This window comes from Cupriavidus consociatus (assembly GCF_017814975.1).
Lineage (GTDB): Bacteria > Pseudomonadota > Gammaproteobacteria > Burkholderiales > Burkholderiaceae > Cupriavidus > Cupriavidus consociatus.
Genome location: NZ_JAGIQA010000016.1, coordinates 1 through 55,356, shown reverse-complemented (window position 1 = coordinate 55,356; position 55,356 = coordinate 1). Strand labels below are relative to the sequence as shown.

General features: G+C 67.9%; 53 protein-coding genes (1 of these 53 only partly in view). 25 read left to right on the top strand and 28 right to left on the bottom strand.

Going from position 1 to position 55,356, the window contains the following annotated elements; all coding sequences use genetic code 11:
* Window positions 1-2,402, top strand: partial view of an efflux RND transporter permease subunit gene (locus J8I82_RS21750; RefSeq protein ID WP_209760993.1) — the 3' portion only. The gene continues 784 nt to the left of window position 1, outside the view; the window shows 2,402 of its 3,186 coding nt (coding positions 785-3,186); its start codon lies off the left edge, out of view; its stop codon occupies window positions 2,400-2,402.
* Complete coding sequence (locus J8I82_RS21745) at window positions 2,399-3,841, top strand: efflux transporter outer membrane subunit (protein ID WP_209760992.1); 1,443 nt, start codon at window positions 2,399-2,401, stop codon at window positions 3,839-3,841. The genes J8I82_RS21750 and J8I82_RS21745 overlap by 4 nt, the downstream gene beginning before the upstream one ends.
* Before the next feature lie 51 nt (window positions 3,842-3,892).
* Here the strand turns inward: J8I82_RS21745 and J8I82_RS21740 are convergent, their stop codons facing one another.
* The 3 genes from J8I82_RS21740 to J8I82_RS21730 all read right to left on the bottom strand — a co-directional run bounded on the left by J8I82_RS21740 (window position 3,893) and on the right by J8I82_RS21730 (window position 6,836).
* On the bottom strand, window positions 3,893-5,251 hold the full coding sequence (locus tag J8I82_RS21740; RefSeq protein ID WP_209760991.1) for an MATE family efflux transporter: 1,359 nt from the start codon (window positions 5,249-5,251) through the stop codon (window positions 3,893-3,895).
* Complete coding sequence (locus J8I82_RS21735; protein WP_209760990.1) at window positions 5,244-5,765, bottom strand: winged helix-turn-helix transcriptional regulator; 522 nt, start codon at window positions 5,763-5,765, stop codon at window positions 5,244-5,246. The genes J8I82_RS21740 and J8I82_RS21735 overlap by 8 nt, the downstream gene beginning before the upstream one ends.
* Before the next feature lie 165 nt (window positions 5,766-5,930).
* Complete coding sequence (locus J8I82_RS21730; protein WP_209760989.1) at window positions 5,931-6,836, bottom strand: LysR family transcriptional regulator; 906 nt, start codon at window positions 6,834-6,836, stop codon at window positions 5,931-5,933.
* Window positions 6,837-6,965: 129 nt separating this feature from the next.
* Between J8I82_RS21730 and J8I82_RS21725 the strand changes: the two genes are divergently transcribed.
* From J8I82_RS21725 to J8I82_RS21710, 4 genes are all read left to right on the top strand, one after another.
* Window positions 6,966-8,459 (top strand): acyl-CoA synthetase, encoded by a 1,494-nt coding sequence (locus tag J8I82_RS21725; RefSeq protein ID WP_209760988.1) that lies wholly within the window; start codon window positions 6,966-6,968, stop codon window positions 8,457-8,459.
* A 49-nt stretch (window positions 8,460-8,508) separates the two neighbouring features.
* A complete protein-coding gene (locus J8I82_RS21720) occupies window positions 8,509-9,507 on the top strand; it encodes a Bug family tripartite tricarboxylate transporter substrate binding protein (RefSeq protein ID WP_209760987.1) in 999 nt (332 codons plus the stop codon).
* A 213-nt stretch (window positions 9,508-9,720) separates the two neighbouring features.
* Window positions 9,721-11,217, top strand: a complete 1,497-nt coding sequence (locus J8I82_RS21715) for a chloride channel protein (protein WP_209760986.1) — start codon at window positions 9,721-9,723, stop codon at window positions 11,215-11,217.
* 202 nt (window positions 11,218-11,419) lie between these two features.
* Window positions 11,420-12,163: a hypothetical protein gene (locus J8I82_RS21710; RefSeq protein WP_209760985.1), complete on the top strand. Its 744-nt coding sequence runs from the start codon at window positions 11,420-11,422 to the stop codon at window positions 12,161-12,163.
* Window positions 12,164-12,193: 30 nt separating this feature from the next.
* Here J8I82_RS21710 and dapB read toward each other — a convergent pair whose 3' ends face one another.
* Entirely contained in the window at window positions 12,194-13,003 is an 810-nt protein-coding gene (gene dapB / locus J8I82_RS21705) for a 4-hydroxy-tetrahydrodipicolinate reductase (RefSeq protein ID WP_209760984.1), read from the bottom strand.
* 43 nt (window positions 13,004-13,046) lie between these two features.
* Window positions 13,047-13,496: an Lrp/AsnC family transcriptional regulator gene (locus tag J8I82_RS21700; protein ID WP_029048352.1), complete on the bottom strand. Its 450-nt coding sequence runs from the start codon at window positions 13,494-13,496 to the stop codon at window positions 13,047-13,049.
* 127 nt (window positions 13,497-13,623) lie between these two features.
* On the opposite strand from J8I82_RS21700, the gene J8I82_RS21695 reads away from it, so the two are divergent.
* From J8I82_RS21695 to J8I82_RS21685, 3 genes are all read left to right on the top strand, one after another.
* Entirely contained in the window at window positions 13,624-14,805 is a 1,182-nt protein-coding gene (locus J8I82_RS21695; protein ID WP_209760983.1) for a saccharopine dehydrogenase family protein, read from the top strand.
* A complete protein-coding gene (gene amaB, locus J8I82_RS21690) occupies window positions 14,802-16,319 on the top strand; it encodes an L-piperidine-6-carboxylate dehydrogenase (protein ID WP_209760982.1) in 1,518 nt (505 codons plus the stop codon). Before J8I82_RS21695 ends, amaB begins: the two co-directional genes overlap by 4 nt.
* A gap of 138 nt (window positions 16,320-16,457) precedes the next feature.
* Window positions 16,458-16,652: a hypothetical protein gene (locus J8I82_RS21685; RefSeq protein ID WP_029048349.1), complete on the top strand. Its 195-nt coding sequence runs from the start codon at window positions 16,458-16,460 to the stop codon at window positions 16,650-16,652.
* Between the two features lie 82 nt (window positions 16,653-16,734).
* Here J8I82_RS21685 and J8I82_RS21680 read toward each other — a convergent pair whose 3' ends face one another.
* From J8I82_RS21680 to hemA, 6 genes are all read right to left on the bottom strand, one after another.
* Window positions 16,735-17,385: a UbiX family flavin prenyltransferase gene (locus tag J8I82_RS21680; protein ID WP_209760981.1), complete on the bottom strand. Its 651-nt coding sequence runs from the start codon at window positions 17,383-17,385 to the stop codon at window positions 16,735-16,737.
* Window positions 17,386-17,392: 7 nt separating this feature from the next.
* Window positions 17,393-17,704 (bottom strand): Grx4 family monothiol glutaredoxin, encoded by a 312-nt coding sequence (gene grxD / locus J8I82_RS21675; protein ID WP_063241627.1) that lies wholly within the window; start codon window positions 17,702-17,704, stop codon window positions 17,393-17,395.
* Between the two features lie 125 nt (window positions 17,705-17,829).
* On the bottom strand, window positions 17,830-18,702 hold the full coding sequence (prmC, locus tag J8I82_RS21670; protein WP_209760980.1) for a peptide chain release factor N(5)-glutamine methyltransferase: 873 nt from the start codon (window positions 18,700-18,702) through the stop codon (window positions 17,830-17,832).
* Between the two features lie 140 nt (window positions 18,703-18,842).
* Entirely contained in the window at window positions 18,843-19,169 is a 327-nt protein-coding gene (locus J8I82_RS21665; RefSeq protein ID WP_209760979.1) for a hypothetical protein, read from the bottom strand.
* A gap of 216 nt (window positions 19,170-19,385) precedes the next feature.
* Complete coding sequence (gene prfA, locus J8I82_RS21660) at window positions 19,386-20,468, bottom strand: peptide chain release factor 1 (RefSeq protein ID WP_209760978.1); 1,083 nt, start codon at window positions 20,466-20,468, stop codon at window positions 19,386-19,388.
* 99 nt (window positions 20,469-20,567) lie between these two features.
* Window positions 20,568-21,872 carry a glutamyl-tRNA reductase gene (gene hemA, locus J8I82_RS21655; RefSeq protein WP_029048343.1) on the bottom strand — a complete coding sequence of 435 codons (1,305 nt, stop codon included), beginning with the start codon at window positions 21,870-21,872 and terminating at the stop codon, window positions 20,568-20,570.
* A gap of 180 nt (window positions 21,873-22,052) precedes the next feature.
* On the opposite strand from hemA, the gene J8I82_RS21650 reads away from it, so the two are divergent.
* Window positions 22,053-22,298, top strand: a complete 246-nt coding sequence (locus J8I82_RS21650) for a hypothetical protein (protein ID WP_209760977.1) — start codon at window positions 22,053-22,055, stop codon at window positions 22,296-22,298.
* 49 nt (window positions 22,299-22,347) lie between these two features.
* Here J8I82_RS21650 and J8I82_RS21645 read toward each other — a convergent pair whose 3' ends face one another.
* On the bottom strand, window positions 22,348-23,136 hold the full coding sequence (locus J8I82_RS21645) for a 5'-methylthioadenosine/adenosylhomocysteine nucleosidase (protein WP_209760976.1): 789 nt from the start codon (window positions 23,134-23,136) through the stop codon (window positions 22,348-22,350).
* Between the two features lie 139 nt (window positions 23,137-23,275).
* Between J8I82_RS21645 and J8I82_RS21640 the strand changes: the two genes are divergently transcribed.
* The 3 genes from J8I82_RS21640 to J8I82_RS21630 are packed head-to-tail and all read left to right on the top strand — an operon-like array spanning window position 23,276 to window position 25,925.
* A complete protein-coding gene (locus tag J8I82_RS21640; RefSeq protein ID WP_209760975.1) occupies window positions 23,276-24,313 on the top strand; it encodes a DUF2157 domain-containing protein in 1,038 nt (345 codons plus the stop codon).
* Entirely contained in the window at window positions 24,310-25,428 is a 1,119-nt protein-coding gene (locus tag J8I82_RS21635; protein ID WP_209760974.1) for a DUF4401 domain-containing protein, read from the top strand. The genes J8I82_RS21640 and J8I82_RS21635 overlap by 4 nt, the downstream gene beginning before the upstream one ends.
* Window positions 25,425-25,925, top strand: a complete 501-nt coding sequence (locus J8I82_RS21630; RefSeq protein ID WP_209760973.1) for a GDYXXLXY domain-containing protein — start codon at window positions 25,425-25,427, stop codon at window positions 25,923-25,925. Before J8I82_RS21635 ends, J8I82_RS21630 begins: the two co-directional genes overlap by 4 nt.
* A 77-nt stretch (window positions 25,926-26,002) precedes the next feature.
* Here J8I82_RS21630 and ychF read toward each other — a convergent pair whose 3' ends face one another.
* Both ychF and J8I82_RS21620 read right to left on the bottom strand, forming a co-directional pair.
* Window positions 26,003-27,094 (bottom strand): redox-regulated ATPase YchF, encoded by a 1,092-nt coding sequence (ychF, locus tag J8I82_RS21625; protein WP_209760972.1) that lies wholly within the window; start codon window positions 27,092-27,094, stop codon window positions 26,003-26,005.
* A gap of 305 nt (window positions 27,095-27,399) precedes the next feature.
* A complete protein-coding gene (locus J8I82_RS21620) occupies window positions 27,400-27,690 on the bottom strand; it encodes a hypothetical protein (RefSeq protein WP_245179996.1) in 291 nt (96 codons plus the stop codon).
* Between the two features lie 158 nt (window positions 27,691-27,848).
* Between J8I82_RS21620 and J8I82_RS21615 the strand changes: the two genes are divergently transcribed.
* From J8I82_RS21615 to J8I82_RS21595, 5 genes are all read left to right on the top strand, one after another.
* Window positions 27,849-29,144: a UbiH/UbiF family hydroxylase gene (locus tag J8I82_RS21615; RefSeq protein WP_209760971.1), complete on the top strand. Its 1,296-nt coding sequence runs from the start codon at window positions 27,849-27,851 to the stop codon at window positions 29,142-29,144.
* Between the two features lie 44 nt (window positions 29,145-29,188).
* The gene (locus J8I82_RS21610) at window positions 29,189-29,947 is read left to right on the top strand and encodes a DsbC family protein (protein ID WP_209760970.1); all 759 of its coding nucleotides are present in this window, start codon (window positions 29,189-29,191) and stop codon (window positions 29,945-29,947) included.
* Between the two features lie 104 nt (window positions 29,948-30,051).
* Window positions 30,052-31,056: an acrylyl-CoA reductase (NADPH) gene (gene acuI, locus J8I82_RS21605; RefSeq protein ID WP_209760969.1), complete on the top strand. Its 1,005-nt coding sequence runs from the start codon at window positions 30,052-30,054 to the stop codon at window positions 31,054-31,056.
* 66 nt (window positions 31,057-31,122) lie between these two features.
* Entirely contained in the window at window positions 31,123-32,937 is a 1,815-nt protein-coding gene (locus tag J8I82_RS21600) for a M61 family metallopeptidase (protein WP_209760968.1), read from the top strand.
* A 44-nt stretch (window positions 32,938-32,981) separates the two neighbouring features.
* Window positions 32,982-35,339: an FUSC family protein gene (locus tag J8I82_RS21595; RefSeq protein ID WP_209760967.1), complete on the top strand. Its 2,358-nt coding sequence runs from the start codon at window positions 32,982-32,984 to the stop codon at window positions 35,337-35,339.
* Between the two features lie 80 nt (window positions 35,340-35,419).
* Here the strand turns inward: J8I82_RS21595 and J8I82_RS21590 are convergent, their stop codons facing one another.
* Together J8I82_RS21590 and J8I82_RS21585 are read right to left on the bottom strand one after the other, a co-directional pair.
* Window positions 35,420-36,760: an ABC transporter ATP-binding protein gene (locus J8I82_RS21590; RefSeq protein ID WP_209760966.1), complete on the bottom strand. Its 1,341-nt coding sequence runs from the start codon at window positions 36,758-36,760 to the stop codon at window positions 35,420-35,422.
* Window positions 36,761-36,765: 5 nt separating this feature from the next.
* Window positions 36,766-38,520 (bottom strand): ABC transporter permease, encoded by a 1,755-nt coding sequence (locus J8I82_RS21585; RefSeq protein ID WP_209760965.1) that lies wholly within the window; start codon window positions 38,518-38,520, stop codon window positions 36,766-36,768.
* A 219-nt stretch (window positions 38,521-38,739) separates the two neighbouring features.
* Between J8I82_RS21585 and J8I82_RS21580 the strand changes: the two genes are divergently transcribed.
* Window positions 38,740-39,018, top strand: a complete 279-nt coding sequence (locus J8I82_RS21580) for an acylphosphatase (protein WP_029048328.1) — start codon at window positions 38,740-38,742, stop codon at window positions 39,016-39,018.
* Window positions 39,019-39,022: 4 nt separating this feature from the next.
* Here J8I82_RS21580 and J8I82_RS21575 read toward each other — a convergent pair whose 3' ends face one another.
* From J8I82_RS21575 to rpe, 8 genes are all read right to left on the bottom strand, one after another.
* The gene (locus J8I82_RS21575) at window positions 39,023-39,796 is read right to left on the bottom strand and encodes a uracil-DNA glycosylase (protein ID WP_209760964.1); all 774 of its coding nucleotides are present in this window, start codon (window positions 39,794-39,796) and stop codon (window positions 39,023-39,025) included.
* A gap of 32 nt (window positions 39,797-39,828) precedes the next feature.
* Window positions 39,829-40,458 carry a CYTH domain-containing protein gene (locus tag J8I82_RS21570; protein ID WP_209760963.1) on the bottom strand — a complete coding sequence of 210 codons (630 nt, stop codon included), beginning with the start codon at window positions 40,456-40,458 and terminating at the stop codon, window positions 39,829-39,831.
* A gap of 120 nt (window positions 40,459-40,578) precedes the next feature.
* On the bottom strand, window positions 40,579-41,382 hold the full coding sequence (gene trpC, locus J8I82_RS21565) for an indole-3-glycerol phosphate synthase TrpC (RefSeq protein ID WP_209760962.1): 804 nt from the start codon (window positions 41,380-41,382) through the stop codon (window positions 40,579-40,581).
* 11 nt (window positions 41,383-41,393) lie between these two features.
* Window positions 41,394-42,419, bottom strand: a complete 1,026-nt coding sequence (gene trpD / locus J8I82_RS21560; RefSeq protein ID WP_209761070.1) for an anthranilate phosphoribosyltransferase — start codon at window positions 42,417-42,419, stop codon at window positions 41,394-41,396.
* A 62-nt stretch (window positions 42,420-42,481) separates the two neighbouring features.
* Complete coding sequence (locus J8I82_RS21555) at window positions 42,482-43,051, bottom strand: aminodeoxychorismate/anthranilate synthase component II (RefSeq protein ID WP_209760961.1); 570 nt, start codon at window positions 43,049-43,051, stop codon at window positions 42,482-42,484.
* Window positions 43,052-43,071: 20 nt separating this feature from the next.
* Window positions 43,072-44,589, bottom strand: a complete 1,518-nt coding sequence (gene trpE / locus J8I82_RS21550; protein ID WP_209760960.1) for an anthranilate synthase component I — start codon at window positions 44,587-44,589, stop codon at window positions 43,072-43,074.
* A gap of 464 nt (window positions 44,590-45,053) precedes the next feature.
* The gene (gene gph / locus J8I82_RS21545) at window positions 45,054-45,797 is read right to left on the bottom strand and encodes a phosphoglycolate phosphatase (protein WP_209760959.1); all 744 of its coding nucleotides are present in this window, start codon (window positions 45,795-45,797) and stop codon (window positions 45,054-45,056) included.
* Window positions 45,794-46,495 carry a ribulose-phosphate 3-epimerase gene (gene rpe / locus J8I82_RS21540; RefSeq protein ID WP_209760958.1) on the bottom strand — a complete coding sequence of 234 codons (702 nt, stop codon included), beginning with the start codon at window positions 46,493-46,495 and terminating at the stop codon, window positions 45,794-45,796. Before rpe ends, gph begins: the two co-directional genes overlap by 4 nt.
* A 255-nt stretch (window positions 46,496-46,750) precedes the next feature.
* Here rpe and apaG point away from each other — a divergent pair, with 255 nt between their 5' ends.
* A complete protein-coding gene (gene apaG, locus J8I82_RS21535; protein ID WP_012353991.1) occupies window positions 46,751-47,125 on the top strand; it encodes a Co2+/Mg2+ efflux protein ApaG in 375 nt (124 codons plus the stop codon).
* 39 nt (window positions 47,126-47,164) lie between these two features.
* Here apaG and J8I82_RS21530 read toward each other — a convergent pair whose 3' ends face one another.
* Window positions 47,165-47,386: a hypothetical protein gene (locus tag J8I82_RS21530; protein WP_209760957.1), complete on the bottom strand. Its 222-nt coding sequence runs from the start codon at window positions 47,384-47,386 to the stop codon at window positions 47,165-47,167.
* Between the two features lie 109 nt (window positions 47,387-47,495).
* Here J8I82_RS21530 and mltA point away from each other — a divergent pair, with 109 nt between their 5' ends.
* Complete coding sequence (gene mltA, locus J8I82_RS21525; protein ID WP_209760956.1) at window positions 47,496-48,638, top strand: murein transglycosylase A; 1,143 nt, start codon at window positions 47,496-47,498, stop codon at window positions 48,636-48,638.
* A 173-nt stretch (window positions 48,639-48,811) separates the two neighbouring features.
* Here mltA and paaK read toward each other — a convergent pair whose 3' ends face one another.
* From paaK to paaG, 3 genes are read right to left on the bottom strand one after another with little or no spacing between them, the layout of a single operon-like run.
* Window positions 48,812-50,116 carry a phenylacetate--CoA ligase PaaK gene (gene paaK / locus J8I82_RS21520; protein ID WP_209760955.1) on the bottom strand — a complete coding sequence of 435 codons (1,305 nt, stop codon included), beginning with the start codon at window positions 50,114-50,116 and terminating at the stop codon, window positions 48,812-48,814.
* A 44-nt stretch (window positions 50,117-50,160) separates the two neighbouring features.
* Window positions 50,161-50,604, bottom strand: coding sequence for a hydroxyphenylacetyl-CoA thioesterase PaaI (paaI, locus tag J8I82_RS21515; RefSeq protein ID WP_209760954.1), 444 nt, complete (start codon window positions 50,602-50,604; stop codon window positions 50,161-50,163).
* Between the two features lie 54 nt (window positions 50,605-50,658).
* A complete protein-coding gene (gene paaG / locus J8I82_RS21510) occupies window positions 50,659-51,483 on the bottom strand; it encodes a 2-(1,2-epoxy-1,2-dihydrophenyl)acetyl-CoA isomerase PaaG (protein WP_245179995.1) in 825 nt (274 codons plus the stop codon).
* 321 nt (window positions 51,484-51,804) lie between these two features.
* Here paaG and J8I82_RS21505 point away from each other — a divergent pair, with 321 nt between their 5' ends.
* The 4 genes from J8I82_RS21505 to J8I82_RS21490 all read left to right on the top strand — a co-directional run bounded on the left by J8I82_RS21505 (window position 51,805) and on the right by J8I82_RS21490 (window position 55,035).
* The gene (locus J8I82_RS21505) at window positions 51,805-52,599 is read left to right on the top strand and encodes an amino acid ABC transporter substrate-binding protein (protein ID WP_209760953.1); all 795 of its coding nucleotides are present in this window, start codon (window positions 51,805-51,807) and stop codon (window positions 52,597-52,599) included.
* A gap of 120 nt (window positions 52,600-52,719) precedes the next feature.
* Complete coding sequence (locus J8I82_RS21500; RefSeq protein WP_029048313.1) at window positions 52,720-53,373, top strand: amino acid ABC transporter permease; 654 nt, start codon at window positions 52,720-52,722, stop codon at window positions 53,371-53,373.
* A gap of 37 nt (window positions 53,374-53,410) precedes the next feature.
* Window positions 53,411-54,163 (top strand): amino acid ABC transporter ATP-binding protein, encoded by a 753-nt coding sequence (locus J8I82_RS21495; RefSeq protein WP_209761068.1) that lies wholly within the window; start codon window positions 53,411-53,413, stop codon window positions 54,161-54,163.
* 95 nt (window positions 54,164-54,258) lie between these two features.
* A complete protein-coding gene (locus J8I82_RS21490; RefSeq protein ID WP_209760952.1) occupies window positions 54,259-55,035 on the top strand; it encodes an enoyl-CoA hydratase in 777 nt (258 codons plus the stop codon).
* The last annotated feature ends 321 nt before the right edge of the window (window positions 55,036-55,356 follow it).

Genomic DNA, 55,356 nt, shown 5'->3' with positions numbered 1-55,356 from the left:
CGCTGGTGCGCCTGAAGGACATCGGCCGTGCCGAGCTCGGCTCCAAGGATTACTCGCTGCGCAGCCGCTACAACGGCAAGACCGCCACGCTGCTGGCCGTGTACCAGCAGCCCGGCGCCAATGCGCTGGACGTGGCCAAGCAGGTGCGGTCCACGCTGGCGGAGCTGAAAAAGAGCTTCCCGCCCGGGCTGGAGTACGAGGTCGCGCTCGACACCACCGAGTTCGTGCAGGAGTCGATCGACGAGGTGGTGCACACGCTGCGCGACGCGGTGATCCTGGTGATCCTGGTGGTGTTCCTGTTCCTGCAGAGCCTGCGCGCGACGCTGGTGCCGATCCTGGCCGTGCCCGTGTCGATCATCGGCGCCTTCGTCGGCATGAGCGCGTTCGGCTTCTCGGTGAACATGCTGACCTTGTTCGGCATGGTGCTGGCGATCGGCATCGTGGTCGACGACGCGATCGTGGTGATCGAGAACGTCGAGCGCAACATGACGGAGTTCAACCTGCCGCCCAAGGAGGCGGCCAAGAAGGCCATGGACGAGGTCAGCGGCCCGGTGGTCGCGATCGTGCTGGTGCTGCTGGCGGTGTTCATCCCGGTGGCCTTCCTGTCGGGCATCACCGGGCAGCTCTACAAGCAGTTCGCCATCACCATCGCGGTGTCGGTGGTGCTGTCCGGCGTGGTGGCGCTGACGCTGTCGCCGGCGATGGCGGCGATCCTGCTCAAGCCCGGCCAGCACAAGAAGAACCGCTTCTTCACCTGGTTCAACAACTCGTTCGACCGCCTCGTGGCGGGCTATGACAAGTCGCTGCAGCTCGTGATCCGGCGCACGGTAATGTCGATCGCCATCATCCTGGCCATGGTAGCGGTCAGCGTGGTCATGTTCATGCGCATCCCGACCTCGTTCCTGCCGGTGGAGGACCAGGGCTACCTGTTCGGCGCGGTGGTGATGCCGGACGCAGCGAGCCTGGACCGCACCCAGTCCTTGTCGAGCCGCGCGGAAACATGGTTCGCCAAGCAGCCCGGCGTGTCGTCGGTGGCCTCGGTGGATGGCTTCAGCCTGATCGACTCGCAGAACAAGGCCAACGCCGGCACGTTGTTTGTCACGCTGAAGGGCTTCCATGACCGCGGGCCCGGCCAGACCGCGGCCGAACTGATGCAGAAGGCCCATCAAGAGTTCTCGCGCTACCAGGACGGCGTGGTGATCCCGCTGAATCCGCCTTCGATCCCTGGCCTGGGCACCACCGGCGGCTTCGAGTTCTGGCTGCAGAGCACGGCGGACGGGACTTACCAGCAGCTGGAGCAGAAGGTTCACGAGTTCATCGCCAAGGCCCGGCAACGGCCGGAGCTGAGCGGCGTGAACTCCACCATCAACTCGCGCTCGCGCCAGTTCCTGGTCGAGGTCGACCGGGAGCGCTCCGAGACCCAGGGCGTGCCGGTCGAGAACGTCTATTCGGCGCTGCAGACCATGTTCGGCTCGCTTTACGTGAGCCAGTTCCCCAAGAACAGCCGGCTGTTCCAGGTCATCCTGCAGGCCGAGCCCGAGTTCCGCTCGCGCCCGGAAGACCTCGACAAGGTCTACGTGCGCAACCACAACGGCGACATGGTGCCGATCAAGGCGGTGACCACCACCAAATATGTGCCGGGGGCGGACATCGTCACGCGCTTCAACAACTTCCCGGCCGCCAAGGTCATGGGCGATGCCGCGCCGGGCTACAGCTCGGGGCAGGCCATCAGCGCCATGGAGGAGGTGGCGCAGGAAGTGCTGGGCCAGGGCTACGCCTACGCCTGGAGCGGCCAGGCCTACGAGGAAAAGACCGCCGGTTCCACCGCTGTCTATGTCTTCGCCTTTGCCTTGCTGATGGTGTTCCTGATCCTGGCGGCGCAGTACGAGAAGTGGTCGCTGCCGCTTGGCGTGCTGCTGGCCGTGCCGTTCGCGCTGTTCGGCGCGCTGCTCGGCATCCTGATGCGCGGCATGGAGAACGACGTCTACTTCCAGATCGGCCTGACCGTGCTGATCGCGCTGGCGGCGAAGAACGCGATCCTGATCTTCGAGTTCGCGGTCGAAATGCGCGAGAAGGAAGGGCTGAGCGCCTACGATGCCGCCATCCACGCGTCCAAGCTGCGGCTGCGCCCGATCATCATGACATCGCTGGCCTTTATCCTGGGCTGCGTGCCGCTGGCCATCGCCAGCGGCGCCTCGGCAGCCAGCCGGCAGTCGCTCGGCACGGGCGTGATCGGCGGCATGCTTGGGGCGACGGTGATCGCGCTGTTCTTCATCCCGATGTTCTTCTGGGGCCTGGAGCGCATGTCCGAAGGCAAGTCCAAGAAGGCGCCCAAGGCCGGCGATGCGCCGCGGCCGCCTGCCACGCCACCCACCACGCCGCCTGCCGGAGAAACGCTATGAGCCCGCGCGTGTGGATGCTGGCGGCCTGCGCCGCGGCAACGCTGGGCGGCTGCGCGATCGGCCCCAACTACCAGCGCCCGGAGACGCCGGAGGTGGCGCAGTACCGCCTCGACACCGGCGCGCTGGCGATCGCGGCCGACAGCGACTGGTGGAACCAGTTCAGCGACCCGGTGCTGAACGCGCTGGTGGATGCGGCGCTGGCCGGCAACTACGATGTCCGCATCGCCGCCGCGCGCATCGACGAATTCCGGGGCCAGCTGATGGTGGCGCGCGCGGGCTTTTTCCCGCAGCTCAATCTGTCCGCATCGGCCGCGCGTCAAAGCATCGGCAGCCTGAACAGCACACAATTTGGCAGCGGCACCGGCAATACCTACCAGCTGCTGGCCAACGCCAACTGGGAGATTGACCTGTGGGGCCGCATCCGCCGGCAGGCCGAGGCGGCCGAGGCCAGCCTGTGGAATGCCGAATACGCGCGCCGCGGCGTGGTGCTGGCGCTGGCGGCCTCAGTGGTTCAGGGGTATGCCACGCTGCGCGGGCTCGACGCGCAGCTCGACGTCGCGCAGCAGACGCTCGCATCGCGTGCGAGCGGGCTGGATATCTTCCGCCAGCGCTACGAAGGCGGCGTGATATCGCAGCTTGAACTGGCGCAGGCCGAGAATGACTACTACGTGGCCGAGGGCTCGATCCCGCCGCTGCGTGCTGCCATCGCGCAGACCGAGAACGCGCTGTCGGTGCTGCTGGGCCGGCCTGCGGGCCCGATCGAGCGCGGCAAGCCGATCAACGAACTGCAGGCGCCGCCGGTCGGCGCGGACCTGCCGGCCGCCTTGCTCTCGCGCCGGCCCGATGTGCTGCAGGCCGAGCAGACTGCCATCGCCGCCAATGCGCAGCTGGGCGCGGCGCAGGCACTTTACCTGCCGGCGGTCAACCTGAGCGGCCTGTTCGGCGCGGTGGCGGCGTCGCCGGGCGCGTTGTGGGACAGCGCGTCGCGGGTCTGGGCGTTCGGCGCGGGGCTGACCCAGCCGATCTTCCAGGGCGGCGCCATCCGCGGGCAGGTGCAGACCGCGTCCGCGCAGCGCAGCCAGGCCATGTTCGCTTACCAGGGCACGGTGCTCGCGGCGCTGGCCGATGTGAACAGCGCGCTGGCCAATGGCGTCGAGACCCGCACGCGGCTGGGCAGCCTGCGCCGGCAGGAACAGAGCCTGTTCATCTATGCCGACCAGGCTTTTGCCCGGTATGAGGGCGGGTATTCGAGCTACCTGGAGGTCACCAATGCGCGCGAGAAGCTGTTCGATGCGCAGCTGGCGGCGATCCAGGGGCAGGTCGACGTGCTTACCAGCACCGCGGCGCTGTACAAGTCGCTGGGCGGTGGCTGGCCGTCGGTGCCGCAGGAGGTGCGGGACGCCGGGATGCAGGGCGATGCGAAGGTGCTGGCAAGGTAAGGCCGCGACAGGGGGAAGAGGGGAGCAAACCGGCGGTATGCGAAAGGCACCTCAACGCGCCGACCACTCCCCCTGCCTGACCCCCAGCGCGGTCACCACCCCATACGCCGTAATCCCCAGCGCCACCCCCAGGAAATGCCCGTCCAGCCCCATCCCGAACACGTTCGCCAGCACCCAGCCGCCGCCCGCCGCCAGCGCGATCCGGCACAGTCCCGCCGCTGCCGGCCAACGCATGCGCCCGGCGCCCATCGAGGCAAAGTACAGCGCCATCCCCAGCCCGAAGGCGCCGAACGCGGGCCCCACCCATGACAGCGCGCGCGCCGCGATGGCGATGACTTCTGCATCGTTGGTGAACAGGCTGGCAAAGCGCACCGGCGCCAGTCCCACCGCCGCGCCGGCCGTACCCGCGATCGCCAGCGCGAGGAAGGCGCCGACCCATGCGGTGCGACGCGCCGTATGCCAGTCGCCGGCACCGACCGCGCGTCCGACCAGCGCCGTCAGCGCCGAACCCACGCCGAACGCCAGCGGGATCATCAGGAACTCCAGCCGCGCCGAGATCCCGTAGGCCGCCACCGCCGCGGTGCCATGGTGGCGCAGCTGCGCGGTGACCAGGATGGTGGTCAGGTTGGCCACCGACGCCAGCGCGCACGCCACCAGCCCCACCGACAGGATGCGCGAGAACAATGCCCACGACGGCCGCACCCGCAACACCGGCACGAAGCCGGCGCCGCCGCGCGCGACCACGATCGCCATCGCCAGCGCCGCGGCCCACGAGACCGCGGCCAGCGCAGCGCCGATGCCGGCCAGCCCCATGCCCGCGGGTTCCGCCAGCAGCCAGGCCAGCACCGGGAAGGCCACCCACATCAGCGCCAGCACGCGCGCCGCCAGCGCATGGCGCCCGCCGCCGCGCAGCACCGAGGCCAGCGTATTGGCCAGCCACGCCGGGATCGCGCCTGCGCCGAACAGCCAGATCGCATAGGTGGCGGCAGCTTCGGCAGCGGTGGCGCCGGCCACGGCACCGAGCACCGCGCGCGGGAAGCCGGCCAGCACCACGGCAAAGGCTAGGCCGGCCGTGACCGCGATCAGCAGCGCATGCATCACCAGCGCCGAGGCATCGTCGCGCTTGTTGGCACCCAGCGCCCGCGCGATCGCCGCGACCACGCCGCCGCCCATGGCGCCGGCCGACATCTGCTGCAGCAGCAGCGCAAACGGCAGCACCACCGCCCAACCCGCCAGCGCGGCGGTGCCCTGGCGCGCTGCCAGCCAGGTTTCGATCAGCTGGCCCACGGCCTGCAGCACCGCAATCAGCGCGGTGGGGCCGGCGAGGCGGCCGATGCGGCGGGCGAGTTCCGTGGCGGGGACGGTCTCGGCCGGGGCGGTGCCGGCAGGCAAGGCGCCGGTTTCACTCATGTCCGTGCTCCGCGCCTTCGCCGATGGTGTCGGGTTCGCCGAAGCGGCGCTGCAGAAAGCGGCCGGCGCCCGGGCCGGGCAGCACGCGCACGTCGTCCAGCGTGATCGGCGTGCCGTCGGCACGTGCCAGCGCGGGCTCGGCGATTTCCTGGCCGGTGCGGCGGTCCTGCAGCAGCGTCAGCGGACCCTTCTCATCGGTCATCCAGCGGTCGGCCCAGGCCTTGAGCGCGACATACGCCGGGAAGAAGTCACGGCCCTTGTCGGTCAGCTGGTAGACATGGCGGCTGCCGCCCTCTGGCATGACGCGGGCGAGCAGGCCGTGCGCCACCAGCGTCTTTAGCCGGGCGCTGAGGATATTGGGGGCGATGCCCAGGTTGCGTTCGAACTCATCGAAGCGCGTGCTGCCGTAAAAGGCCTCGCGCAGCACCAGGATGGCCCAGCGCTCTCCCAGCACCGCCATGGATCGGGCGACCGGGCAGGGCATGGAAGTGAAATCGGTCGGGGTTGGTGGCATGGTCTCAGCGCCTCGGTCGGTGTCTTGCTTTCAATTTGCAAGGATTTTGAAGCATAGCTTGCAGAATGAAAGTTCGTTCACCGTCGGGGCGGAGCGCAGGCGATTCCGTTCGATGATCGGCCACTGTCGCAATACTGCGGCGCCGGCTGCACCTCATATCGATCGTCAGGCAGCAAAGACCGCGATCTTGCCCAGCTCTTCCCGCAGGAACCCGATCAGCGCCCGGGTGGCCATCGACGGATGCAGGTTCGGCGTAGTGATGATGTAGAGGCGGTCGCCCAGCCCTTCCGGCCGCCAGTCCGGCAGCACAGGCACCAGCGTGCCGGCCTGCACGGCTTCCCAGCCGATATAGACCGGCAGCAGGCCAATGCCATGCCCCTCGCTGACCGCGCGCGCCAGGAACAGGAAGTGCTCGGATTGCAGCGTCGGCGTCAGCGCCACGTCGACTCGCTGGCCCTCGCGGTATAGCGACAGCGCGAACTGGCGCGGCGTATAGGGCGGGCACAGGAAATTGCACCCGGCCAGGTCTGGCGGCACCCGCACCGGCGGGGTGGTCGCGAGGTAATCCGGCGATGCATAGAGTTGCCAGCGGATATCGCAGATTTCCCGCGCCACGTGGTCCAGTGGCGGTGCCGAGGTGACCTTCAGCGCCACGTCGATCTCGGCCGCGATCAGGTCGTTCACGCGGTTGGCGAAGAACACCCGCAGTGTGATCCCGGGATGGATTTTGGCAAAGCGCAGCAGCAATGGCGCGATATAGGCATCGCCCAGCCCGGTCGGCACGCTGACGCGCACATGGCCGCGCAGGGTCTTGCCCAGGCTGTCGATTTCCGCCTGTGCCGAAGTCACCTCCTGCAGGATGCGTACGCCGTGCTGGTACAGCGCGTGGCCCGGCTCGGTCAGTTCAAGCCGGCGCGTGGTCCGGCGCAGCAGCTGGGCCCCGGCCTGTTGCTCCAGCTCGCGCAGCTGGCGGCTGACCTGCGAGCGCGTGACGCCGCGCCGCCGGCCCGCTTCGGCAAGATTGCCGGCATCGACGATGTCGACGAAGGCCTGGATCAGGTTGAGGTCCATCCGGGATTGCCTGTGGGATTGTCGAGTCTGGCGCAACATTGTGATTCCGCCGCGCGTGATTGTCGATGAATGACCGTACCGATACAGTGGCAAGCTGTCAGTCAGCTCAACGAGAAAGGGAGACAACGGATGGCCACGGACCTCTGGTTTGAAGACATGCACCGCACCGCCGACGAACTGGTGGCACGCGGCGCACAGCTCGCCGGCGGCCTGCGCCGGCTGGGCGTTGAGCAAGGCGACGTGGTTGCGGTGCTGCTGCGCAACGATCCCGCCTACGCCGACGTGGTCAACGCGTGCCGCACCGCCGGCTGCTACTACTGCCCGATCAACTGGCACTTCACCGCCGAGGAAGTGCGCTTCCTGCTGGCCGACAGCGGCGCCAAGGCGCTGCTGGTCCAGTCCGACCTGCTGCGCGCGGTGCGTGAAGCCGTGCCCGCCGGCATGACGGTGCTTTCGGTCGGCGGCAGCGCCGAGGGCGCGACCGAATACGAAGGCTGGCTGGCGCAGCAGCCAGCCTATGACGGTCCGCGCGTGGCGCCGCGAGGTCATATGGCCTACACCTCCGGCACCACCGGCCGGCCCAAGGGCGTGATCCGCGCTCCGGTGCCACTGGACCAGCTCGAAGCGCAGCAGGCGCGCGCGCGCTCGCTGGTGCGGCAGACCTACGGCCTGGAGCCGGGCTGCCGCGCGCTGATGTCGGCGCCGCTGTATCACAGCGCGCCCAGCTCGTTTATCCAGAACGCGCTGCAGATGGCCGAGCGCCTGGTGATCACGCCGCGCTTCGACGCCGAGCAGGTGCTGGCGCTGATCGAAAAGCACCGCATCGACGTGGTCTACCTGGTGCCGATCATGTACGTGCGCCTGCTCAAGCTACCGCCCGAGGTGCGCGCGAAGTACGACCTGTCGTCGTTGCGCTTCGTCGCCTCGACCGGCTCGCCGTGCGCACCGGAGGTCAAGCTCGCCATGCTCGACTGGTTCGGTCCGATCATCCACGAGACCTATGCCTCCAGCGAGGCCGGCATGATTACCGTGGCCACGCCGGCAGATGCCGCAGCGCGCCCCGGCACGGCCGGCCGCCCGGTCGACGACGCGCAGCTGCGCATCCTGGACGAAGACGGCCGCGAGTGCGCGCCGGGCGAGGTCGGCCTGGTCTACGTGCGCCAGCCCGCCTATCCCGACTTCAGCTACCGCAACAACGACGCGGCGCGCCGCGCGATCGACCGCGGCGGGCTGGTGACGCTGGGCGACATGGGCTACGTCGACGCCGACGGCTACCTGTTCATCTGCGACCGTGCTTCCGACATGGTGATCTCCGGCGGCGTCAACATCTATCCGGCCGAGATCGAGCACGAACTGGTGCGCTATCCCGGCGTGGCCGACTGCGTGGTGTTCGGCGTCCCCGACGACGAGTACGGCGAGCGCCTGCTTGGCATGGTGCAGCCGATGCCGGGCGTGGAAATCCGCGAGGCCGAGGTGATCGAATGGCTGCGTCAGCGGCTGTCGGGCTTCAAGGTGCCGCGCAGCATCGTGATCGAGCCGCAGCTGCCGCGCGACGAGACCGGCAAGCTCGCCAAGCGCCGGCTGCGTGACCGATACTGGGAAGGCCGCCAGCGGCGCGTCTGAGTCTACCGGGCAGCGCGGCGATACAGAGATAACCACAGGAGGAGACGCGATGCACAAGGACAAGAGAGGACGGCGGGCCTGGCTCGCCGCGATGGCAGCCGGCGCCGGATGCGCGCTGGCTCTGTGGGGCGGCGCCGCGCAGGCCGCCTATCCGGACCGGCCCCTCAAGCTGGTGGTGCCGTACACCCCGGGCGGCTCGACCGACCAGTTCGGACGCGCGCTGGCCGAGGGCATGTCGCGCCAGCTTGGCCAGACCGTGGTGGTGGAAAACCGTCCCGGCGCCGCCACCATGATCGGCACCAACAGCGTGGCCCGTGCGCCCGCCGACGGCTACACCATGGTGCTGGCGACCAACGGCAGCATGGTGCTGAATCCGATGCTGTACAAGAAGATCACCTACGATCCGCCCAAGGACTTCAAGATCTTCACGATCGGCGCCGAGGCGCCGCTGGTGGTGGTGACCAACACCCAGGTGCCGGCCGGCAACATCAAGGACTTCGCGGCCTACGCCAGGTCGTCCGGCGGCAAGCTCAACTATGCGTCGGTGGGGCTGGGCAATGCGCTGCAGCTGGCCACCGAGATGCTCAAGACCGAGCTCGGCATCAACGTCACGCATGTGCCCTACAACGGCAGCGCGCCGGCGCTGGCCGCGCTGCTGGCCAACGACGTGCAGCTGATGGTCGATGTGGTCAGCACCTCGCTGCCGCATATCAAGGCCGGCAAGCTCAAGGCGCTGGCGGTCACCGGCCGCACCCGGCTGGAGGTACTGCCCAACGTGCCGACCGTGGCCGAGAGCGGCTATCCAAATTTCCAGGCTGCGACGTGGTTCGGGCTGGCGGTGCCGGCGCAGACGCCACCTGAAGCTGTCGCCAGGCTGCAGGCAGCCGCTTCGCACGTGCTGAAGGACCCGCAGTTCCGCGCGACCTTCAGCGCGCTCGGGCTGATCGTGCAGCCGCCGCGCACCCAGGCGGAGATCGACCGGTATATCGAGGCCGACCGTGAGCACTGGGGGAAGGTGATCAAGGCGAATAGTATTTCGCTGGATTGAGTACGCTGGGTTTCGCTGACTGAAGGTTTGCTTCCCTCTCCCGCCTGCGGGAGAGGGAAGCGTTCACCACGGGCCGCGGCCTGATCAATGGCTCGCGCGAGCCGACCAACGGTAACGCAGGCCCACGTCGCAACGATGGGCGTATAGTTCTCGCTGATCCCGGCCGAGCAGTACCGTCACCGCGCCGGATGCCCCAGCAACGCCCCCTGTGTCATGCCCGAGCGCGAGCCCACCGATCCCAAAGATCTCGATACCACCGATCCGTCGTCCACGGAGCCGGGGCCGCGTCCGGACGCCCGCGCCCAGCCTGACCACCCCGCACCGCATCCCGATCCCCGCCTGCTGAACAGGCTCACCCGCCGCGCCCGCGTTACCGCCTCGCGCAAGTCGCGCCAGGCGAGCCGCATATCGCGCACCACGCTGCGCTACACGGTGTTCATGTTCGGCGCCGGCTGCGTCGGCCTGTTTTCGCTGGTGTTCGCATGGATCGCCGAGGTGGCGCTGCGCTGGAACCACCACCTGACGCAGGCCACGCCGTGGCTGGCGTTCGTGATGCTGCCGTTCGGGCTGGCCGCGCTGCGCTGGCTGACGATCCGTTTCGCGCCGCAGGCGCGCGGCAGCGGCATCCCGCAGGTCATCGCCGCGTTCACGCTGCCGCCGAATGGCCCGGCGCAGGCCGCGCTGGTGTCATTGCGGCAATCGATGTGGAAGGTGCTGCTGACCACGCTGGCATTGCTGGCCGGCGCGTCGGTGGGCCGAGAAGGGCCATCAGTGCAGGTCGGCGCCGCGGGTATGCTGGCGTGGGGCCGCTGGTGCCAGGAGAAACTGCGCTTCCGCATCGGCTTCCATCCCAATGCGCTGATCGCCGCGGGCGCGGCCGGCGGGCTGGCAGCCGCGTTTAACACGCCGCTGGCCGGCGTCGTGTTCGCCATCGAGGAACTGGGGCGCGGCACCTCGGTGCGCTGGGACCGGCTGGTGCTGTCGGGCGTGCTGACCGCCGGTTTCCTGTCGCTGGCGGTGCTGGGCAACAACCCGTATTTCGTGGTCAAGGTGCCGATGCTCGTGCTGAGCAATGCGTGGGGGCCGGTACTGGTGTGCGCGCTGCTCAATGGCGTGCTGGGCGGCTTCTTTGCCAAGGCGCTGGCCGGCGGCGTTTCCGGGCTGCTGCCCGCGCGCTGGGGCGGCCTGGCTACGCAGCATCCGGTGTGGGTGGCGTTCGGCTGCGGGCTGGTGGTGGCCGTGCTCGGCGTGGCGACCTCGGGCGCGACCTTTGGCACCGGCTACGAGCAGGCCGCGGCGCTGATCAATGGCGAGTCCCACGCCACGCTGTGGTTCGGCATCGCCAAGCTGGTGGCGACGGTGGTGTCCTACTTTGCCGGCATCCCGGGCGGGATCTTCACCCCCGCGCTGGCGATCGGCGCGGGCATCGGCCAGAACGTGGCGCAGTTCGTCACCGGCATGGCCGAGCCGCGCGTGCTGGCGCTGGTGTCGATGGCGGCGTTCCTGGCCGCGGCCACGCAGGCGCCGATCACCGCCAGCGTGATCGTGATGGAGATGACGCGTACGCAGGACCTGACCGTGTTCCTGCTGGCGGCGTCGCTGCTGTCGTCGTTTATCGCGCGGCAGTTCTCGCCGCGCCCGTTCTACCACCAGGTGAGCCACGGCTTCCGGCGCGAGGCGCAGGCGCTGGCAGGCAAGGCGCCAGCCTGAAGTCTTCAGCGGCGCTATGTGCAGGAGCCGCCGGGGCGATCGGTTAAGCTAGCGCTCGCCCCGATCCGCAGGCTGCCAGGTGACTTGCGCGGCACTTATGCCGCAGACCCGCTGCCATGCGTGCGCGGCGCCGCTCCCCGGCCCGTGGAACATGCCGGCCGGGGCGCGCTCCAACCCGGAGCCGTTTTCCAGGAGTCAGACTTTGAAATTCCCCGTTGCCGGGCTGGCGCTTGCCGGCCTGCTGGGCGCCGCCGGCGCCATTGCCGCCCCCGCTGCCAAGCCCGCCGCCGCGACTGCAGAATCCAAGGCCGCCAAGGCAGCCAACAGCGGCGAGGACAGCGCGCTGTCGCCGCTGCTGGGCATGCTCGAGATCGGCAACCCGCTGCCGGCGCTGCCCGATTGCGCCGACAAGCGCTCGCCTGACGGCCGCGACGTGACCGCGTTCTGCGTGGAACTGAAGGGCGACGGCCTGGTGCGCCAGGTTGGCGTGCCGCGCGACAAGCGCCCGCGCTTCATGGATGGCCCGCACGTAGTGGCCTTTGTCGACCGCAATGCGCTGGTCGGCCTGGTGATCCCGACCGCCGGCGCCAATTCGCAGCAGGCCGCCGTCGACAGCATCAACGCGCTGTATGGCAAGCCGTTCCGCCAGGAACAGGAAGAAATGCGCGACAAGGCCGGCAAGACCGTCAAGACGATCCATGCCGGATGGATGAAAAGGCCGCTGACCGTTGAGCTGTACGCGATGCCGGAAGACCCGGCCACCGGCACCATCGAGATGCTGCTGCCGCAGGCGCGCGAACTGATGGCGGAAAAGGATGCCGAGGTGGCCGGCAAGCTGAACCCGGCGTCGGCGCCGGCGGCGAAGGGCAAGGCTGAAAAATCTGAAAAGGCAGAAAAGGCGGCCGCCAAGCCGCCTGCCAAGCCGGTCAACCCTGGCAGCTGGTAAGCAGGGCGGGGCTGTGATGGCCCGCGGCCGTCACAGCCCTTCCATCACCTTGTCCAGCCCCCGCACCACGCCGCGCACGGTGTGGACCTTGCGGATCGCCAGCAGCGCGCCGGAGACATAGGGCTTGGAGCCGTCGCCGGCCTCGTGCTTGAGGTGCAGGCGCTGGCCGTCGGCGCCGAAGATCACCTCCACGCCGAGCTGGTAGCCCGGCAGCCGCACCGCATGCACCTGCGTGCCCGACATGGTGGCGCCGCGGGTTTCCTTCGGGCCGTTGACCTGGTCCACCGGCACCGCCTGCGCAGCGGTCTTGACCTGGCCGAGCCGGAACGCCAGCTCGCGCACCGTGCCGGACGGCACGTCGACCTTGCCGGCCTTGGCGTAGTCGATGATCTCCCAGTGTTCCAGGTGGCGCGCCGCCATCTCGGCAAACTTCTGCAGCAGCACCACGGTGATGGCGAAATTGCCGCAGGCCAGCACGCCGCGCTCGGCCTTGCGCGCGGCCGCGTCGATCTCGGTGTAGTCCTCGTCGGTCAGCCCCGAAGTGCCCACCACCACGTGCGCGCCGTGCGCCAGCGCCTGCAGGATGTTGTGCTTGGCGATGGCCGGCTTGGTGTACTCGACATAGACGTCATAGGGCGTCTGCCCCAGCGCTTCGATGCTGGCCGCAGCCACGCCCGGCGTGTCGGCATGGCCGGTCACCTGCGCCAGCGGCTGCCCGGCGGCGCCGCGCGACAGGCCTGCCACCAGCGCCATATCGGGGGCATGCGCCACGCCGCGCGCCAGTTCACCGCCGGCCCAGCCGGTCACGCCGCCCACGGCGACACGGATCGGATTGCTCATTGGATTCTCCGCTTTGGCTTGTTCGGTCTGCGAGCATACCGCTTCAGCCGGCAGCGCGCCGGCGGTCGAGCTTGCGCGCCAGCACGATCGAGGTGGTGGTGTGGTTCACGCCGTCGAGCATGCCGATCTCGTCCAGCAGCCGGTCCAGCCGGTCGTGCGTGTCGCAGCGGATCGCCACCAGGTAATCGACCGGCCCGCTGACCGAGTTGACCTCTTCGATTTCAGGCAGCCGCTGCAGCGCGCGCAGGATAGCCGGCGCGGCCTTGGGCTGCACCGACAGCCCGCAGTAGGCCAGGATCACGTTGTCTTCCATCTTCTGCCCCAGGCGCACGCCATAGCCGGCGATCACGCCGCTGCGCTCCAGCCGCGCGATGCGGGCAACCACGGTCGTGCGAGCGATCCCCAGCTGCCGTGCGAGGTTCGCGGCGCTTTCGCGGGCATTGGCCTGCAGCAACGACAGCAGGTGGCGATCGGTCACGTCGAGTTCGGTCATAACGTCGGACAGGTTCGTCTTTTCGTTCGATTATGGCGGTTTTTCGTCGTTCTTGTGCCTTCATTCCGTTGCAGCCGCTATCCATACTCCAAGTCACGGGACAACCTTTCTTGTGGACGGAGACACCATGCAACCCTCGAACCTGGGCCGGCAGGCCCCACGAGACCTGCCCACGGCGAACCGCCCGCTGCACGTGACGGTGCTGGGCGCGGGCAAGATCGGACGCACCATTGCCGCCATGCTGCATGACAGCGGCGACTACCGCGTGAGCGTGGTCGACCACGACGCGCGCCGCCTCGACGGCCTGCCGCGCGGCGTGCTGGCGCGCGCCGGAGATCCCACCGAACCGGGCACCTGCGCCGCACTGCTGGCCGGCGCCGACGCGGTGCTCAACGCGCTGCCGTTCCACGCCGCCGTGGCCGTGGCCTCGGTCGCGGCGCGCCTGGGCGTGCATTACTTCGACCTGACCGAGGATGTGGCCGCCACCCATGCGATCCGCCAGCTGGCGCAGAACGCGCGCTCGGTGCTGATGCCGCAGTGCGGGCTGGCGCCGGGCTTTATCGGCGTGGTCGGGAACGACCTGGCGCGGCGCTTCCTGCGCGGCGGCGGCGAGCTGCTGGACCTGCAGATGCGGGTCGGCGCGCTGCCGCGCTATCCCAGCAACGCGCTCAAGTACAACCTGACCTGGAGCACCGAGGGACTGATCAACGAGTACTGCAACCCGTGCGAAGCCATCGTCGACGGCCGCCGCGTCGAGCTGCCGGCGCTGGAAGGCCTGGAAAGCTTTGCGCTGGACGGTATCGAGTACGAAGCCTTTAATACATCTGGCGGCCTTGGCACGCTGCCCGAGACGCTGGCCGGGCGCGCGCGCCACGTCGATTACAAGTCCATCCGCTACCCCGGCCACTGCGCGCTGATGAAGCTGCTGCTCAACGACCTGCGCCTGCGCGAGCGCCGCGACTGGCTGCGCGAGATCTTCGACCGCGCCATCCCGGTGACCGAGCAGGACGTGGTGATCGTGTTCGCCACCGCCACCGGCTACCCGGCCGGCGGCGAACGCGGGCGCGGGCCGCTGACGCAGGCTTCGTTCTCGGCGCGCATCGGCGGCGTCGACAACAAGGACGGGCACGTCAATGCAATCCAGCTGACCACCGCGGCGGGTATCTGCACCGCGCTGGACATGGTGGCCAGCGGCGCGCTGCCGCAGGCGGGCTTCGTGCGCCAGGAGGCGATGCCGCTCGACGCCTTCCTCAAGAACCGCTTCGGCCGCCACTACACGCAGCATCCGCTGCAGGAGACCCTCGTATGAAAGCGCAAGAATTCGCAGCCTGCTGGGATTCGCTCGGGCTGCCGCGGCCATGGCACGACGGCACGCCTGCCGGCGCGGTGACGGTGCGCTCGCCGGTCGACGGCGAGGCCATCGGCCATGTACCGGCCTGCACGCCAGCGCAGGCCGATGCGCTGATCGCTCGCGCGCACGCGGCGCAGACCACCTGGGCGCTGCTGCCGGCACCGGTGCGGGGCGAGATCGTGCGCCGCTACGGCGAGGTGCTGCGCGAGCACAAGCCCGCGCTCGGCAGGCTGGTGTCGCTGGAAACCGGCAAGATCCTGCAGGAAGGGCTGGGCGAGGTGCAGGAGATGATCGACATCTGCGATTTCGCCGTGGGACTGTCACGCCAGCTGCACGGGCTGACCATCGCCTCGGAGCGCCCGCAGCATGCCATGCGCGAGACCTGGCATCCGTACGGCCTGTGCGGTGTGATCTCGGCCTTCAATTTCCCGGTGGCGGTGTGGGCCTGGAACGCGGCGCTGGCGCTGGTGTGCGGCAACGGCGTGCTGTGGAAGCCGTCGGAGAAGGCGTCGCTGTGCGCGCTCGCCGCGCACGGGCTGCTCGAGCGCGTGCTGGCCGCGGCGGCGCCGCAGCATGCCGGCATCACCGCGGTGCTGCCGGGCGGGCGCATGCTCGGCAACCACCTGGTGCAACACGCGGCGGTGCGGCTGGTCAGCGCGACCGGCTCGACCCGCATGGGCCGCGAGGTCGGCATCGCTTGCGCCGGGCAATTCAAGCGCAGCATCCTTGAACTGGGCGGCAACAACGCCGCCATCGTCGCACCTTCGGCCGATATCGAGCTGGCGGTGCGGGCTATCACCTTCGCCGCGGCGGGCACGGCGGGCCAGCGTTGCACCACGCTGCGCCGCTGCTTCGTCCATGCCGACCTGATGGATACCATGGCGAGCCGACTGGTCACGGTGTTCGACCGCCTGCCGGTCGGCGATCCGCTCGACGACGGCACGCTGATCGGACCGCTGATCGACAACGCCGCGGGCGACGCCATGGCCAACGCGCTTGCCGCGTGCCGCGCGCAGGGCAGTATCGTCACCGGCGGCGAACGGCTGCTGGCCGCGCGCTTCCCGCACGCCTGCTACGTGCGGCCAGCGCTGGTGATGACCGACGTGCAGCACGACACCATGCTGACCGAGACCTTCGCACCGATCCTGTATCTGATGCCGTACACCAGCTTCGACGAGGCGATCGCACTGAACAATGCCGCCGCGCACGGGCTGTCGTCGTGCATCTTCACCGAGTCGATGCGCGAGGCCGAGCGCTTCCTGTCGTCGGCGGGCAGCGACTGCGGCATCGCCAACGTGAACATCGGCACCAGCGGGGCGGAGATCGGCGGCGCCTTCGGCGGCGAGAAGGCGACCGGCGGCGGGCGCGAGTCGGGATCGGATGCGTGGAAGGGGTATATGCGCCGGGCGACCAACACCATCAACTACGGCGATTCATTGCCGCTGGCACAGGGGATACGGTTCGAGATCTGAAGGGGGCCGGCGCGTAGGGAACGGTAACAAGCCTTACATGCCTTTGACGCCGTATTACGTCATTTGCCCGTATAACGTCAGCAGGGGCAGGCACATGCCCGATTCCGGCCCTGAGGTCCCTAGGAAAACACCATGAAACTGCTGACGATTGGACTGGCTGCCGCGGCGGCCTCGGTCACCCTGCTGGGCGGCTGCGCCGTCTATCCCACCCCCGCCGGCCCTGCCGTGGGGCCCGCGCCGGTCTATGTTGCCCCCGCCCCGGTCGTGGTCGCGCCGCGGCCGTATTACTACGGCGGCTACGGCTACTATGGGCGTGGCTATCGTCGCTGGTAATTCAACGGAAAGGCCGCGATTGCCGGGGGTTGCGGCAAGGTAGTCAGGCTTGAAGCAACGGCGGGGAGCCCGGCAGCAGCGTTCAGTTGCCGCCCGCCGCGTCACCGGGCCGGGCATTGAGCCCGCCCCAGCTGGGCGTGAGCGTCTGGCCGATCTCGGGCAGGTCGACCAGGTCCAGCACCCGGCCGACCGTATGGTCGACCAGCTCCGCAATGCTTTGCGGCTTCTGGTAGAAGCCCGGCACCGGCGGGAACACGATCCCGCCCATTTCAGTCACGGCCGTCATGTTGCGCAGGTGCGCAAGGTTCAGCGGCGTTTCCCGCACCATCAGGACCAGCTTGCGCCGCTCTTTCAGCGTGACGTCGGCGGCGCGCGTGATCAGGTTATCCGACAGGCCGTGCGCGATCGCGGCCAGCGTGCGCATGGAGCAGGGCGCCACCACCATCGCGTGGGCGCGGAACGAGCCGCTGGCAATGGTGGCGCCGATATCCCGCACGTTGTGCACGACGCTGGCCAGCGCTTCCACCTCGGCACGGCCGATGTCGAGTTCGTGCTGCAGGTTCATCACGCCGGCCGGCGAAATCAGCAGGTGGGTTTCCACCGCGGGCGCCGCGCGCAGCACCTGCAGCAGGCGTACGCCGTAGATGGCGCCGGTGGCGCCCGTGATCGCGACGATCAGCCGCCGCGGCGGTACAGTCCCCGCCGTGGCCGGCGGGGCAGCGCTCACGGGCATGGCGGGCTCAACCCTTCAGCAGGGTTTGCAGTTCGCCGTTCTGGTACATCTCCATCATGATGTCCGAGCCGCCGATGAACTCGCCGTTCACGTAGAGCTGCGGGATGGTCGGCCAGCTGGCGTATTCCTTGATGCCCTGGCGGATGCCGTCGTCGTCCAGCACGTTGACCGTGGTCGGCGCGTCGACGCCGCAGGCCTTCAGGATCTGGATGGCGCGGCCCGAGAAGCCGCACATCGGGAACTGCGCGGTGCCCTTCATGAACAGGACTACCGGGTTGCCCTTGACGATCTGGTCGATCTTTTGCTGCACGTCGCTCATGGTCTGCTTTTCAGTTGGATGGCGCCGCCGTCGGGCGCCGCCTGGGGGAAAGGGACAAGGGATGCCGCGCGGCAAGCCACGCAGCGGGAATCTGCTGGCGATTTTACCGGAATCGCCGGCGGGCTTCAGGGTTGCGTCCCGGACCAGCGTCCGCCGGTGCAGCGCTCCTGGCCCGCCAGGTCGCGCGCGGTGAAGACGTCGGTGAAGCCGGCCTCGTCCAGCAGCGCGCGCGTCGCCTGCGCCTGGTCGAAACCGTGTTCCATCAGCAGCCAGCCGCCCGGTAGCAGCCGCTGCGGCGCGCCATCGACGATCGTGCGCAGGTCGGACAGGCCATCCTGGTGGTCGGTCAGCGCATCGATGGGCTCGAAGCGCAGGTCGCCTTCGGCCAGGTGCGGGTCGCCCGCGGCGATATAAGGCGGGTTGCTGACGACCAGGTGGAAGCGCAGTCCGGGCGGCAGCGCGGCGTACCAGTCCGATACCAGGAAGTGGATGCGGTCGGCGCCAAGCGCGCTGGCGTTGTCCTGCGCCACCATCAGCGCGCCGGGCGAGATATCGGTGGCCCAGACCTGCGCATCAGTGCGTTCGCGGGCCAGCGTCACGGCCAGGATGCCCGAGCCGGTACCCAGGTCCAGCACCAGCGGGCGGGGCACGTCGGCCAGCCGGGCCAGCGAGGCTTCGGCGGCGATCTCGGTGTCCGGGCGCGGAATCAGCACATCGGGCGTGACGCGGAACTTGCGACCGAAGAATTCACGCTCGCCCAGCAGGTAGGCCATCGGCTCGCCAGCGAGGCGTCGCGCAAGCAGCGTGGCAAAGGCATCGCGCTGGGCCAGCGTGAGGGTGTCGGTGTCGCGCGTGATCAGTTGCGTGCGGGTGAGCCCGGTCACGTGCGTCAGCAGCATGCGCGCTTCCAGCGCGGGCAGGCCCACCATGGCAGCGAGGGTCTGGGCTTCGCGCAGCGTTGGCGCGGCCGGCAGCGCGGCAGTGTTGGGGGAAGACATCAGGTAGGGACGGTTCTGTTGCCGGCCACAAAAAACCCCACCGGCACAGGGCCTGGCGGGGCTTTGAGGCGGGACTTCCGGCGTGTCGCCAAGTGTACCGCCCATCGGAGGCGGGCGGCATAAAGCCCCCGCCGGGAGGATTACTTATTGACGGTGTCCTTGGCCTTGTCGGCGCCGGCATTGACGGCATCCTTGGCTGCCTGCTTGGCATTGGCCATGGCGTTGCCGGCTTCTTCCTTGGCCTTCTCGGCGGCGACCTGCGCGCTCGAAGCGGCATCGCTGGCGGCAGCCTTGGCGGCGTCGGCAGCGCTGCTGGCTGCTGCTGCGGCGTCGCTGGCGGCGGCCTTGGCGGACTCAGCGGCGCTTTGCATGGCGCTGTCGGCGCTGGAAGCCGCGGGTGCTTCTTCCTTCTTGCTGCAAGCGGCCATGGCCGCGGTGATCATCAACAGCGCGAGCAGTTTTTTCATGATTTCGTCCTAGGAAGTGTGTTTTGGGAGAGACTCACCCGGCACCATTCTCCGTTTGCCGGTCGAAATCGATTATAGACAGCGCGTTTACCCCTACCAGTGCTGTTTCAAGCATTTACAAGAAATACAAAGTCTTGTGGGACGTTACGCGCGGTTCGCGCACGAAGCGGGTTTGGGCGGCGCTTAAGCCGCTAAAACTACCGCTTAAGCCACCGCCTACGCGTCTTCGCCGAGTGCGGCCAGCTGGTCCGCCTGGTGCTCCGCGGCCAGTGACGCCAGCAACTCGTCCATGTCGCCGTCCATGATCATGTCGATCTTGTAGAGCGTGAGGTTGATGCGGTGATCGGTCACGCGGCCCTGCGGGAAGTTGTAGGTGCGGATACGGTCGCTGCGGTCGCCAGAGCCGATCAGGTTGCGCCGCGTGCTGGCTTCCTTGGCCTGTGCGGCGCGGGTCTGCATGTCCTTGATGCGCGCGGCCAGCACCTTCATCGCCTTGTCCTTGTTGCGGTGCTGCGACCGGTCGTCCTGGCACTCGACCACGATGCCGGTCGGCAGGTGGGTCAGGCGTACGGCCGAATCGGTCTTGTTCACGTGCTGGCCGCCTGCTCCCGAGGCGCGGAAGGTGTCGATGCGCAGGTCGGCCGGATTGATCTCGACCTCGCCGACCTCGTCGGCTTCCGGCATCACTGCCACCGTGCAGGCGGACGTGTGGATGCGTCCCTGTGCCTCGGTGGCGGGCACGCGTTGCACGCGATGGCCGCCGGATTCGAACTTCAGCCTGGAAAACGCGGCATCGCCGGCGATCCGCACGATGACTTCCCGGAAACCGCCCAGGTCGGACCCCGACTCGCTCATGATCTCGACCTGCCAGCGCTGGCGCTCGGCGTAGCGTGTGTACATCCGCAGCAGATCGGCGGCGAACAGCGCGCTTTCCTCGCCGCCGGTGCCGGCGCGGATTTCGAGCAAAAGGTTGCGGTCGTCGTTGGGATCCTTGGGCAGCAGCAGGCGCTGCAGGCTCTGTTCCAGCGCTTCCAGCCGCTCGCGCGCGCTGGCGATCTCGTCGGCGGCGAAGTCCTTCATCTCGGCATCGTCCAGCAGCGCCTGCGCGGTGCCCAGGTCTTCCTGCGCCTGGCGGTATTGCCCGTACTGTTCGGTCACCGGGGACAGTTCGGCATGCTCGCGGCTGAGCTTGCGGTACTGGTCGATGTTGGCAGTCGCGTCTTCGCGCGCGAGCAGGGCGTTGACTTCATCGAGTCGCTCGGCCAGTTGGTCGAGCTTGGCAAGCATGCTGGCTTTCATCGGGAATCGGGGGAATGAGGAAGGCCGGTGGGCCGGGGCTGCCGGGATTGCGGCAGTGGCGTGCCGGCGCGGTCGGCGCGCGGCAAGACGGGAACGCGGCTAGCGCTCGGAGTGGCTGCTGTGGCGGAACAGGCCAGGCACCAGGCGCAGCAGCGCCTCGCGGTCTTCGCCCTGGGTATGGTTCAGCGCGTGGGTCGGACCGTGCAGGAATTTGCGGGTCAGTGCGCCGGACAGTGCTTCAAGCACCGCCTCGGGGTCGTCGCCACGTGCCAGCATGCGGCGCGCGCGCTCCAGCTCGGCCTGGCGGATGGCTTCGCCGCTGGTCTGCAGCTCGCGGATGACCGGCACCACGCTGCGCGTTTCCAGCCAGTGCATGAAGTTCTGCACGCGGCTTTCAATGATGGCTTCGGCCTGCGCGACCGCCGCCTGGCGCAGCGCGTTGCCTTCGCGCACGATCGCGCCAAGGTCGTCGACGGTGTACAGGAAGACGTCGTCCAGGCGCGCGACTTCAGGTTCCACGTCGCGCGGCACGGCCAGGTCGACCATCATGATCGGGCGGTGCTTGCGGCGCTTGACCGCGCGCTCCACCGCGCCCAGGCCGATGATCGGCAGCGAGCTGGCGGTGCAGGACACCACGATGTCGAATTCATGCAGCCGCTCGCCCAGGTCGGTCAGGCGGATTGCCTGCGCGGTCAGGCCCTGTCCGGACAGCTGCTCGGCCAGTTTCTCGCCGCGCTCGACGGTACGGTTGGCCACGACGATCTGGCGCGGCTGCTGCGCGGCGAAGTGCGTCGCGCACAGTTCGATCATCTCGCCCGCGCCAATAAACAGCACGCGCTGGGTCGAGACGCTTTCAAAAATCCGCTGCGCCAGCCGCACCGCGGCCGCGGCCATCGATACGGAATGCGCGCCGATCTCGGTCTGGCCGCGCACTTCCTTGGCCACCGCGAAAGTGCGCTGGAACAGCTGGTTCAGGTAAGTCCCCAGCGAGCCGGCCTCGCCGGCGGTGCGCACGGCATCCTTGAGCTGGCCCAGGATCTGGGTTTCGCCCAGCACCATCGAATCCAGCCCGCTGGCCACGCGGAAGGCATGGCGAACGGCCTCGGACTGCGGCAGCGCGTACAGGTGCGGGGCCAGTTCGCCGGCCGGCACGTTGTGGTGCTGCGACAGCCACCGCAAGGTATGCTCGAAACCTTCCTGCCCCGGCTTCAGGACGTCGGTGGCGCAGTAGATCTCGGTGCGGTTGCAGGTGGAAAGGATGGCGGCTTCGGTGCCGCTGCGGCCGGACAGGTGCTCGCGCAGCGCGCCGAGTGCCGGTTTGATCTGCTCGAGCGGAAACGCCACCCGCTCGCGCAGCGAGACTGGTGCCGTCGTGTGATTGATGCCGATCGCGAGCAGTTGCATTGGTTGGGGACAGGTACGATCCGGAGCGTGGCCGGACCGGTTGTCATTATACCGCCGGCACCACAGATTGCAGGCGTATACCCAGTATGCGTCGCAGCCGCGCGGGTTTGCAGTATCGTTACGGCGCGTCGCGCGGATGTGATTCAGGCGGCTGTGATTCGGGCTATACAGGAGGAGCGGATGCCGGGCACATTGATCGTGGGTTTGCTGGTAGGACTGGCGGCGCGCCGGCTGCACCCGGCAGGACGCGTCGTGACCCTGCCGGCCGCGCTGGTGCTGGGCGCGGCGGGCGCGGCGGCCGCTTTCTACGGCGGCCGTGCGCTGCACCTGTTCGTCGACGGGCAGCTCAGCAGCTGGCTGGCGGTGATCGCCGGTGCCGCCCTCCTGGTTGGCGCCTGGGGCGCAGTCCGGCCGCGCGGGCGGTAAAGACAGAACCGGCGCGGCGGTGGGGAATCTGCGCGCCGCTTGATCCTGGTCAGGTTCGCACGGGGTCCGCTTCGGCGCGTGCGGCCAGCAGCCGGCGCAGCACGCCGTTGGAATAGTGGCTGGCCACTTCTTTCAGGAATGCCGCAAAGTCCACATGGGCGGTATCGTCAGCCCGGTCCGACACCGTGCGCATGACCGCGTAGGGGACGCCGTATTCATGGCACACCTGCGCTACCGCGGCGCCTTCCATCTCCACTGCCAGCAGCCCGGGCAGCCGGTCGCGCAGTTCCGCCACCGCGGCCGGGGCGCCGATAAACTGGTCGCCGCTGGCGATCATGCCCTTGTGCAGCGCCGGCGTCGCCACGCCGAAGCGGGCCAGCATCTCGGGCGGCACGTCGGCGGCCAGGTCGAGCCGCAGGAAATCCGCGGCCGCGCCTTCCAGTTCCGCGGTCAGTGCCGGGTCGGCCGGGAATTCGGCGCGGTCCAGCAGCGGCACTTCATGGCGGCCGAAGAACGGGCGCGCGTCGAGGTCGTGCTGGATCGTCCGATCCGCGATGACGATGTCGCCGACGCTGGTATCGGCGCCGACACCGCCTGCCAGGCCGGTAAAGACCACCTGGGTGGCGCCGAACTCCCGGATCAGCGTGACGGTGGTCGCCGAGGCTGCCACTTTGCCCATGCGCGCCAGCACCAGCACGCACGGCTGGCCGTACAGGTTGCCGACGTAGTAGTCGCGCATGCCGATGGTGTGTACCGTGGCGCGGCTGTCGTCGTGGCGCATCGCGGCCACCAGGCCGTCGACTTCATCGTGGATGGCGGCAAGGATTCCCAGGGTCATGGGGCAGGCAGAGTTTGAAGGCGAAAACCAGAGCATACCGGCGCCCATGCGGCAGGCATAGGCCGGCGCGCCGCAAGGCGGGTGCGGTCCGGGCGCCGCTTTGCTAAAGTCCATCGCATCCGGGCACGCAAGGGCGAGCATGCAAGTCACCTCCACCGTGGCAAACGGCGAACGGCGCGCCATCCGCCGGGCACTGGCCGACTGGCGTGCCTGCGGACGGCTGGCTGCCGCGGCGATCGCCGCCCCCTGGGCACGCACCGAGCCGGCCGCTGCCGACTGGCGCCGCTGGCTCGACCAGGCGCTGATGGCGCTGGGCACCGCGTTGCTGTGCGCAGGCGTGATCGTCTTCTTTGCCTTCAACTGGCAAGACCTGCACAAGTTCTCCAAGTTCGGCTTGCTCGCCGCCGCCATCACGGTGCTGGCGGCGTTCGCCTGGCTGCGGCCGGCCGCCGACGCCGCCGGCCGCGCCGCGCTCGGAGGCGCGCAGGTGCTGGCCGGCGTGCTGCTCGCCGTGATCGGCCAGACCTACCAGACCGGCGCAGATGCCTGGCAGCTGTTCGCGCTGTGGGCGCTGCTGGCGGTGCCATGGGCGCTGGCGGCGCGCGCGGCACCGCACTGGTGGCTGGTGCTGGTGGTCGGCAACGTGGCGCTGCTGCGCTACTTCAGCATCCGTTTTGGCATGGCAGGCCTGTTCGCGTTGCTGTTCGACAGCCGCTACCTGCGCACCGCCACCCTGGCCCTGCTGGGGGCGGTGATGCTGCAACTGGCGCTGTGGCACTTGCTGGCCGCCCGCGCGCCCGGTCTGGGCTTTCGGGGACAGACCGGCAGCCGCTTGCTGGCGGCGCTCGCGTGCGTGCAGGCCGGCTCGCTGGGGCTGACCAGCCTGTTCGACAGCCGCTTCGATGCGGCGTCGTTCGCGCTTGCGGTGGCCGTGCTGGCAGGACTGGCGTGGTGGTACCGGCAACGCGCCTTCGACATCGTCGTGCTGAGCCTGACCTGCCTGACGGGCATCGTGCTGGTGGTGGCCGGACTCGGCAAGCTTCTGTTCGAGGGCAAGGGCGACTTCGGCGCATTCCTGCTGCTCGGGCTGGTCACCATCGGCCTGGCCGCTGGCGCGGCGGCGTGGCTGATGCGCGCTTATCGGGCTCAACTGCGTGTCCAACTGGAGCAGCCATGAGCACCACCTTGCAGACCGAACAACGGCTCTGGCGTGAGCTGGCCGCACGCGGCGCGGTGCAGGGCGAGTGTCCGGAACACAGCCACGCGCCGTGGGCGGTGCGATGCCTGATGGGCGCGGCCGGCTGGCTTGGCGCCTTGTTTTTCCAGATGTTCCTGGTCGGGACCGTGTTCGTGGCCGCGCGCGAGAACGGCATCGCCATGGCAGCGACCGGGCTGGCGATGATCGCGCTGGCCGCGTTGCTGTACTGGCGTGGCGGCGGCATCGCGGTGAGCCAGTTCGCGCTGGCGGTCAGCCTGTGCGGCCAGGGGATGGCGGTGTATGGGCTGGTCGAGGCGCTCGGCTTTAAGCGCGTGACTGAGACCGCCGGATTCTGGGCCGGCATCGCGCTGTTCGAAGGCATGCTGGTGTTGCTGGTGCCCAACCGGCTGCACCGCCTGCTGTCGGGACTTGGCGTGTGGATCGGGCTGGCGGGCGCGATGCACTTTGTCCTGCCGCACGGGTCCGCCGATGACTGGCTGGCGCTGACGTGGACGCTCGGCTGGCTGGCGCCACTTGGCTGCGCGCTGGTGACCGGCTTCACGCTGGCCGAGGCGCGCGCGTGCGCTGCGGGGCGGCATGCGCTGCTGGAGCCGCTCGCCGATGCCACGCTGCTGGCGGCGCTTGCCATGGCACTCGTAGTGACCGGGATGAGCCATCCGATGGCGTGGCTGTTCGATCCCGAGGCGGGGCGCCCTTCGGTCGCGCACTGGCTCGGGGGCGGGCTGCTGACGCTGGTGCTGGCCGGCTTTGCCCTGGCCGAATGCCGCCGCCTGGCCACAGGTTCCGCCATGCAGGCAGCGGTGCTCGCCGGCACGCTCGCCTTTGGCACGCTGATGGCCGCGGCGCCTGCTGTCGTGGCTGGCGCGCTGGCGCTGGCACTGGCACTGCGCCGGGCTTCCATGGCCTGGATGGGCCTGGGCGTTGCCGCCATTGCCATCGGCTTTGTCTGGTACTACAGCGCGCTGCACTGGACCCTGCTGGCCAAGTCCGTCACGCTGGCCGCGGCGGGCGTGCTGTTGCTGGCCGGCCGCTACTGGCTGCTGCGTGGCCGCACCGGCAAGGAGTTCGCATGAAGCGCTGGATCGTGATCGCCTGGGCGCTGACCCTGGCGCTGGCCGCCGCCGGCATCGCCGGCAAGGAAACGCTGCTGGCACGCGGCGACACCGTCTTGCTGCGGCTCGCGCCGGTCGATCCGCGCTCGCTGATGCAGGGCGACTATATGGCGCTGAACTTCGACATCGGCAACCAGATCCGCGCGGCGCAGGGGCCGGCGGAGCGCCCGCCGCGCGACGGCGTGGCTGTGATCCGGCGCGACGCGCAGGGGGTGGCCAGCCTGGTGCGGCTGCATGACGGCGGGCCGCTGGGCGTGGGCGAACAGCTGCTGCTGCGTTTCCAGGCGGCGAGGTCGCGCTGGGGCGGGGCGCAGGTGCAGGTGTCGACCGATGCGTACTTCTTCCAGGAGGGGCAGGGTGAACGCTTTGCCGGGGCCATGTACGGGGAGTTCCGCGTGGGCGCGGATGGCCAGGCGCTGTTGGTGGGGCTGCGGGGGAAGGAACTGGAAAAGCTGTGAAGCGGCAGGGGGTTCCCTGCGCGCGGCAGAAAGCAAAAAACCCGCGAGATCGCGGGTTTTTTATCGGTGGGGCAGGCTCAGACGTTGAACAGGAAGTTCATCACGTCCCCGTCCTTCACCACGTATTCCTTGCCTTCAGCGCGCATCTTGCCGGCTTCCTTGGCACCGTTCTCGCCCTTGAACGTGATGTAGTCGTCGTAGGCAATGGTCTGCGCACGGATAAAGCCGCGTTCGAAGTCGGTATGGATCACGCCGGCCGCCTTGGGCGCGGTGTCGCCGACATGGATGGTCCAGGCGCGCACTTCCTTCACGCCGGCGGTGAAGTAGGTCTGCAGGCCCAGCAGCTTGAAGCCGGCGCGGATCACCCGGTCTAGGCCCGGTTCTTCCATGCCCAGGTCGGCCAGGAATTCGGCCTTGTCGGCGTCGTCCAGGTCTGCGATCTCGGCTTCGATGGCGGCGCAGACCGCGACCACCGGGGAATCGGTCTGCTTGGCGTACTCGCGCACCGCGTCGAGGTGCGGGTTGTTCTCGAAGCCGTCTTCACGCACGTTGGCGACATACATGGTCGGCTTGGCGGTGATCAGGCAGAACGGACGGATGGCGTCCCATTCTTCCGGGGCCAGGTCAAGGGTGCGCACGGCCTTGGCCTGGTCGAGCACGGCTTGCGCCTTTTCCAGCACGGCGACCAGGCGCTGGGCTTCCTTGTCGCCGGCGCGGGCCGGCTTGACATAGCGGGCCAGGGCCTTTTCCACGGTGGCCAGGTCGGCCAGCGCCAGTTCGGTGTTGATGACCTCGATGTCCGACAGCGGGTCGACCTTGCCGGCCACGTGAATCACGTTTTCATCCTCGAAGCAGCGCACCACGTGGGTGATGGCGTCGGTTTCGCGGATATTGGCCAGGAACTGGTTGCCCAGGCCTTCGCCCTTGGAGGCGCCCGCGACCAGGCCGGCGATGTCGACGAACTCGACCGTGGCCGGCAGGATGCGCTCAGGCTTGACGATCTCGGCCAGGTTGCCGAGCCTCGGATCCGGCACTTCGACCACGCCCACGTTAGGCTCGATCGTGCAGAACGGATAGTTTTCGGCGGCGATGCCGGCCTTGGTCAGGGCATTGAACAGCGTGGACTTGCCGACGTTGGGCAGGCCGACGATGCCGCATTTGAGGCTCATGGTCTTGTCTTAGAAAATCAAGGGTTTGCAGGACGCGGTCCGGTGCCTGGCGGGCTGGCGACCGGCACGGGGCGCGCTAGTCGCGGGACTGCATCGGACGAGACAAACACGTCACATCGAGCGCCGGCTCGAGAGCTGTACGGGGTTGCCACGAAAAACGGCAATTGTAACCCTATCGCGCCTCCGGGTTGGTGCGTGGACGCCGTCCCCCGCCATATAAAGCCGCCATATAAAACAAGACGGCCAGGAAAGCATTCCTGGCCGTTGCGTGAGCGCCGCTTCCGCTCAATCGAGATCCACGACGTTCATGCGCCGTCCGTGAACTGGTCCCGCTTGTCCGTGGTCTTGGCGCCGTCCGTAAACATGTCGCGCCTGTCGATTGCCCTTGCACCATCCAGGAACACGTCCCGCCGGTCGATTGACCGTGCTCCATCCGAATACACATCGAACTTGGAGACCTTGGCGCCGTCGGTATAAACGTCCCGCGCGCCAGTCGTGCCTCCGAATGCCGATCCCCCTACAACCGCGATGCTAGCCGCGGCAAGCCAAAGCGCCCTCTTCAACATTGTTCCACCTCCCTTCAGGTGGTTCGTCATCCCCGGTCAGAAACATTTCGTTTCAATATAGGCTGTTCGTTTCCGAACTCGGGCCCGTGCACCGACAGTTTTGTCATAAGCCTAATGACCTGAGGAAATAATGAACGGCGCCCGCTCCCGCCCGAAGGGCCAAGGAGTGACGTGGCTATAATCCAGCCATGACCCGATCCCACGCGTCCGCGCGCACCGCTGCGCGCAATTCCTCCGCTTTCCAGGCTACCGTCGTCGGCGGCGGCATCGTCGGCAAGTCCTGTGCCTTGTTGCTGGCCCAGCAGGGCATGGACGTGGCGCTGGTGGCGCCGAAGCCGCCCCGCGGCGTCGGCCGCGCGCCGGCCGGGCCGGATGACTGGGACAGCCGTATTTATGCGTTCTCCGCCAGCTCGCAGGCGTTGCTGGAGCGGATGCGCGTGTGGGAGGCACTGGATCCGGCGCGCATCCAGCCGGTGCGCGACATGCGTGTCTTTGGCGACGTCAGCGCCGCCGAAACCTCGCCCAGCCTGGACGGCGACCTGCATTTCTCTGCCTACGCCGCCGCGGTGCCGCAGCTGGCGTGGATCATTGAATCCAGCCATGTCGAGCGCGCGCTCGACACCGCGCTCGGCTTCCAGCATCAGGTGAGCTGGCATGACGGCACCGCCAGCGTGTGCGAGCGCGATCCGGAGGGCATCACCCTGACGCTGGACAACGGCACGAGGCTGCGCACGGCCCTGGCGATCGGCGCCGACGGCGCGCGCTCGTGGCTGCGCCAGCAGTGCCATATCGGCGTCAGCACGCGCAAGTACCGCCAGCTCGGCGTGGTCGCCAACTTTGCCTGCGAGCGTCCGCACCACGAGACCGCCTGGCAGTGGTTCCTGGGCGCGCCGGAAAAGCTGATGGCCGACGAAGAGCCCGCCAACGGCGAGGTGCTGGCGATGCTGCCGCTGCCCGGCAACCATGTCTCGATGGTCTGGTCGGCAGACGAAGCGCGCGCGCGCGACCTGCTCGCGCTGTCGCCCGAGGCGCTCGCCGCCACCGTGATGCAGGCGGCCGCCGGCGCGGTCGGCAACCAGTTCGGCATGCTGCGCTGCGTGACGCCGGCGCAGGGCTTCCCGCTGGTGCTGCAGCGCGCCGACCAGTTCGTGCAGCCGCACGTGGCGCTGGTCGGCGACGCCGCCCACGTGGTGCACCCGCTGGCGGGGCAGGGCATGAACCTGGGCCTGCGCGATGTCGCGGAACTTGGCCGCGTGATGGCCGACAAAGAACCTTTCCGCAGCGAGGGCGACCTGCGCCTGCTGCGCCGCTACGAGCGCGCGCGCGCCACCGACCTGCTGTCGCTGACCGCGGCCACCGACGGGCTGCACCGCTTGTTCTCGCTGCCCGGCGGCGTGGCTCGCGTAGTGCGCAACACCGGCATGCGCGCGGTCGGCGGCCAGCCGCTGCTCAAGCGCTTCCTGATCGGGCGCGCGCTCGGCTGACGCCATCGCGCCCCGAACGATCACCGAATACCCCTGGAGCCCACATGTTTCAATTCCTGCGCCGCAACCCTGTCCGCAGCGCCGCCGTCACCGCCATCATTGGCGGCCTGGCCGCGGCCGGCTTTGCCATGCATGCCATGGCGGCGGGCGAACCCGGCACCGACCGCATCAAGGAGTCGCTGCAGAAGGTGCTGGGCGGCCGCGCCGAGGTGAAGAGCGTCAGCAAGACCCCGGTGCCGGGGCTGTTCGAGGCCAATATCGGCGGGCAGGTGGTCTATACCGACAGCACCGGCCGGTACATCCTCAACGGCGAGATGATCGACACCCGCACCGGCACCAACCTGACCGAGGAGCGGATGGCCGAGCTCAACCGCATCAAGTGGTCGGACCTGCCGCTGGCGCGCGCGATCAAGTGGTCCAAGGGCGATGGCAGCCGGCAGATCGCGGTGTTCTCCGACCCCAACTGCGGCTACTGCAAGCGCATTGAGCAGACCTTCCAGCAGATGGACAACATCACCGTGTACACCTTCCTGTACCCGGTGCTGTCGCCGGACTCGGAAACCAAGGCCAAGCAGGTCTGGTGCGCGGCCGACCGCACCAAGGCGTGGCGCGACTGGATGCTCAAGCATGTGGCGCTGACCGGCAACGGCAGTTGCCAGACGCCGCTGCAGGAAAACCTGGCACTCGGCCAGAGCATGAACATCACCGGCACGCCGGCGGTGTTCTTCATGGACGGCACCCGCATCCCGGGCGCGGCCGACGTGGCCACGCTGGAGAAGAAGCTCGCCGGCATCAAGAAATAAGCGCGCGCCGGCCCTGTCCCGGCTCGATCGACGGCCGGACTTGTCCGGCCGTTCTGCTTTCCGCTTTCCGCTTTTCCCTCATTCCCAGGCGACAAGGAGACACCATGACGTTCCAGGCATTGCTGCTGACCCAGGCCGACGGCGCCACGCAGGCCAATCTGGCCACGCTTGACGAAGCGCAGTTGCCCGCCGAGGGCGACGTGCTGGTTGCCGTGGACTACTCCACCATCAACTTCAAGGACGGCCTGGCGATCACGGGCCGCTCGCCGGTGGTGCGCAAGTGGCCGATGGTGGCGGGCATCGACGGCGCCGGCACGGTGCTGGAATCGTCCAGCCCGCGCTGGCAGGCCGGCGACAAGGTGGTGCTGAATGGCTACGGCGTGGGCGAGACCCACTGGGGCTGCCTGGCGCAGCGCGCGCGGCTGAAGGGCGACTGGCTGGTGCGCCTGCCCGGTGCCTTCACCTCGCGCCAGGCCATGGCGATCGGCACCGCCGGCTATACCGCGATGCTGTCGGTGCTGGCGCTGGAGCGCGGCGGCGTCAACGGACCGGTGCAGCCCGGCGATGGCGAAGTGCTGGTGACCGGCGCTTCCGGTGGCGTGGGCTCGGTCGCGATCGCGGTGCTGAGCAAGCTGGGCTACAAGGTGGTGGCGTCCACCGGCAAGACCAATGAAGCGGACTTCCTCAAGGCACTGGGCGCCGCCGATGTCATTGACCGCGCCGACCTGGGCGCGCCCGGCAAGCCGCTGCAGAAGGAACGCTGGGCCGCGGTGGTGGATTCGGTCGGCTCGCATACCCTGGTCAACGCGTGTGCGCAGGTGCGCTACGGCGGCGTGGTGACAGCGTGCGGGCTGGCGCAGGGCATGGACTTCCCGGCATCGGTGGCGCCGTTCATCCTGCGCGGCGTGACGCTGCACGGCATCGACAGCGTGATGGCTGCCATGCCGCTGCGCGAGCGCGCGTGGCAGCGGCTGGCGAGCGACCTGGAGCCGGATCGCCTGAACGCGATCACGCGCGAGATCGGGCTGGCCGAGGCGATCGACGCCGGCCGCAGGATCGTGGAAGGCGGCATGCGCGGCCGCGTGGTGGTTGACGTCAATCGCGCCTGAGCAGGCGACCGGCTGCTTAACAAGCGTCGGCGGGACCAGCAGTGCGCCGACGTTACAATCCTGCCCATGACGCCGATCCGCTACGCCATCGCCCCGCTTGCGCCGGAGGCGCACCTCTTTGCCGTCACCGTCACGGTGAGCGAGCCCGACCCAGCCGGCCAGCGCTTCACGCTGCCCGCGTGGATTCCGGGCAGCTACATGATCCGCGACTTCGCCCGCCATATCGTGCGCATCCGCGCCGACGCCGGCGGCCGCGAAGTCCCGCTGACCAAGCTCGACAAGCAGAGCTGGCAGGCCGCGCCGGTGAGCCTGTCGGACGGCCCGCTGACGCTGAGCTTTGAAGTCTATGCCTGGGACCTGTCGGTGCGCGCCGCGCACCTGGACGCCACCCATGGCTTCTTTAACGGCAGCTCGGTGTTCCTGTGCGTCGAAGGCCAGGCCGAGCGGCCATGCACGGTCGATATCCACGCGCCCGAAGGCGAGGCTTATCGCGGCTGGCGTGTCGCCACCGCGATGCCGGAAGCGCCGGGCCGCGACGGCGCGAAGCGCTACGGCTTCGGCCGCTACCAGGTCGCCGACTACGACGAACTGGTCGACCACCCCGTCGAGATGGGCAATTTCCAGCTCGCCAGCTTCCGCGCCTGCGGCGCGCAGCACGACGTGGTCTTCACCGGCCGCGTGCCCAACCTCGACCTCGAGCGCGTGTGCCGCGACCTCAAGCGCATCTGCGAAACCCAGATCCGCCTGTTCGAACCCCGCAGCGCCGAGGCACCGTTCCTGGACAGCAACCGCCGCTACGTCTTCATGACGATGGTCACCACCGATGGCTACGGCGGCCTCGAGCACCGCGCCAGCACCGCGCTGATGTGCGCGCGCAATGACCTGCCGGTGCGTGGCGACAGCGAGACCAGCGAGGGCTATCGCACCTTCCTGGGCCTGTGCAGCCACGAGTATTTCCACACGTGGAACGTCAAGCGCATCAAGCCCGCGGCGTTCGTGCCGTACCGGCTGGCCGAGGAAACCTTCACGCCGCTGCTGTGGCTGTTCGAGGGCTTCACCAGCTACTACGACGACCTGGTGCTGGTGCGCTCGGGCTGCGTGACCGAGGCCCAGTACGTCGAGATGCTGGGCAAGACCTGGAACGGGGTGCTGCGCGGCAACGGCCGCACCAAGCAGAGCGTGGCCGAAAGCTCGTTCGATGCCTGGACCAAGTACTACCGCCAGGACGAGAACGCGCCCAACGCCATCGTCAGCTACTACACCAAGGGATCGCTGGTGGCGCTGGCGCTGGACCTGACCATCCGCGGCAAGTCGCGCGGGCGGCGCTCGCTCGACGATGTCATGCGCGCGCTGTGGCGCCGCTACGGGCGCGGCTTCTATGCGCCCGGCGCGATGCAGCGCGGCGTGACCGAGGCCGAGGTCTATGCGCTGTTCGACGAAGTGACCGGCCTGAAGCTGGGCGGCCTGCTGCGCTCGCTGACCGAAGGCACGGGCGAGCTGCCGCTGGCGGCGCTGTTCAGGGACTTCGGCGTCAAGGCCGAGGCGCAGAAGCCGTCGCGTACCGCGGCGCTGGGCATCAAGGTCAAGACCGACGACGGCTGGGTACGCGTCACGCAGGTGCTGGACGGCGGCGCGGCGCAGGCCGCGGGCCTGTCGGCCGGCGACCTGCTGGTGGCCATCGATGGCCTGCGCGTGGCGCCAGGCCAGATCGACAAGCTGCTGGGACGCTACCGCACCGGCGACCGCGTCGACCTGCACGCTTTCCGCCGCGACGACTTGCAGGTGCTGCCGGTCACGCTGGCACGCGAGCCCGCGGCGCAGTTCAAGGTCAAGCTGGCGGACGGCCGGCATGCGGCGCGCTCGCGCTGGCTGGGCCAGTGACGTAGCGCTGCAATCCCCACAACCTGCCCCCGCCGCTTCGCCGCATGCAATACGCGCACGACCCTCGCACCTTCCTGTATTCGCACTACGTGTACCGGGGGCTGCGCTCGGCCACCGGGGTGATCGGCGCCACGCTGATCGCGCTGCAGTTCTCCGACCTGCCCACCGCGATGGTGGTGTCGATGGGTGCGCTGTGCACCAGCCTGATGGACCTGCCCAGCCCGCTGAGCCACAAGTTCAACGAGATGCTGGCGAGCGTGCTGCTGTGCAGCGCCGTGACACTGGTGGTGGCGCTGACCACGCCGTTCCCGCGCGTGATGCCGTTCGTGCTGGTGCTGGTGACGTTCCTCGCCGCCATGATGACGGTGTACGGCAACAAGACCTTGCCGCTGCAATTCGCGGCGCTGTTCGTGATGACGCTTACGATCAACGAGGACTTCGTGGTCGAGCGCGCGCTGGTGCATGCGGCGCAGTTCAGCGCCGGCGCGGTGGCCTACCTCGGCTACGCGATGCTGGTCAGCTGGCTGACCGAGCGCCGCACCAGGCAGCAGGTGCTGGCCGAGTCGCTGTACGAGCTGGCCGGCTACCTCGAGATCAAGGCCGGCTTCTACGATGCCGGCAACGACTACGAAGCCCAGTTCAACCAGCTGGTGCGCCAGCAGATCGTGGTGGCCGAGCGCCAGCAGGCCGCGCGCGACCTGGTGCTGCGCGGCAACCGCACGCCGCACGACGGGCTGCTGGTGCAGGTGCACCTGCGCATGCTCGACCTGTACGAGTACGTGCTGTCCACCAACACCGACTACCCGCTGCTGCGCCAGACCTTTGGCGGCACGCCGGTGCTGGACCACCTGCGCGGGCTGGTGGTGCTGATGTGCAAGGACGTGGAAGAGATCGCCTACGAGGTCACGCGCGGCCGCGGCTCGTACGGCATCGTGGAATACCGCGAGGGCCTGCGCGCGGTCGAGGCAGAGATCGCGCAGCTGCGCCACCACCACATCAACCCGGCGGCGATGACGGCGCTGGCCGAGACGCTGGACATGATCCGCGGCGCGATCACGCTGATCGGCCAGCTGCACGAGGCCTCGCGCACGCCGGTGGAGCCGGCCAAGGTGCTGCCGGGCAATGACATGACGCCATTCCTGACGCGCCAGAAGTACGAGCTGGGCGTGCTGCGCGAAAACCTGCACTGGCGCTCGCCTGCGTTCCGCTTTGCCGTGCGCATGTCGATGGCGGTGGCGCTGGGGCTGTGGATCACCAACCACCTGCCGTACGTCTCGCACAGCTACTGGATCCTGCTGACCATCATCGTCATCCTGAAGCCCAACTTCAGCATGACCAAGCAGCGCTACAACGACCGCGTGATCGGCACGCTGATCGGCTGCGTGGTGGCGGTGGGGATCCTGAAGGTGGTGGACGAGCCGCTGATCCTGCTGGGCGTGCTGTTCCTGGCGCTGGTGGCCAGCGCCGCGTTCGTGACCATCAAGTATCGCTACACCGCGATCGCGGCCTGCATCCAGGTCCTTATCCAGATCAACCTGCTGATGCCGGGCAGCCCGACGGTGGCGGGCGAGCGGCTGGTCGATACGGTGATCGGTGGCGTCATCGCCTCGCTGTTCAGCTTTGTCCTGCCGAGCTGGGAATACCGCGCCATTCCCAAGCTGGTGGAGAACGTGCTGCAGGCCAACCGCCGCTATATCGCCGCCACGCGCGACCTGCTGCTGCGCCGGGCCAAGGACGACTTTGCCTATCGCGTGCAGCGCAAGCAGTTCATGGACAACCTGTCGGCGCTGATCTCTTCGTTCCAGCGCATGCTGGACGAGCCCAAGAGCCGGCATCGCGCGGTCGACAACCTGAACCGCTTTATCGTGCAGAACTACCTGGTGGCGGCGCATGTGGCGGCGGCGCGGATCCAGGTGCGGCAGCACTACGATGAGCTGGATATTCCCGCTGCCGAGGCGGCGATCGAGCAGGCTACCGAAGCGGCGCGCAGCAGCCTGCAGCTGGCCAGCGAGCGGTTGCATGCCGACGAGCGTGGCGGCGGGCGCGGTGCGGGCTTTATCCGCCGCGAACGCGCGCCGGTCGGGGCCGAAGTACAGGCACCGCTGGCTGTAGTGGCGGGGCCGGCGATGGGCGCTGCCGCCGATGTTGCCGAAGCCGCGGAGGATGCGGCGGCCGAGCGCCGCGCGCGGCTGGCGGACTCGGCAGACAAGCGCCGCACCGACACGCTGGTGCAAGCCGCCGCGGCGGGCGAGTCGAGCGAACAGGCAGGGCCGACTTCCAGTTCTACCGGCCGCCCAGCCAATGCAGTGCTTGAGCGCCGATTGCGCGCACTGCGCGAGGATGCGGCGAAGATCGCGCTGCGTACGGGGGCGATCGGGCGGGCGATGCGGGCGCGGTCGTAGAGCACTTAGCGCAGGTAGCTTCCGCGGGTTTGCTCCGCTCTCCCACTGGCGTGGGAGAGGGGAGCAAACCGGCGGCGTGCTCAGGCCCCGTGCCCCGCCGGCATCTCATCCTCCGGCAACGTCAGCATCCCGCTGTTATAGCTGTACTCAAAGATCTCCCCATACCGCCCCCACCCGATCGCCACGCTCAGCACGCGCTCGGCCTCGGCCGGCTTCAGGAACTGCTCCAGCTCGTTCAGCACCTGTTCCTCGCCGATCTCGCCCGCTTCGCTCGCCACCAGCTCACGCCGGATATGCGCGGCCAGCGCGACGTTGGCGAGCAGCTGCCGGCCGAAGATCGCCTTGCGCTGCTGCGGCCCGGCGGCATAGTACGCGCGGCCCGCTTCGGTGGCGGAGATGTCGCCGGCCTCGATCGACACCAGCCGGACCAGCTGCAACGCCTCGCAGGCGGGCAGCAGGTCGTCGTCGGTCAGACCGGCTTCGTCGGCAAGGTGAGGCAGGTCGGCGCGGCAGTGGAAGGGCGCCTCGCACAGCAGGTCCAGGATGGCTTCCATCTGGCTGATATCGGCGTCCGGCAAGCGGTAGCCGATCTGGCGCGCGGGGGCCTGCGCGGGCAGCCGCGCCTCGGCAGCCGGCGCGGTCATCAGCGCGTAGATCTCGTCGACCAGCGCGCGCACTTGCGCGCTGTCGCGGTTGCGCGGGCGCGGCAGCGTGACCGGCACCTCGGCGCGGATGCGGCCGGGATCGCTCGACAGGATCACGATGCGGTCGGCCATCATCACCGCCTCTTCGATGTTGTGCGACACGATCAGGATGCTGCGGATATTGGCGCGTCCGCTTTCCCACAGCGCCAGCATCTCGTCGCGCAGCGTCTCGCCGGTCAGCACGTCCAGCGCGGAAAAGGCTTCGTCCATCAGCAGCAGGTCGGGCTCGGTCACCAGCGCGCGCGCAATGCCCACGCGCTGGCGCATGCCGCCGGACAGCTCGCGTGGCAGCGCGCTGTTGAAGCCGGCCAGCCCGATCATGTCGATCGCGGCCTCGGCGCGGCGCTCGCGCTCGGCCCTGGGCACGCCTTGCGCTTCGAGGCCCAGCTCGACGTTCTGCTGCACCGTCAGCCACGGGAACAGCGCGAACGACTGGAACACCATGGCGATGCCTTCGGCGGTGCCCGCGAGTCGCTTGCCGCGGAAATGCACTTCGCCCCGGTCGGCGCCGACCAGCCCGGCCATGATGCGCAGCAGCGTCGATTTGCCCGAGCCGGACTTGCCCAGCATCGCGACGATCTCGCCCTCGCGCAGCGTCAGGTCGACGCCTTCGAGCACGGCGCGGTCGCTCTGGCTGGCGGTGCGGAAGATCTTGCCGACGCCGCGCAGCTCGATCACGGCGGGTGCGGTGGTGGTCTGGTTGAAGTGTTCGGCCATGGTGCTTACAGGCGGGTGCGCTCTTGCGCGAGTTGGTATAGGCGGTTCCACAGCAGCCGGTTGAAGCCGACCACGAACAAGGCCATCACGCCGATGCCCAGCGCGATGCGCGGAAAGTCGCCGCGCGCGGTGGTCTCGGCGATATAACTGCCGAGCCCGGTGGCGACGATGGTGCGGTCGCCCCAGGTCACATACTCGGACACGATGCTGGCGTTCCACGAACCGCCGGCGGCGGTGACCAGGCCCGTCAGCAGGCTCGGGAATACCGCCGGGATCAGGAAGCGCTTCCACAGCAGCCAGCCGCGCAGCCCGAAATTGCGCGCCGCCAGCTTCAGCTCGGTGGGGATGCCCGAAGCGCCCGCCACCACGTTGAACAGGATGTACCACTGCGTGCCGAAGATCAGCAGCGGGCTCAGCCAGATTTCGGGGTTGAGGCCGAAGCGCGCGATCAGCATCACCGCCAGCGGGAACATCAGGTTGGCCGGGAACGCGGCCAGGAACTGCGCCACCGGCTGCGCGACACGCGCCAACTCGGGGTTCAGGCCGATGCGGATGCCGATCGGCACCCACACCAGCGCCGCCAGCGCGATCAGCACTACCACGCGCACCATGGTGATGGTGCCGAGCCACAGTACGTGGCCGACTTCGGCCCAGCCGACTTCGCTGTGGACGAAATAGCCCACACGCACCAGCGCCGCCAGTGCCACGAGTATGATCACGGCGTCACGCAAGCGGCCGAGCCACTGCGCGCGGCGCGGATCCGCGGGCGGTGCGACGGCATGCGAACGCCCGCGCGCGCCCCACGCCAGCGAGCGCGAGGCCAGCGCCGCCGCGTGCGCCAGCAGCGCGCCGACCCACGCCGAGCGCCGCAGCAGGTCCAGCAGCCACGACTGCGGCAGCTTGTCCTGCGCCAGCGTCTCGAAGCGGAAGCGGTCGGCCCATGCCACCAGCGGGCGGAACAGCAGCTGGTCGTACAGCAGGATGCCGAGCAGCATGGCCAGGATCGCCCAGCCGATCGCGGCCAGGTCCTGCTGCTGGATCGCCAGCGCGATGTAGGAGCCGATGCCCGGCAGGCGGATATCGTGGCCCGACACCGAGATCGCCTCGGACGCGACCACGAAGAACCAGCCGCCCGACATCGACATCATCATGTTCCACAGCAGTCCCGGCATCGCGAACGGCACTTCCAGCCGCCAGAAGCGCTGCCATGGCGAGAGCCGGAACATGGCCGCGGCTTCCAGCAGGTCGCCCGGGATGGTGCGGAACGACTGATACAGGCTGAACGCCATGTTCCACGCCTGCGAGGTGAAGATGGCGAAGATCGCCGCGCATTCCACGCCGGCGATATTGCCGGGGAACAGCGCGATAAAACCTGTCACCGTGATCGACAGGAAGCCCAGCACCGGGATCGACTGCAGGATATCCAGCGCCGGCACCAGCACCTTCTCGGCGGTGCGGCTCTTGGACGCCAGCGCCGCGAACGCCAGCGAGAACAGCAGCGACGCCGCCAGCGCCGCCAGCATGCGGATGCTGGTGCGCATCAGGTAATAGGGCAGGTAGGCCACGTCCAGGTGCACCGCCAGCTGCTGGTCGGGGTGGAACGGGGCATTCATCTGCTGCGCGGCGAACGCGATCATCACGATCACGGCCAGGATGATCGGCAGCAGGGCGAGGTCGAAGCGGTTGGGCGGCGCGCGTAGCAGCTGGCTGTCAAAGCCAGGCGCGGGTTGTTCCGCGCGGCGGTTGGCGGGTGGCATCATGGCGCTTCTCGGGCTGTGTCGAGCTGGAAGGGCGAAGGCTTGTGGCCTGCCCCAGGTGCGCTGCCCCGGCGGACCATGGCAAAGCCCGCATGCCGCCGGCACCACGCTGATCACGCCGGGCGGCGCGCATCCCTTGGTAACGCCCGGCATGGCGGTCTAGTTTACTTGGTGTCGATGACAGAACGCGCACGCCTCGCGTGCGCTCACGGGGAAACGGCCATGAAGAAGGCAACCTGGCGCCTGGTCGCGCATGGGCGCGTGCAGGGCGTGGGCTATCGCGCCGCCTGCGCGGACGCGGCGGACGAACTCGGGCTGGGCGGCTGGGTGCGCAACCGGGTCGACGGCACCGTCGAGGTGATGGCGCACGGCACGGTCAAGCAGCTCGAAGCGCTGCAGGCGTGGATGGAAACGGGCCCGCCCGCGGCGCAAGTGACGTTTGTCGAGGTCGGGCGCGGGGAAGGGGAGTTCGCCGGTTTCGAGTTCCGGCCAACGATCTAGTGGATCAGGCGGCGGTCCAGTCGACCGGCGTGCGGCCGTGCGCTTCAAGCCAGCGGTTGGCTTCGCGGAAATGGCCGCAGCCGAGAAAGCCGCGATGCGCCGACAGCGGCGAAGGATGCGGCGCTTCGAGCACGCGGTGACCGTCGCCCAGCAGCGGCTTCTTCGCCTGTGCATGGCTGCCCCACAGCATGAAAACCAGGTTCGGGCGGCTCGCGGCCAGCGCGTGGATCAGGCAGTCGGTGACCGCCTCCCAGCCGCGCCGCGCGTGGCTGGCGGCCTGGCCCTGCTCGACCGTCAGCACGGTGTTCAGCAGCAGCACGCCCTGGCGTGCCCAGCCTTCCAGGTTGCCCGAGGTGCGCGGCAAGGTGCCATCCGTGCCGAACTCGGCAGCGATTTCCTTGAAGATATTGCGCAGGCTGGGCGGCACCTTGACGCCTTCCGGTACCGAAAAGGCCAGGCCGTGCGCCTGCGGCAGCTCCACGCCGCCGACCGTGCCGGTGCCGTGGTACGGATCCTGACCCAGGATCACCACCTTGACCGCATCCGGCGGCGTCAGGTGCAGCGCTTGGAAGACATGGTGCGGAAACACCGGCTTGCCGGCGGCGCGTTCGCCATCGACAAAGGCGGCCAGTTCCTGCCATGCCGGCACGGTGATGCAGGGCGCCAGCAGCGCGCTCCAGGCGGCGGGGAGGGCATCGGCCTGGGCCTGCAGGCTGGCGGCGGGGGAGGGCTCGCCGGGCGCGCGTGGCGCTTCGGCGGCGAATAGATCGGCTTGCATGCGTGAGAAATGCCTGGCAGGAAAAACCGCGATTATGACGCCTTGCCTTCGGCGATTCCCGCCAGGCGGTAGCCGCGCGCGGCCTTGCTGAGGTCGGACGGCGCCAGCGCGGCCACGGCGGCAAGCCGTGCGGCAAAGGCGCGCAGGGCATCGGCCGCGTGCGCGGCGTCGCCGTCGAGCCATTCCAGTTCGAGTTCCTGGATGCGTTCCTGCGCGGCGCTGGCCGGTGCGGTAATGGTGCCGGTGTCGAGGGCGGCTTCAATACGCGCGCTGTCCTGCGTGACGATCCAGGTGCGGCGGATAAAGTCGGTACGGAACACCGGTGCCAGCTTGCCGACCAGTGGCGCGAGCACGGCTTGCGCCTCAGCGGGGAAGGTCTGCAGCTCGATGGCCTCGCCGGCGATCCCGGTTTCCCATTCATGGCGCGTGGCCAGCCCGCCCTCGCTGCTGCCGGCGGTTTTCAGCGTTTGCAGCCATTGCGCCCCCTTGCGGCGCAGGCGCAGCGCGGCGCGGGCCTGGGCCAGGTCGCGTGCCGGCGTGTCGAGGTAGACGTTGAGCAGCGTCGCTTCGCCTTGCGGCTGGCCATTGGCATCGAGCCAGGCGGCGAGCGGGGCGAGGGCGGCGTCGGGGACGGCGAGCTTGAGTTCGATTTCCTGGGGCATTTCGATATGGGCTTAAGCAGTGAGCAATGGCGACACGGTTCCATCACCACCAGCCGGTCCCCTCTCCCGCTTGCGGGAGAGGGGAGCAAACAAGCGGCAGGCCTTAATCCGCTTTTACCCTCAGGCAAACAACCGCGCCAGCTCCACGCCCGGATCCTTCGCCCGCATGAACGCCTCGCCCACCAGGAACGCATGCACATCGGCATCGCGCATGCGCTTCACGTCCGCCGGCCCGAGGATGCCGGATTCGGTCACCACCAGCTTGTCGGCCGAAATATGCGGCAGCAGGTCCAGCGTGTTGTCCAGCGACACCTCGAACGTGCGCAGGTTGCGGTTGTTCACGCCCAGCAGCGGCGTTTTCAGCCGCAGCGCGGCGTCGAGCTCGTCGTCGCCGTGCACTTCCACCAGCACGTCCATGCCGAGTTCCAGCGCGCAGGCCTCCAGCTCCGCCATCAGGCCGTGGTCCAGCGCGGCGACGATCAGCAGGATGCAGTCCGCGCCCCAGGTGCGGGCCTCGTAGACCTGGTACAGGTCGACCATGAAGTCCTTGCGCAACGCCGGCAGCGGACAGGCGCCGCGCGCGCGCTTGAGGAAATCGGCATGGCCCTGGAAGAAGTTCACGTCGGTCAGCACCGACAGGCAGGCCGCGCCGTGCGTGGCGTAGCTCTCGGCGATGGCCTCGGGCACGAAGTTTTCGCGCAGCACGCCCTTCGATGGCGAGGCCTTCTTCACCTCCGCGATCACGCCGGCATGGCCGGCGGCGATCTTGTCGCGCAGCGCGCGCTCGAAGCCGCGCGGCGCCAGGCCGGCCTCGGTCTGCAGGCTCTCGGCCTCGGCGCGCAGGCTGGGCAGGTCGCGCTTCTTGCGCGCGGCGGCCACTTCGTCGGCCTTCACGGCCAGGATTTTTTCCAGGATATCGGACATATCAGCGCCTCTTATTTGAACTGCTGCGTGGCGCGCACGAACTGGTCGAGCTTCTCGCGCGCAGCCCCGCTGGCGATGGCCTCGCGTGCGCGGCGGATGCCGTCCTCGACCGAGTCGGCCACGTTGGCGGCGTACAGCGCGGTGCCGGCGTTCAGCGACACGATCTCGCGCGGCGTGCCCGGCACGTTGGACAGCGCTTCAAGCAACATCTCCTTCGATTCTCCCGCATCGGCCACCTTCAGGCCGCGGTTGGAGATCATCGACAGGCCGAAGTCTTCCGGATGGATCTCGTACTCGCGCACTTCGCCGTCCTTCAGTTCGCCAACCAGCGTGGCGGCACCCAGCGACACCTCGTCCATGCCGTCCTTGCCGTAGACGACAATCGCATGCCTGGCGCCCAGGCGCTGCATTACGCGCACCTGGATGCCGACCAGGTCAGGATGGAACACGCCCATCAGGATATTGGGCGCATCGGCCGGATTGGTCAGCGGGCCCAGGATATTGAAGATGGTGCGCACGCCCATTTCCTTGCGGATCGGCGCGACGTTCTTCATCGCCGGATGGTGCGTGGGCGCGAACATGAAGCCGATACCGGTCTGTTCGATGCACTGGCCGACCTGCTCGGGCGTCAGCATGATGTTGACGCCCAGCGCCTCCAGCACGTCTGCGCTGCCCGACTTGGAGCTGACGCCGCGGTTGCCGTGCTTCGCGATCTTCGCGCCGGCCGCGGCCGCGACAAACATCGAAGCGGTCGAGATATTGAACGTATGCGAGCCATCGCCGCCGGTGCCGACGATATCGACGAAGTTCTCGCGATCCTTCACCGGCACCTTGTTGGCGAACTCGCGCATCACCTGCGCGGCGGCGGAGATCTCGCCGATGGTTTCCTTCTTGACGCGCAGGCCGGTCAGGATCGCGGCGGCCATCACCGGCGAGATCTGGCCCTGCATGATCTGCCGCATCAGGTGCAGCATCTCGTCATGGAAGATTTCGCGGTGCTCGATGCAGCGCGTCAGGGCTTCTTGCGGCGTGATCATGGCGTTCTCGTTGACAGTCTGGATGGCGTGATGGGTGCTGGAAGGCGCGGAGTCGAGCAGCCTCATCGCGGCGCCTTGACGAAGTTGGCCAGCATCGCATGGCCATGCTCGGACAGGATCGATTCGGGATGGAACTGCACGCCTTCGATGGCGAGCGTCTTGTGGCGCACGCCCATGATCTCGCCGTCCGGGGTCCAGGCGGTGATCTCCAGGCAATCGGGCAGGGTCTCGCGCTCGATCGCCAGGGAATGATAGCGCGTCACGTCGAAGTGCTTGGGCAGGCCGCTGAACACGCCTTGCTGCGTGGTCTCGATGGTGCTGACCTTGCCGTGCATCACCTGCTTGGCGCGGATCACCTTGCCGCCGAACGCCTCGCCGATGGCCTGGTGGCCCAGGCATACGCCCAGCATCGGCACCTTGCCGGCAAAGTGCTGCAGCGTCGCCACCGAGATCCCGGCTTCCCTGGGGCTGCAGGGGCCGGGCGACACGCAGATATGGTCGGGCTTCATGGCCTCGATCTCTTCGATGGTGATCTCGTCGTTGCGATAGGTGCGCACGTCCACGCCCAGTTCGCCAAAATATTGGACCAGGTTGTAGGTGAACGAATCGTAGTTGTCGATCATCAGCAGCATGGCGTCTGTCTCCTGTTCTCTCAGATATCGGAGTCCAGGCCATCCTGGACCTGCTCGGCGGCGCGGATCACGGCGCGCGCCTTGGCTTCGGTTTCCCTCCATTCGGCTTCCGGGTCCGAATCGGCAACAATGCCGGCGGCAGCCTGCACATACAAATTGCCGTCCTTGATGATGCCGGTGCGGATCGCAATGGCGAGGTCCATCTCGCCGCCGAACGACAGGTAGCCCACCGCGCCGCCATAAATGCCGCGCTTGCGCGGCTCCAGCTCGTCGATGATCTCCATCGCATGCACCTTGGGCGCGCCCGACAGCGTGCCGGCCGGGAAAGTCGCGCGCAGCACGTCGAGGTTGCTCATGCCTTCGCGCAGCGTGCCTTCGACCGAACTGACGATATGCTGCACGTGCGAGTACTTCTCGATCACCATCTTGTCGGTGACCTTGACCGAGCCGGTCTCGGCGATGCGGCCGATGTCGTTGCGCGCCAGGTCGATCAGCATCACGTGCTCGGCGATTTCCTTCGGGTCGTTCAGCAGCTCGGTGGCGAGCTGTGCGTCCTTTTCCGGCGTATTGCCGCGCGGGCGGGTGCCGGCCAGCGGGCGGATGGTGACGATGTGTTCGCTGCGGGTGTCGCCATTGCTGCCGACCTTGCGTTCCTCCTGGCGCACCAGGATTTCCGGCGATGCGCCCACCACCTGGAAATCGCCGAAGTTATAGAAATACATGTACGGCGACGGGTTCAGCGAACGCAGCGCGCGGTACAGCGACAGTGGCGAGTCGCGGTAGGGCTTCGACAGGCGCTGGCCGATCTGCACCTGCATCATGTCGCCGGCCATGATGTATTCCTTGGCCTTGTGCACCGCGGTCAGGTAGTCCGCCTTGGCGAATTCGCGGTAAACCTCGGTCTGCACCGAGGGGCTGGTCACCGGCACGTCCACCGGCTGGCGCAGCTTCATGCGCAGCTCGCGCAGGCGCTGGCGGGCGCGGGAATAGGCTTCCGGCGTGGTCGGGTCGGCGTAGACGATCAGGTAGAGCTTGCCCGACAGGTTGTCGATCACGGCCAGCTCTTCGCACAGCAGCAGCTGGATATCGGGCAGGTTCAGGTCGTCCGGCTTCTGCGTGCTGGCGAGCTTCTTCTCGATGTAGCGCACCGCGTCGTAGCCGAAGTAGCCGGCCAGGCCGCCGCAGAAGCGGGGCAGGCCGGGGCGCAGCGCCACCTTGAAGCGGCTCTCGAATTCGGCAATGAAATCGAGGGGATTGCCTTCGTTGGTTTCCACCACCTTGCCATCGGTCACCACCTCGGTGCGGTTGCCGAAGGCGCGCAGCAGGGTGCGCGCATGCAGGCCGATGAAGGAATAGCGCCCGAAGCGCTCGCCGCCGACCACCGATTCCAGCAGGAAGGTGTTGACCCCGCGCGTCTGCGACTGGGCCAGCTTCAGGTACAGCGACAGCGGCGTTTCCAGGTCGGCAAAGGCCTCGGCGATCAGCGGGATGCGGTTGTAGCCCTGGTCGGCCAGCGATTTGAATTCCAGTTCGGTCATGTCGGTCCTCTTGCGGTCCTCTTGTGCGGCGCCGCCGCGCGGTGAGTTTGAGCGCGGCGCCGCAATTTCGGCAATCAGGCTGGAGCGAATGGATACCCGCCCCGTCTGGCGGGCCGTGGTGCAGGCAAGTTGCGGACAAGACTGCACACGGCCGGGGAAGGGCGTGCGGCGCGTTCTTGAGCTAAACGTAGCAGAGAATCGCAGCTACGCTGGCTTTTGCGGGTTTGGGTGGGGATGCCCGGCACGGGTTTGGACCCCTCAGCCGGTTGTAACGACGCCCTCGGGTAGAGGGCGCGTCAGCAGACTCGCGAACGCACTTTACGCCTGTTGGGAGGCGCGCCAGCGACGCCAGGGCCAAGCCTGCCGATCACTGCCAGAAGAGATGCGTTTGCGGTTGAGAAACATTGAATGTTCAGGGATTTCAGTCGCGATCGATCCTGGGACCGACCTTGTTGAAAGCGACCTTAGCGATGACCTGCCCGGTGTGCCGCAAACAGCGCTGCGGCGTGGGCAATGGTGTCGACTATACCATCGGCTTCGACGGCTTGTACAGGATTGCCATGGTTGTAGCCATAGGGCACCAGAAGCACGCCCATGCCCGCCGCGCGGGCTGCCTGGGCATCGTTTTCCGAGTCGCCAAGGGCCGCCATTGCCGACGGATCCAGCCGGAATACCTCGGCCACCTTGAGCAGCGGGAACGGGTCGGGCTTGCGCAGCTGGAAGGCGTCGCCGCCGTAGACCAGCTCGAAATACGGCGCCAGCCCGGTCTTGGCCAGCAGTGGCTCGGTGAAGCTGTAGGGCTTGTTGGTCACGCAGGCAAGCCGCAGCCCGGCCGCCTTCATCGCCGCCAGGCCTTCGCGCACGCCGGGGTAGATCTGCGAGAACTGGCCGTTGATGCGGATGTACTCGCGGTCATACAGCGCGTAGGCATCGGCAAAGAGGCTGTTGGCGTGCAGCGGCGAGAAGCGCGCGTCGAGTACGCGCCGGATCAGGTTTTCCGAGCCCTTGCCGACATAGCTGACGATCTCCTGCCCGGACATCGGCGCCACCGGCCCCAGGTTGGGGTGCTGCCGGCCCAGCGCCAGCAGCATGGCGTTGATCGACGCGTGGAAATCGCCCGCCGTATCGACCATGGTGCCGTCCAGGTCGACGATCACCCCCTCGATGCCGCTCCAGTCGGTGCGGCGCAGTGCCAGGCCTTCAGTCATTGTCCGGCCTTGGCCAGTTCGCCGCGCAGCGCCGAGATGATGCCGCGGTAGCCGCCGTCGGCGTCCGGCTTGCCGAATACGGCCGAGCCGGCCACGAAGGTGTCGGCGCCGGCCGCGGCGATCTCGGCAATGTTGTCGACCTTCACGCCGCCGTCCACTTCCAGCAGGATGGTGCGGCCGGTGCGGGCGGTGTATTCATCGATGCGCTGGCGCACGGCGCGCAGCTTGTTCAGCGTCTCGGGGATGAACGACTGGCCGCCGAAGCCCGGGTTGACCGACATCAGCAGGATCACGTCCAGGCGGTCCATCACGTGGTCCAGGTGGTGCAGCGGGGTGGCCGGGTTGAACACCAGGCCGGCCTGGCAGCCGTTATCGCGGATCAGCGCGAGCGAGCGGTCGACGTGTTCGCTGGCTTCCGGGTGGAAGGTGATGATATTGGCGCCGGCCTTGGCAAAGTCCGGGATGATCCGGTCCACCGGGCGCACCATCAGATGCACGTCGATGGGGGCGGTCACGTGGGGACGGATCGCCTCGCACACCAGCGGGCCCACGGTCAGGTTGGGCACGTAATGGTTGTCCATCACGTCGAAGTGGATCCAGTCGGCGCCGGCCTCGGTCACGCGGCGGACTTCCTCGCCCAGGCGGGCGAAGTCGGCGGACAGGATGGACGGGGCGATGCGGAAGGTGGGCTGGGTCATGATGGCGCGCGGTGAATGCAGGGAATGCTGTTATCGCCGCTGCGGCGGGCCGAAAGCGCCGCCGCGGCAAGGCGGTAGGGGCGGCCGGGGCGCACGGCGGGCGGCTCGGCGTTGAAAGACCGATATTCTACGCCCGCCCGGCGCGATCGCGTCCGGCCGGCGTCCGGCCGACGCTCTTGCCCGTCCCGCGCCCATCCCGCACAATGCGGCTACCCATTTCCCTGCCGGCCGATCCTGCCGCCGGCCCTGCCCAAGATGAGCGAGTACGCCTTCTCCGTGTCGGTGCGCACCCAGTACCTGCCGGACCAGTCCGACCCCGAGCGCGGGCGCCATGCCTTCGCCTACACCATCACCATCCACAACACCGGCGAGGTGGCGGCGCAGCTGATCTCGCGCCACTGGATCATCACCGACAGCGACAACGGCACGCAGGAAGTCGCCGGCCTGGGCGTGGTGGGCCACCAGCCGCTGCTGAAGCCGGGCGAGCATTTCGAGTACACCAGCTGGGCCACCATTTCGACGCCGGTCGGCTCGATGAAGGGCGAGTATTTCTGCGTGGCCGAGGACGGCCATCGCTTCGAGGTGCCGATCCCCGAATTCGCGCTGGTGCTGCCGCGCATGCTGCACTGAGCGCGGCGCGTCCGGCCGGGAGGCCGGGAAGGCGGGAACCTACTGGCGCTTCGCGCTGTCCTGTTCCTGCACCGGCGTTGGCTGGCCTTGCGTTGATTCTTGCGGCTGCCGCGAGGGGTGGTTGTCGGGCGCGCGGGTCGGGCGCGGGTTCTTCCTGGCCGTGCCCATGGTCCAGACCACGATAAAAATCAGCAGGAACAGCGCCACGCCGGCCTCGAGGGCGAACAGCAGCATGGGATGGGCTTCGAAGAACTTGCTCATGGCGGATGCGGCAGTGGCAATGACAGATGACGGTGGGATTGTAGGGCAACTGCCCGGTACGATCGCCGCCGGGCCGGCACCGGTCGCGGGACACTGAACAACAAGCAAGATGGCATACGCGGATTCCCTCTCGATTTCTCTCCCAGGTTTCACTTCGCGCCTCGGCGCCCGTGCCCGTGCCTGGCTGGCGCTCGCCGGCACCGGCGTGCTGCTGGCCGGCTGCGTGAGCGGCCCGCCGCCGCGCATCGAGACCGGCCCGTCCGGCACCACGCCGCCCGTTTCGTCGACCCAGAAGGGCCAGCTGCAGGCCGCCAGCTGGAACGAGATCGGCGGCTGGACCCAGGACGATGTGCGCGCGGCCTGGCCCGCGCTGCAGGCCAGCTGCCAGGCGCTGAAGAAGCGCGCCGAGTGGAGCCGCGCCTGCGCCGCCGGCATGATGGTCGACGCCGGCGACCTCAGCGCCATGCGTGCCTACTTCGAGACCAACTTCCAGCCGTTCCGGGTCGTCAACGGCGACGGCACCGACAGCGGCCTGATCACCGGCTACTACGAGCCCATCCTGCACGGCTCGCGCACCCGCCAGGGGCGCTTCCAGGTGCCGCTGTACCGCAAGCCGGCGCAGTTCGGCAACCGCCCGCTGCCGGGCCGCGCCGAACTGCTGCAGAACCCGGCGATGCGCGGCAACGAGCTGGTATGGGTGGATGACGCGGTCGAGGCCGCCTTTCTGCAGATCCAGGGCTCGGGCCGGATCCGCATGGCGGACGGCACCATGATGCGGGTCGGCTTCGGCGGCACCAACGACCAGCCGTTCCGCTCGTTTGGCAAATGGCTGCTGGACCGCGGCGAGATCACGCCGGCGCAGGCCACCATGCAGGGCATCAAGGCATGGGCACGGGCCAACCCGGGGCGCGTCGACGAGATGCTGAACGTCAACCCGCGCTTTGTGTTCTTCCGCGAACTGCCGCCGAACAATGACGGCCCGGTGGGCGCGCTGGGCGTGCCGCTGACCGCCGAGCGCTCGATCGCGGTCGATCCCGCCACCATCCCACTGGGCGTGCCGGTGTTCCTGTCGACCACGCGCCCGCTGTCGACCGAGCCGATCCAGCGGCTGATGTTCGCGCAGGATACGGGCAGCGCCATCAAGGGTGGCGTGCGCGCGGACTTCTTCTGGGGAGCGGGCGATGCCGCGGGCGAGACCGCGGGACGGATGAAGCAGGGCGGCAGGATGTGGGTGCTGATGCCGCGCAGCTGAGCGTCGACAGAGCTAAATCGGCAAATGTTGTCGCCCCTCTCCCATTTATGGGAGAGGGGCGGGGGAGAGGGCAGGAGTCTCCACGAAGTGGCGGGTCATCATGCTTGCCATGCGCCAGCCCTCTCCCCCAACCCCTCTCCCGCACGCGGGCGAGGGGAGCAACCCGGTGGATTTCAGCGCCCCCGCTGATCCACGATCCGCTTCGCCTTCCCCACCGAGCGCTCGATGCCGCCCTCGGGCAGCACCTCGATCGTGGCGGTCACCCCGATATAAGACTTGATTTCATGCGCCAGCCGCTCGCGCGCGGCCTGCGCGCGCACCGGCTCGCTGCCATGGGCGCATTCCACGCGCACCGTCAGCGTGTCCATATGGCCGTCCTTGCCTAGCACGCACTGGTAGTGCGGCGCCAGCCCGGCCTGCTTCAGGATCAGTTCCTCGATCTGCGAAGGAAACACATTGACGCCACGCACGATCATCATGTCGTCGGTTCGGCCGGTGACCTTCTCCATGCGGCGGAAGGCCGGTCGGGCCGTGCCAGGCAGCAAGCGGGTCAGGTCGCGGGTCCGGTAGCGCACCACCGGCATCGCTTCCTTGGTCAGCGAGGTAAAGACCAGCTCGCCGAATTCGCCGTCGGGCAGCACTTCGCCGGTGTTCGGGTCGATGATTTCGGGGTAGAAGTGGTCTTCCCAGATGGTCGGACCGTCCTTGGTTTCGGCGCATTCATTGGCCACGCCCGGGCCCATCACCTCGGACAGGCCATAGATATCGACCGCGGAAATGTTCATGCGCTTCTCGATCGCCAGCCGCATTTCCGGCGTCCACGGCTCGGCGCCGAAGATGCCCACGCGCAGCGAGCTGCTGGCCGGGTCGATGCCCTGGCGCTCGAACTCATCGGCGATCGCCAGCATGTAGCTGGGCGTGACCATGATGATTTCGGGCTTGAAGTCCACGATCAGCTGGACCTGGCGCTCGGTCTGGCCGCCGCCGAACGGGATCGCCGTCAGGCCAGCTTTCTCGACGCCGTAGTGCGCGCCCAGCCCCCCGGTGAAGAGGCCGTAGCCGTAGCTGATATGCACCTTGTCGCCCCGGCGCGCGCCGGAGGCCCGGATCGAGCGCGCCATCACCGTCGCCCAGTTATCGATGTCCTGGAGCGTGTAGCCGACCACAGTGGGCTTGCCGGTGGTGCCGGACGAGGCATGCACGCGCGCCACCCGGTCCTGCGGCACGGCGAACATGCCGAAAGGGTAGTGATCGCGCAGGTCCTGCTTGCTGGTGAACGGAAAACGCGCCAGGTCGGCCAGCGATTGCAGCTGATCGGGATGGACGCCGGCCTCGTCGAACTTGCGGCGGTACACCGGCGAATTGGCGTAGGCGTGGTGGAGCGACCACTTCAGGCGTTCCAGTTGCAGTGCCTGCAGCTCGGCGCGGCTGGCGGTCTCGATCGGATCCAGGGGCAGATCGGTCAGGCGCGTGCTCATGTCGTCTCCTGCGCAGGGGCGTTTATCTTGGGGGGCGGCGGCGTTCAGGCTACGGCATCCGGCGGCACGACATGTCCCTTGATCTGCGCCGACTTGCCGCGGAACATCGCCACCACCTCGCCCGCGGCATTGGTCACGCGGATGTCGTAAATGCCGTGGCGTCCCGACAGGGTCTGCTCGATGCCTTCGGCCGTCAGCACGTCGCCGCCGTGCACGGGTTTTAGGAATTCGATGCTGCAGCCGGCTGCCACGGTGTTGATGTTATGGCTGTTGCAGGCGAATGCGAAGGTCGAATCGGCCAGCGTGAACATCAGGCCGCCATGGCAGATGCCATGCCCGTTCAGGAATTCCTTGCGTACCGGCATGGTCAGCCGGGCATAGCCGGGGCGGACTGCTTCGACGGTGATCCCGAGCCAGCGGCTGCAGGTGTCGGCTTCATACATGGCGGCGGCGGCCGCTTCGGCGAGGGCCTGGGGGTCCTTGTGCAACGTTGTCTCCTTGGGGGCAGGGTGGCGCGCCGTTGCGGGCGCCGTGGGACGTTCTTACTTGCCGGTGAAGCGGGCGGCGCGCTTTTCCAGGAAGGCATTGACGCCCTCCGCATAGTCCGCGGACTGGCCGAGGTCTCGCTGCAGGTCGCGTTCCAGGTCGAGCTGGGCATCGAGGCTGGCGGTGCCGCTGGCGTACATGGCGCGCTTGATTGCGGCCAGCGCCCGGGTCGGCTGCGCAGCCAGGTGCGTGGCCAGCGCCAGCGCCTGCTCTGGCAGCAGCGGGTCGTCCATGGCTTCCCAGATCAGGCCCCACCTTTCGGCCTCTTCGGCGGACAGGCGCTCGCCGGTCATCGCCAGCCCCAGCGCGCGCGCCATACCAATGCGCTTCGGCAGCAGCCAGGTGCCGCCGGAATCCGGCACTAGCCCGATCTTGACGAAGGCCTGGATAAAGTTGGCCGAGCGCGCCGCCAGCACCATGTCGCAGGCCAGCGCCAGGTTGGCGCCGGCACCGGCGGCGGTGCCGTTGACCGCTGCCACCACCGGCAGCGGCAACGCCTGCAGACGGCGGATCAGCGGGTTGAACCAGGTATCGATCAGTTCGCCCAGGTCGGTCATCTGGCCGGGCGTGAAATCCAGGTCGGCAAGATCCTGCCCGGCGCAGAAGCCGCGGCCAGCGCCGGTCAGCAGCAGCGCCCGCGCGCCACCGGCCTCGACATGGTCGAGTGCCTGCTGCAGCGCCTTGTGCATCTCGCGGGTAAAGCTGTTGAGCTTGTCGGGGCGGTTCAGCGTGATCACCGCGACGGGCCCCTGCCATTGGAGCAGGATGGGGCCGGCATCGAGGCTGACCGGCTGGCCAGCGGGCGTGGACATCGGGGGCATGTTTGTCTCCTGCCTGGTTCTTTGCGGTCGGCGCGGGGCTGGCGCCGTTAAAATAAACCGACCAGTCGGTCGGCAAATGGTAGCACTAAATACTGGGCGCGGGAGGTCTCCGCTCAGCGTAAGGGCGTCGGACCAGGGTGCCTTATCAGTGATAACCCGCGACCTCGTCCCGCGATCGGGGTGACGACCGCAATGCCGGCACCCCGAGTCGCTCTATAATCGCGCTGCCAACAATAATTGCAGCATGGCTGGTGCCCGTGTGCGCGCCGGCGCGCAAGACTGTTTCACTGATTCCGCCCTTTTTGCACTGGATCTCTCCCTATGAAGAAGTTCGCAGCACTCCTTTTGGTTTCGTCCGTGGCGCTGTTTGCCGCGTGCGGCAAGCAAGAATCCGCGCCGGCCGCCGCCAGCACGGGCAACGCCGCGGCCTCGAGGATCATCGTCGGCCTGGATGACAATTTCCCGCCCATGGGCTTCCGCGATACCAATAACGAACTCGTCGGCTTCGATATCGATATGGCGAAAGAGGCCAGCCGACGCCTGGGCATGACGGTGGAATTCAAGCCGATCGACTGGAGTGCCAAGGAAGCCGAACTGAACGGCAAGCGCGTGGACGTGCTGTGGAACGGGCTGACCATCACCGACGAGCGCAAGAAGAACATCAGCTTTACCGCGCCCTATATGACTAACCACCAGATCGTGATCGTCGGCACCAATTCGCCGGTGAAGGCCAAGGCGGACCTCGCCGGCCGCGTCGTCGGCGCGCAGGACGGCAGCAGCGCGGTGGATGCGATCAAGAAGGAAGGCCAGATTGCCGCCAGCCTGAAGGAACTCAAGACCTTCGGCGACAACGTGACGGCACTGATGGATCTGTCCGCCGGCCGCCTCGACGCGATCGTGGTCGATGAAGTAGTGGGCCGCTACCTGATCAGCAAGCGTGCAGGCGAATACCGCGTGCTGGACGAGAACTTCGGTACCGAAGAGTACGGCGTCGGTGTCCGCAAGGATGACGCCGACCTGCTCGGCAAGCTCGACAAGACCCTGGCATCGATGAAGCAGGACGGCACCGCCGCCCGCATCGCCACCCAGTGGTTCGGTACCGACATCACCAAGTAATCCAGGCGCTTCGTGGCGCCCTGCGCGGTTCAGGCGGGGCGCCGCGCCCCTTCCGGACTCCGGCGCCGGCCGCACATCGGCCCGCTGCCTGAAATCCTTCCTCCTTCCGTTCGCGCGAACATGGATTACGTCTTATCTCTACTGGGGCCATTGGCGCAGGGGGCGAAAGTCACGCTCACCCTGTTCGTCATCACGCTTGCCCTGTCGGTGCCGCTGGGGCTTGCGCTGGCGCTGGCGCGCATCTCGTCATGGCCGCTGCTGAGCGGTGCGGTCAATGGCTACATCTGGCTGATGCGCGGCACGCCGCTGATGCTGCAGATGCTGTTTATCTATTTTGCGTTGCCGTTCGTGCCGGTCATCGGTGTGCGGCTGCCCGATTTTCCTGCCGCGGTGGTGGCGTTCGCGCTCAACTATGCAGCGTATTTCGCGGAAATCTTCCGCGCCGGAATCAAATCCGTCGACCGTGGCCAGTATGAAGCCAGCAAGGCGCTCGGCATGACGTACTTCCAGACCATGCGCCGGGTCGTGCTGCCGCAGATGGTCAGCCGCGTCCTGCCGCCGGTCAGCAACGAAACCATTACGCTAATCAAGGACACGTCGCTGATCTACGTGCTGGCCCTCAACGATATCCTGCGCACCGCGCGCGGCATCGTGCAGCGCGATTTCACGACCACGCCTTTCCTGGTAGCCGCGCTGTTTTACCTGGTGATGACGCTGATTCTGACCTGGTTCTTCCAGAATCTCGAAAAACGCTATGCCAAACATGATGACTAGCCCGAACGGCGCCACCTCTGACCACGCGCCCGGCACCATGATCGCGGCGCGGGACATCTTCAAGTCGTTCGGATCGCTGCAGGTCTTGCGCGGCGTCTCGCTGACGCTTCGCAAGGGCGACGTCACCGCGGTCATCGGGCCGTCGGGCTCGGGCAAGAGCACCTTGCTGCGCTGCCTGAACCATCTCGAGGTGATCGACCGCGGCACCATCGACATCGAAGGCGAGTCGCTGGCGGGCGCTGGCCCCGACGGTGCCGCCAAGTACGTGCCGGAGGCGGATGTCCGCCGCATCTGCCGCAAGATGGGCATGGTGTTCCAGTCGTTCAACCTGTTCCCGCACATGACGGTGCTGCAGAACATCATCGAGGCACCCATGACCGTCAAGCGGCTGTCGCGCGACGCGGCGGTGCTCAAGGCCGAAGAACTGTTGCGCAAGGTGGGCCTGCTGGCCAAGCGGGACAACTATCCGGCGCGACTGTCCGGCGGACAGAAGCAGCGCGTGGCGATTGCGCGCGCGCTGGCGATGGAGCCCGACATCATGCTGTTCGACGAACCGACTTCCGCGCTCGATCCGGAACTGACCGGGGAGGTGTTGCGCACCATGCGGCAGCTGGCGGACGAGCATATGACCATGCTTGTCGTCACGCATGAGATGGGGTTTGCGCGCGAAGTGGCCAACCACGTCGTGTTCATGGACGAGGGCAGGATTCTCGAGGAAGGTGCACCTGCCGAGGTGTTCGGCGCGCCCGCCCATGCGCGCACCCGGGAATTCCTGGCACACATGCTCTGAACCGGGACTCGCGCCGCCACGCCACGACAGGTGGCAGAATAGCCCGCAGCCGGTGGCGACGGTGCCACTTTGTTTATCAATACATAGGAGAAGACATGCCGTACGAAAACATCCTGGTCGAGACGCGCGGCCGCGTTGGTCTGGTTACGCTGAACCGTCCCAAGGCGCTGAACGCGCTCAACGACGCGCTGATGGATGAACTGGGTGCCGCACTGACGGCATTCGACCAGGATGAGGGCATCGGCGCCATCGTCATTACGGGCAGCGACCGCGCCTTCGCCGCTGGCGCCGATATCGGCATGATGGCCAAGTATTCCTTCATGGATGTCTACAAGGGCGACTACATCACCCGCAACTGGGAAACCATCCGCAAGATCCGCAAGCCGGTGATCGCTGGCGTGGCCGGCTACGCGCTGGGCGGAGGCTGCGAGCTGGCGATGATGTGCGACATCATCATTGCGGCGGACTCGGCCAAGTTCGGCCAGCCGGAAGTCAAGCTCGGCACCATGCCCGGTGCCGGCGGCACCCAGCGCTTGCCGCGCGCGGTGTCAAAGGCCAAGGCGATGGACCTGTGCCTGACCTCGCGCATGATGGACGCCGCCGAAGCCGAGCGCTCCGGCCTGGTGTCGCGCGTGGTGCCGGCCGACAAGCTGCTGGACGAAGTGCTGGCAGCCGCCGAAACCATCGCCGGGTTCTCGTTGCCGGTGGTCATGATGATCAAGGAGTCGGTCAATGCCGCTTACGAGACCACGCTGGCCGAAGGCGTGCATTTCGAGCGCAGGCTGTTCCATTCCACCTTTGCCAGTGAAGACCAGAAGGAAGGCATGGCCGCTTTCGTAGAGAAGCGCGCGCCCAATTTCCAGCATCGCTGAGAACTTGATAAGGAAATACCCGACGGCCGCGCGGGGGTATTAAAGGATCACCGCGTTGGCTATCAGGAGGTTTTCCTTTAGCACTCAAGGGGTTACGACATAATCACGCAATCCCCTAGCTGCGCGCTGTGACAAAGGTGTTGCAAGGTCGGCGAAACCGGCCTAATATTCGCCCCCTCGCAACACAACGCGGCGCTGCAAAAGCAGACGCGGCAAGGGTTGCGGGGTCGACCGGAAGGTTGGTGCGGCGAGGTTTGCAGCGCTGACCGCAGCAAAAAAAGATTGCTGAAACGGTTGACGAAGCGAAGAAAGCTCTGCATA

Coding starts and splice junctions, on each gene's coding strand:
- J8I82_RS21695 (WP_209760983.1), top strand. CDS start 13,624: ATGCAACCCTCGAACCTGGGCCGGCAGGCCCCACGAGACCTGCCCACG.
- J8I82_RS21505 (WP_209760953.1), top strand. CDS start 51,805: ATGAAGAAGTTCGCAGCACTCCTTTTGGTTTCGTCCGTGGCGCTGTTT.
- J8I82_RS21610 (WP_209760970.1), top strand. CDS start 29,189: ATGTTTCAATTCCTGCGCCGCAACCCTGTCCGCAGCGCCGCCGTCACC.
- paaK (WP_209760955.1), bottom strand. CDS start 50,116: ATGAGCACGCGCCTGACCGATCTGCCCCTGGATCCGATCGAGACCGCC.
- mltA (WP_209760956.1), top strand. CDS start 47,496: ATGGCATACGCGGATTCCCTCTCGATTTCTCTCCCAGGTTTCACTTCG.
- J8I82_RS21595 (WP_209760967.1), top strand. CDS start 32,982: ATGCAATACGCGCACGACCCTCGCACCTTCCTGTATTCGCACTACGTG.
- J8I82_RS21555 (WP_209760961.1), bottom strand. CDS start 43,051: ATGCTGCTGATGATCGACAACTACGATTCGTTCACCTACAACCTGGTC.
- J8I82_RS21640 (WP_209760975.1), top strand. CDS start 23,276: ATGCAAGTCACCTCCACCGTGGCAAACGGCGAACGGCGCGCCATCCGC.
- trpC (WP_209760962.1), bottom strand. CDS start 41,382: ATGTCCGATATCCTGGAAAAAATCCTGGCCGTGAAGGCCGACGAAGTG.
- J8I82_RS21575 (WP_209760964.1), bottom strand. CDS start 39,796: ATGCAAGCCGATCTATTCGCCGCCGAAGCGCCACGCGCGCCCGGCGAG.
- J8I82_RS21735 (WP_209760990.1), bottom strand. CDS start 5,765: ATGCCACCAACCCCGACCGATTTCACTTCCATGCCCTGCCCGGTCGCC.
- J8I82_RS21580 (WP_029048328.1), top strand. CDS start 38,740: ATGAAGAAGGCAACCTGGCGCCTGGTCGCGCATGGGCGCGTGCAGGGC.
- J8I82_RS21620 (WP_245179996.1), bottom strand. CDS start 27,690: ATGACGAACCACCTGAAGGGAGGTGGAACAATGTTGAAGAGGGCGCTT.
- J8I82_RS21615 (WP_209760971.1), top strand. CDS start 27,849: ATGACCCGATCCCACGCGTCCGCGCGCACCGCTGCGCGCAATTCCTCC.
- J8I82_RS21650 (WP_209760977.1), top strand. CDS start 22,053: ATGCCGGGCACATTGATCGTGGGTTTGCTGGTAGGACTGGCGGCGCGC.
- rpe (WP_209760958.1), bottom strand. CDS start 46,495: ATGACCCAGCCCACCTTCCGCATCGCCCCGTCCATCCTGTCCGCCGAC.
- paaG (WP_245179995.1), bottom strand. CDS start 51,483: ATGCCCCCGATGTCCACGCCCGCTGGCCAGCCGGTCAGCCTCGATGCC.
- J8I82_RS21680 (WP_209760981.1), bottom strand. CDS start 17,385: ATGCCCGTGAGCGCTGCCCCGCCGGCCACGGCGGGGACTGTACCGCCG.
- J8I82_RS21500 (WP_029048313.1), top strand. CDS start 52,720: ATGGATTACGTCTTATCTCTACTGGGGCCATTGGCGCAGGGGGCGAAA.
- J8I82_RS21740 (WP_209760991.1), bottom strand. CDS start 5,251: ATGAGTGAAACCGGCGCCTTGCCTGCCGGCACCGCCCCGGCCGAGACC.
- trpE (WP_209760960.1), bottom strand. CDS start 44,589: ATGACCGAACTGGAATTCAAATCGCTGGCCGACCAGGGCTACAACCGC.
- hemA (WP_029048343.1), bottom strand. CDS start 21,872: ATGCAACTGCTCGCGATCGGCATCAATCACACGACGGCACCAGTCTCG.
- J8I82_RS21490 (WP_209760952.1), top strand. CDS start 54,259: ATGCCGTACGAAAACATCCTGGTCGAGACGCGCGGCCGCGTTGGTCTG.
- J8I82_RS21645 (WP_209760976.1), bottom strand. CDS start 23,136: ATGACCCTGGGAATCCTTGCCGCCATCCACGATGAAGTCGACGGCCTG.
- prmC (WP_209760980.1), bottom strand. CDS start 18,702: ATGTCTTCCCCCAACACTGCCGCGCTGCCGGCCGCGCCAACGCTGCGC.
- J8I82_RS21745 (WP_209760992.1), top strand. CDS start 2,399: ATGAGCCCGCGCGTGTGGATGCTGGCGGCCTGCGCCGCGGCAACGCTG.
- J8I82_RS21630 (WP_209760973.1), top strand. CDS start 25,425: ATGAAGCGCTGGATCGTGATCGCCTGGGCGCTGACCCTGGCGCTGGCC.
- prfA (WP_209760978.1), bottom strand. CDS start 20,468: ATGAAAGCCAGCATGCTTGCCAAGCTCGACCAACTGGCCGAGCGACTC.
- J8I82_RS21495 (WP_209761068.1), top strand. CDS start 53,411: ATGATCGCGGCGCGGGACATCTTCAAGTCGTTCGGATCGCTGCAGGTC.
- J8I82_RS21700 (WP_029048352.1), bottom strand. CDS start 13,496: ATGACCGAACTCGACGTGACCGATCGCCACCTGCTGTCGTTGCTGCAG.
- trpD (WP_209761070.1), bottom strand. CDS start 42,419: ATGATCACGCCGCAAGAAGCCCTGACGCGCTGCATCGAGCACCGCGAA.
- gph (WP_209760959.1), bottom strand. CDS start 45,797: ATGACTGAAGGCCTGGCACTGCGCCGCACCGACTGGAGCGGCATCGAG.
- amaB (WP_209760982.1), top strand. CDS start 14,802: ATGAAAGCGCAAGAATTCGCAGCCTGCTGGGATTCGCTCGGGCTGCCG.
- J8I82_RS21715 (WP_209760986.1), top strand. CDS start 9,721: ATGCCCGAGCGCGAGCCCACCGATCCCAAAGATCTCGATACCACCGAT.
- acuI (WP_209760969.1), top strand. CDS start 30,052: ATGACGTTCCAGGCATTGCTGCTGACCCAGGCCGACGGCGCCACGCAG.
- J8I82_RS21730 (WP_209760989.1), bottom strand. CDS start 6,836: ATGGACCTCAACCTGATCCAGGCCTTCGTCGACATCGTCGATGCCGGC.
- grxD (WP_063241627.1), bottom strand. CDS start 17,704: ATGAGCGACGTGCAGCAAAAGATCGACCAGATCGTCAAGGGCAACCCG.
- J8I82_RS21585 (WP_209760965.1), bottom strand. CDS start 38,520: ATGATGCCACCCGCCAACCGCCGCGCGGAACAACCCGCGCCTGGCTTT.
- J8I82_RS21720 (WP_209760987.1), top strand. CDS start 8,509: ATGCACAAGGACAAGAGAGGACGGCGGGCCTGGCTCGCCGCGATGGCA.
- J8I82_RS21590 (WP_209760966.1), bottom strand. CDS start 36,760: ATGGCCGAACACTTCAACCAGACCACCACCGCACCCGCCGTGATCGAG.
- apaG (WP_012353991.1), top strand. CDS start 46,751: ATGAGCGAGTACGCCTTCTCCGTGTCGGTGCGCACCCAGTACCTGCCG.
- ychF (WP_209760972.1), bottom strand. CDS start 27,094: ATGAGCCTCAAATGCGGCATCGTCGGCCTGCCCAACGTCGGCAAGTCC.
- J8I82_RS21665 (WP_209760979.1), bottom strand. CDS start 19,169: ATGAAAAAACTGCTCGCGCTGTTGATGATCACCGCGGCCATGGCCGCT.
- J8I82_RS21530 (WP_209760957.1), bottom strand. CDS start 47,386: ATGAGCAAGTTCTTCGAAGCCCATCCCATGCTGCTGTTCGCCCTCGAG.
- J8I82_RS21570 (WP_209760963.1), bottom strand. CDS start 40,458: ATGCCCCAGGAAATCGAACTCAAGCTCGCCGTCCCCGACGCCGCCCTC.
- dapB (WP_209760984.1), bottom strand. CDS start 13,003: ATGAGCAATCCGATCCGTGTCGCCGTGGGCGGCGTGACCGGCTGGGCC.
- J8I82_RS21725 (WP_209760988.1), top strand. CDS start 6,966: ATGGCCACGGACCTCTGGTTTGAAGACATGCACCGCACCGCCGACGAA.
- J8I82_RS21635 (WP_209760974.1), top strand. CDS start 24,310: ATGAGCACCACCTTGCAGACCGAACAACGGCTCTGGCGTGAGCTGGCC.
- J8I82_RS21600 (WP_209760968.1), top strand. CDS start 31,123: ATGACGCCGATCCGCTACGCCATCGCCCCGCTTGCGCCGGAGGCGCAC.